37 protein-coding genes and 3 tRNA genes are annotated in these 47,026 nt (G+C 46.1%); 10 read left to right on the top strand and 30 right to left on the bottom strand.

Translation table 11 applies throughout. The annotated features are described in order from the left end of the window. The 5 genes from G7Y37_RS07535 to G7Y37_RS07555 all read right to left on the bottom strand — a co-directional run. Positions 1–2,230, bottom strand: a 2,230-nt coding sequence (locus G7Y37_RS07535) for a leucine-rich repeat domain-containing protein (RefSeq protein ID WP_165062859.1), incomplete at its 3' end; no start/stop codon positions are given. Positions 2,231–2,406: 176 nt separating this feature from the next. Beyond that, the gene (locus tag G7Y37_RS07540) at positions 2,407–3,024 is read right to left on the bottom strand and encodes a hypothetical protein (protein ID WP_165062860.1); all 618 of its coding nucleotides are present in this window, start codon (positions 3,022–3,024) and stop codon (positions 2,407–2,409) included. Between the two features lie 748 nt (positions 3,025–3,772). After that, positions 3,773–5,107 carry a helix-turn-helix domain-containing protein gene (locus G7Y37_RS07545; protein WP_165062861.1) on the bottom strand — a complete coding sequence of 445 codons (1,335 nt, stop codon included), beginning with the start codon at positions 5,105–5,107 and terminating at the stop codon, positions 3,773–3,775. 635 nt (positions 5,108–5,742) lie between these two features. Then, the gene (locus G7Y37_RS07550; protein WP_165062862.1) at positions 5,743–6,978 is read right to left on the bottom strand and encodes a Fic family protein; all 1,236 of its coding nucleotides are present in this window, start codon (positions 6,976–6,978) and stop codon (positions 5,743–5,745) included. A 182-nt stretch (positions 6,979–7,160) separates the two neighbouring features. Next, positions 7,161–8,339 carry an ATP-binding protein gene (locus G7Y37_RS07555; protein ID WP_206214135.1) on the bottom strand — a complete coding sequence of 393 codons (1,179 nt, stop codon included), beginning with the start codon at positions 8,337–8,339 and terminating at the stop codon, positions 7,161–7,163. 240 nt (positions 8,340–8,579) lie between these two features. On the opposite strand from G7Y37_RS07555, the gene G7Y37_RS07560 reads away from it, so the two are divergent. Beyond that, complete coding sequence (locus tag G7Y37_RS07560; protein ID WP_165062864.1) at positions 8,580–9,695, top strand: glycosyltransferase; 1,116 nt, start codon at positions 8,580–8,582, stop codon at positions 9,693–9,695. A gap of 34 nt (positions 9,696–9,729) precedes the next feature. Here G7Y37_RS07560 and G7Y37_RS07565 read toward each other — a convergent pair whose 3' ends face one another. The 8 genes from G7Y37_RS07565 to G7Y37_RS07600 form a co-directional block, all read right to left on the bottom strand. After that, positions 9,730–10,773 carry an ATP-binding protein gene (locus G7Y37_RS07565; protein WP_165062865.1) on the bottom strand — a complete coding sequence of 348 codons (1,044 nt, stop codon included), beginning with the start codon at positions 10,771–10,773 and terminating at the stop codon, positions 9,730–9,732. A gap of 164 nt (positions 10,774–10,937) precedes the next feature. Then, positions 10,938–12,299: an ATP-binding protein gene (locus tag G7Y37_RS07570; RefSeq protein ID WP_241156064.1), complete on the bottom strand. Its 1,362-nt coding sequence runs from the start codon at positions 12,297–12,299 to the stop codon at positions 10,938–10,940. A gap of 444 nt (positions 12,300–12,743) precedes the next feature. After that, entirely contained in the window at positions 12,744–13,193 is a 450-nt protein-coding gene (locus G7Y37_RS07575) for a hypothetical protein (RefSeq protein WP_165062866.1), read from the bottom strand. Between the two features lie 50 nt (positions 13,194–13,243). Then, on the bottom strand, positions 13,244–14,623 hold the full coding sequence (locus G7Y37_RS07580; RefSeq protein ID WP_165062867.1) for a nitrate/nitrite transporter: 1,380 nt from the start codon (positions 14,621–14,623) through the stop codon (positions 13,244–13,246). Between the two features lie 117 nt (positions 14,624–14,740). Then, complete coding sequence (locus tag G7Y37_RS07585) at positions 14,741–16,072, bottom strand: nitrate/nitrite transporter (protein ID WP_165062868.1); 1,332 nt, start codon at positions 16,070–16,072, stop codon at positions 14,741–14,743. 69 nt (positions 16,073–16,141) lie between these two features. Further along, complete coding sequence (locus tag G7Y37_RS07590) at positions 16,142–16,483, bottom strand: oxidoreductase (protein WP_241156065.1); 342 nt, start codon at positions 16,481–16,483, stop codon at positions 16,142–16,144. A gap of 9 nt (positions 16,484–16,492) precedes the next feature. Continuing rightward, positions 16,493–18,769, bottom strand: a complete 2,277-nt coding sequence (locus G7Y37_RS07595; RefSeq protein ID WP_165062869.1) for a molybdopterin-dependent oxidoreductase — start codon at positions 18,767–18,769, stop codon at positions 16,493–16,495. A gap of 46 nt (positions 18,770–18,815) precedes the next feature. Beyond that, the gene (locus G7Y37_RS07600; protein WP_165062870.1) at positions 18,816–19,064 is read right to left on the bottom strand and encodes a hypothetical protein; all 249 of its coding nucleotides are present in this window, start codon (positions 19,062–19,064) and stop codon (positions 18,816–18,818) included. 391 nt (positions 19,065–19,455) lie between these two features. On the opposite strand from G7Y37_RS07600, the gene G7Y37_RS07610 reads away from it, so the two are divergent. The 5 genes from G7Y37_RS07610 to G7Y37_RS07630 all read left to right on the top strand — a co-directional run bounded on the left by G7Y37_RS07610 (position 19,456) and on the right by G7Y37_RS07630 (position 25,814). Beyond that, on the top strand, positions 19,456–20,901 hold the full coding sequence (locus G7Y37_RS07610; protein ID WP_206214136.1) for a LuxR family transcriptional regulator: 1,446 nt from the start codon (positions 19,456–19,458) through the stop codon (positions 20,899–20,901). 292 nt (positions 20,902–21,193) lie between these two features. After that, positions 21,194–21,628, top strand: a complete 435-nt coding sequence (gene rplM / locus G7Y37_RS07615; protein ID WP_165062873.1) for a 50S ribosomal protein L13 — start codon at positions 21,194–21,196, stop codon at positions 21,626–21,628. A 3-nt stretch (positions 21,629–21,631) separates the two neighbouring features. Then, on the top strand, positions 21,632–22,033 hold the full coding sequence (rpsI, locus tag G7Y37_RS07620; RefSeq protein ID WP_165062874.1) for a 30S ribosomal protein S9: 402 nt from the start codon (positions 21,632–21,634) through the stop codon (positions 22,031–22,033). Between the two features lie 134 nt (positions 22,034–22,167). After that, positions 22,168–23,589 (top strand): amidophosphoribosyltransferase, encoded by a 1,422-nt coding sequence (locus G7Y37_RS07625; protein WP_165062875.1) that lies wholly within the window; start codon positions 22,168–22,170, stop codon positions 23,587–23,589. A gap of 137 nt (positions 23,590–23,726) precedes the next feature. Continuing rightward, the gene (locus tag G7Y37_RS07630; protein WP_165062876.1) at positions 23,727–25,814 is read left to right on the top strand and encodes a glutamine synthetase III; all 2,088 of its coding nucleotides are present in this window, start codon (positions 23,727–23,729) and stop codon (positions 25,812–25,814) included. A gap of 87 nt (positions 25,815–25,901) precedes the next feature. Here G7Y37_RS07630 and G7Y37_RS07635 read toward each other — a convergent pair whose 3' ends face one another. Then, complete coding sequence (locus G7Y37_RS07635; RefSeq protein ID WP_165062877.1) at positions 25,902–28,544, bottom strand: leucine--tRNA ligase; 2,643 nt, start codon at positions 28,542–28,544, stop codon at positions 25,902–25,904. 67 nt (positions 28,545–28,611) lie between these two features. Between G7Y37_RS07635 and yihA the strand changes: the two genes are divergently transcribed. Then, positions 28,612–29,202 (top strand): ribosome biogenesis GTP-binding protein YihA/YsxC, encoded by a 591-nt coding sequence (gene yihA / locus G7Y37_RS07640; protein WP_165062878.1) that lies wholly within the window; start codon positions 28,612–28,614, stop codon positions 29,200–29,202. Between the two features lie 16 nt (positions 29,203–29,218). On the opposite strand, the gene G7Y37_RS09155 is transcribed toward yihA, so the two are convergent. From G7Y37_RS09155 to ngr, 3 genes are all read right to left on the bottom strand, one after another. Then, a complete protein-coding gene (locus G7Y37_RS09155) occupies positions 29,219–30,841 on the bottom strand; it encodes a hypothetical protein (protein ID WP_206214137.1) in 1,623 nt (540 codons plus the stop codon). Positions 30,842–30,862: 21 nt separating this feature from the next. Beyond that, on the bottom strand, positions 30,863–32,389 hold the full coding sequence (locus tag G7Y37_RS07650) for an IMP dehydrogenase (RefSeq protein ID WP_165062879.1): 1,527 nt from the start codon (positions 32,387–32,389) through the stop codon (positions 30,863–30,865). 103 nt (positions 32,390–32,492) lie between these two features. Next, positions 32,493–33,110 (bottom strand): nigerythrin, encoded by a 618-nt coding sequence (gene ngr, locus G7Y37_RS07655; protein WP_241156066.1) that lies wholly within the window; start codon positions 33,108–33,110, stop codon positions 32,493–32,495. A 169-nt stretch (positions 33,111–33,279) separates the two neighbouring features. Here ngr and G7Y37_RS07660 point away from each other — a divergent pair, with 169 nt between their 5' ends. From G7Y37_RS07660 to G7Y37_RS07670, 3 genes are all read left to right on the top strand, one after another. Continuing rightward, on the top strand, positions 33,280–34,677 hold the full coding sequence (locus tag G7Y37_RS07660; protein WP_165062880.1) for an aminopeptidase: 1,398 nt from the start codon (positions 33,280–33,282) through the stop codon (positions 34,675–34,677). Positions 34,678–35,106: 429 nt separating this feature from the next. Then, on the top strand, positions 35,107–35,598 hold the full coding sequence (locus tag G7Y37_RS07665; RefSeq protein ID WP_165062881.1) for a pyridoxamine 5'-phosphate oxidase family protein: 492 nt from the start codon (positions 35,107–35,109) through the stop codon (positions 35,596–35,598). Next, positions 35,595–36,281: an NUDIX hydrolase gene (locus G7Y37_RS07670; protein WP_165062882.1), complete on the top strand. Its 687-nt coding sequence runs from the start codon at positions 35,595–35,597 to the stop codon at positions 36,279–36,281. The genes G7Y37_RS07665 and G7Y37_RS07670 overlap by 4 nt, the downstream gene beginning before the upstream one ends. On the opposite strand, the gene G7Y37_RS07675 is transcribed toward G7Y37_RS07670, so the two are convergent. From G7Y37_RS07675 to G7Y37_RS07735, 13 genes are all read right to left on the bottom strand, one after another. Continuing rightward, complete coding sequence (locus G7Y37_RS07675; RefSeq protein WP_165062883.1) at positions 36,278–36,586, bottom strand: YerC/YecD family TrpR-related protein; 309 nt, start codon at positions 36,584–36,586, stop codon at positions 36,278–36,280. The two genes, G7Y37_RS07670 and G7Y37_RS07675, sit on opposite strands and share 4 nt — an antisense overlap. Next, positions 36,579–38,171, bottom strand: a complete 1,593-nt coding sequence (cimA, locus tag G7Y37_RS07680) for a citramalate synthase (protein WP_165062884.1) — start codon at positions 38,169–38,171, stop codon at positions 36,579–36,581. The genes G7Y37_RS07675 and cimA overlap by 8 nt, the downstream gene beginning before the upstream one ends. After that, entirely contained in the window at positions 38,172–39,095 is a 924-nt protein-coding gene (locus G7Y37_RS07685; protein WP_165062885.1) for a branched-chain amino acid transaminase, read from the bottom strand. A gap of 230 nt (positions 39,096–39,325) precedes the next feature. Continuing rightward, entirely contained in the window at positions 39,326–39,829 is a 504-nt protein-coding gene (locus tag G7Y37_RS07690) for a hypothetical protein (RefSeq protein WP_165062886.1), read from the bottom strand. Positions 39,830–40,164: 335 nt separating this feature from the next. Continuing rightward, a tRNA-Ser gene (locus G7Y37_RS07695) sits at positions 40,165–40,257 on the bottom strand. An 82-nt stretch (positions 40,258–40,339) separates the two neighbouring features. Continuing rightward, positions 40,340–40,431 (bottom strand) — tRNA-Ser (locus tag G7Y37_RS07700). 70 nt (positions 40,432–40,501) lie between these two features. Further along, positions 40,502–40,774: a hypothetical protein gene (locus G7Y37_RS07705; protein ID WP_165062887.1), complete on the bottom strand. Its 273-nt coding sequence runs from the start codon at positions 40,772–40,774 to the stop codon at positions 40,502–40,504. Between the two features lie 3 nt (positions 40,775–40,777). Continuing rightward, complete coding sequence (locus G7Y37_RS07710) at positions 40,778–41,485, bottom strand: ABC transporter ATP-binding protein (protein ID WP_241156067.1); 708 nt, start codon at positions 41,483–41,485, stop codon at positions 40,778–40,780. A gap of 89 nt (positions 41,486–41,574) precedes the next feature. Beyond that, positions 41,575–42,837: a peptidylprolyl isomerase gene (locus tag G7Y37_RS07715; protein ID WP_165062888.1), complete on the bottom strand. Its 1,263-nt coding sequence runs from the start codon at positions 42,835–42,837 to the stop codon at positions 41,575–41,577. 98 nt (positions 42,838–42,935) lie between these two features. Next, positions 42,936–44,747, bottom strand: coding sequence for a translational GTPase TypA (typA, locus tag G7Y37_RS07720; RefSeq protein ID WP_165062889.1), 1,812 nt, complete (start codon positions 44,745–44,747; stop codon positions 42,936–42,938). A gap of 96 nt (positions 44,748–44,843) precedes the next feature. Continuing rightward, entirely contained in the window at positions 44,844–45,407 is a 564-nt protein-coding gene (locus G7Y37_RS07725; RefSeq protein ID WP_165062890.1) for a CPBP family intramembrane glutamic endopeptidase, read from the bottom strand. Positions 45,408–45,540: 133 nt separating this feature from the next. Next, a complete protein-coding gene (locus tag G7Y37_RS07730; protein ID WP_165062891.1) occupies positions 45,541–46,044 on the bottom strand; it encodes a bifunctional nuclease family protein in 504 nt (167 codons plus the stop codon). Positions 46,045–46,741: 697 nt separating this feature from the next. Continuing rightward, positions 46,742–46,817 (bottom strand) — tRNA-Ala (locus tag G7Y37_RS07735). Positions 46,818–47,026: the final 209 nt, after the last annotated feature.

The raw sequence follows: 47,026 nt of genomic DNA on the forward strand, positions 1-47,026 counted from the left end.
TATGATTCTTTTCCCACACAGGTTTAACAGTACATCCATTTGGAATAGAGACAGCCCCATTCGCTCCGTTTTCTGTATAAGTTTTGCCGTTATATTCCCATGTATATCCTAGAAATGTCCAACCGGGGCGATTGCCTTCATATACAAAATTAGCTACATAAACACCATCTGCAGTATATGTCCGCATGTGTATCTGTTTGCCAGTAACTATAAACTCATAGAAAGTGTATGTAGTTGCTGCTGTAATATCGGTTACTGTTGCACTATCACCAGTCCCGAATTGATACTTCATCGGTGTACCGTCTGGATCAAAAGTGATATGAGTCTTTTCCCACACAGGTTTAACGACACTACCGTTTGGAATATTAATAATAGCGTCAGTAGATCCAACTGAAGTGTAAGTCTGACCATTACATTCCCAATTAAAACCTAGAAATGTCCAACCGGGGCGATTACCTTCATATATGAAGTCATATACATATGGATTACCGTTTACATCAAGTGTCCGCATGTGTATCTGTTTGCCAGAGCTAGTAACTATAAAATCATAAAAACTATAAGATGTAGCCGAAGCAATAGCGGTAATAGTGCAGTCAGGACTCCCAACATATCCATGGTGATATGTCATAGGGGTGTTATCTGGGTCAAACGTAATTGTATTACTACCAGCACGCGCTGCCATTGCAGCTAGAGGCTGTACCTGATAACTCCCTGTATCAGAAAGCGTTAAACGATAAGTTGAAGTAGTCGGAGTAAAAGACGCTGGAACAAGCTCAACATCTTCACTTATATAATTACTTGCAGATACCTTCTCAAATTCAAAGCTAATAGAGGCTTCAACATTAGTAGATCCTTCTTGCTTAGCTTCTACTATGCCTTCTTGATTAACCGACAATGGCTTTGCTTTGTAAAAATAATTAACTTCAAAACCTTCTGGCGCCTTTAAGTAACCCCCGTTGTCAAACAGATTTACACTTTGCCCTTCTTCTAAAGTAACTGGCTCATCTGTTACTTTTACACCGTAGGGCAGCAGATGATTGTTCGACGCAGGAGCACCTAAAGTCCATGCGTATGCTTCATTTTCGTTATATGGAACATATACTTTAACGTTGGCATTTCCAGAAAGCGCCGCCGCGCCTACCTCCGGAATATCTCCTAAAGCAAGTACAGTTTCAAGATTAGGACTGTTAGCAAACGCATAATCTCCAACAGATTCCACAGTGTCAGGCAAAACCACAGTATTAGCTGCTACCGCCGAGAAAGCATAATCGCCTATAGTGCGCAGTCCACTTGTTATGTCTATCGCAACAAGATTGTTGCATCCTGCAAAAGCAGAATTATCAATGTCGGTAACGCTGCCGGGAATTGATATCGCTTTTAGATTGGTGTTATTTGCAAAGGCGCTATCGCCAATGCGTGTTATGCCACTTGGAATGCTTATGGTTTCAAAAGAGGTCTGATCTATAAATGCGCTATCGGCAATTTCCGTTACAGCATAACGCACGCCGTTTATCTCTCCATATTCCGGAATGCGTAAATCAGATGGTGCCTGCGCGTTTTCTGCACCGCCATCCCAGCGCACACCCAGCGTAAAGTTATCCAAGAGAGTAAATGCAAAACCTGCTTTGCCTTCCACGGGCACTATTTCTTGCCCAACCTTGGCGCCTTCAGAGAAATTGGTGAACCCAGCTTCTTCCCAAGCTGTCCTCCAAGCGTGCGCTTCCTCTTCCGTGCTGCCGTTTATTACAACTTTTGCATTGCTAACTGTCGCTTCGTTAAAGGAGTTAATCTTGATAGTTTCTGCTTTAGCTGCGTCCTCAGACAAGAGAAGGTGCGCGGCTCCGCCTGTTGCAATTTCTAAAACCGCACCGTTAACAACAATAGTAGAAATATCAGCGTTGCTTACAAATGCACCTTCAGCAATTTTTTGGCATTCAGCTGCAATATTCACAGTTGAGCCTATGCCCGCAGGTGCCGCAATTAGTTCGGTTTTATCAGCGTTATATAAAATACCGTTTTCCGAGGTGAGGGACTCTGAGCCAGTGCTCCCCGCGAAAGATATGGTCGAAAGCTTGATGCATCGGGAAAGAACACAAGCAGGGACATTGACCAATGAATCGGGGAGCACGGCATTACCCCCCATCCCCTCGGGAACGAGGATGAGGCTAGTAAGATCTTGCGTGAAGATCATGCCGTTATAGGTTGAGTAATTGGGGTTGTCTTCCGCCACCTGAACAGACTCTAGGTTGGGGAACAACTGAAAGAACGCGGGGTCGATGCTGGTTACGCCCGCCGGAATAGAAATGCTGGTTACACCCGATGCCTTAGCATCGTTTGCGAAATATTCAACTACATATGGAAATGAGGGCTCATCTGATTTTGCTTGCGCGTCAGCGCTCGAATTTTTTAGCTCAGAATTGCACCCCCCCCCAATAATTTTTTCAAACTAGTAACTGGATATAATTTGCCACCACATGCCACTTGAGATGGAACAACAATGTTGCCAGATGCCAAATTGCTGCCCAAACCCACTAGCGACACAGTTTTTTCATCGGGATTAATACGATACGTTAACCCGCCATATTCGATATTGCCTACCACAATAGGCTCAGCAGTACCCACGGGAACACTAGCCGATACGCGCCCGATTGTGTCGGCGGTGTAAACAGGAGATGCGGTAGGTGCAGCTGTGTTATTTGCAGCGTTTACGTTAGCGTTCGCGCCTGCATCAGCTTCTGCAGAACCTTCAGTAACGTCGCCAGCATCCACATCAGATTGCTGAGCAGATGCATCATTAGATGACGCAGATGAAGCTGTTTCGCTTGCAGCGGATTCGCCGCCTACGCTATTGGCATCCGATCCCTCATCGAAACCACTCTGAGCATTACCAGAGATAGCCATATCTTGATTTATCTGCTCGGTAGCAAACGCCATTGCGCCAGCCGATATTAAACCCGACGCTAATGCGAATACAAGAATAGATGAGGTTACAATACCCCTGAGGGTCTTCCTTGGTGTTTTCATCTTAGCCGTCCCTTGCCACTTGAAAACTATGTTTTGCGCTTATCCGGCTTATCGCCGTACTTTTCCCTTTGTTGCACTGTGTCCTTAACGGACAGCAGAAAGTAAACTCGTATTTAAGCTAGATTTCAAGTGGTTTCACATTTTTCGCACAATGATTTTTTGGTAGCAATTTCTAGACTTAACTGCAACCCAACTGCAATTCTTCCTAGAGTAACTGCAGAAAAGTTGCGCCTAGTTTGAAGGACGATTAAGCACTTACAGCCCAAAGAACTAATTGCATAACGCCCAATTACAAGCTTGCAGAAAGTTTTTTACGGAAAAGTGGTCAAAACTTCCAGCTTTCCACTGTGAAAAGCGCAAAATAGCGCCTATAGATGCACCCCCAAATGCTGTTTGCCCAGTGTTCTCCACAATTCAAGCCAGCTATATGGCAATCCGACCGTGGAAAGTCGGAAGTTTTGACCATTTTTGTCAATTTATTTCTCTCGCTACGCATTTCTGTCAATCCGCTTTCCGTTTGCTTGCCCGAGATGCGCCTGTTTCAACAATTCATAGCAAACGCTGCTTTCGCACCACCGGCGGAAAGCGCATCTTTTACGATGAGCACCGAATCATACTGCTCTAATCTATAGTTTCGAACATGGTCGAAACTGTGAAGCAATTTGGTGATTGTTTCTATTGCGGCAGAAACCCTGCAGTGAAAACAAACATTTCAGGGCGCGGTAACTTCGCAACTTAGCTGCAATTCTTAAGAAGATATAACAAGAATGCGCTCTATGCGCTTATTGATTAATTGCTTTATATATGGGATGCGCTGTTCCAATGCGGGGTTTAGTGCAAAAATTTGCTCTACTTCCTCGGCAAACCCCTCAAGAGCATTTGCATTGAACCAAGAATAATCGCTGACTAAGCGCAATTGCTGATTAGGGTCGTCATAAAAAGGCTTGGTTGTGAATGAAAGATCTCCACCTGCAAGCGCACCACTCGTCTTCTCGTTTAAAAGACTACTGCCAGTGTCAAAAAGCGGCGCAGGGCGGTATTCCATCGTTTCAACATTTCTAACTAATCCAAAGTTACGCAAATGTCTATCTGTGTTCCCTAGCAAATCATCCGTTACAATCATTTTGGCAAGCGCTACTTCTGCATTTTCCACTTTTAATCGAGAACAGCATTCCAAGTAATGCTGGTAAGTGCTGCAATTCATCGCTTTGCGTTTCGTCTTCATTACGTAATAGGCAGGGATATATTCTTCCTCGTCACTTATAAAAACCTCACAAAGAGACACAGTTTCGCCGTCGGGCAGCAATTCTAACCGATATGAAACGTAATCTTCGGGAGCAAGAAGCCGCCGATATAAACACGTTGCAGCAATTTCATTGTAGGGCTCTTGATTAAGAGATGTGCCCCCTTTTATAAGCGTGGGAACGCCATCAATTCGCACCCATCGCTTAGGGAGCTGCCCTTCAGACGTATTGTCTGGAGATTCTAATCCAACCTGCTCAAGCCAGTCTCCTGATAGCATTTCTGGAAATGTATTTTTGAAGTAATTGATCGAATGCCAATCAAGATTCATTTCTTTTGGGCGAATCCAATACTGGTCGGAAAGGGAAAGCCCTAAACTTTTGAAGGGAAGTCGTGTGGGGTCGGAAAGACCAAGCGTTGCCAATTTGGCTTCCATGCCAGACCGCGATAGAGGAATTGAACGGTGCTTCCACCAATACGTAAGCGCACTTAAAGACACTTTTTTACCTTGCGGAGACATTAATCCCAAAGGAGCTCGTGACGGATCTATGATTTGCGTTACCTCTGTAAATTCGTCGGAAAAATTGTCGTATACGAATTCGAAAACTTCATGGTTTCGGTTCATTAATGTAAAAAACCTAGGGTCTTCTTTAGATCTTTTGGGAGGGCGCCCGGGGGAAGGAAGCGATTCGGCGCGCGCCTCTACCGCATCTTCGTCTACAAAATATCGCCCTGCTATCATTTCAGCAGGAAGCATTCCTTCTTTTATCAACTGATGGACGCGTGTTGCGCTAATGCCAAGTTTCTGCGCGCATTGTTTGACCGTATATTCGAAAGCCATAATTCCACCTAAAATAGGTTTCTATAAAACCTTGAAATTCATCAAGGTTTTATAGAAAAGTTTAGTTTCCAAATAAATATTTAGCAATAGAAACAAATTTTCTTGACTGATTGCAATTTTAATCCGGACAGACACAATCGCAATTCGTTCGCGACTCAATATGCAACTTAGCTGCACCCCAACTGCAATTCTTCCTAGAGTAACTGCAAAAAGTTGCGCCTAACTTGAAGGACGATTAAGCACTTACAGCCCAAAGAACTAATTGCATAGCGCCCAATTACAAGCTTGCAGAAAGTTTTTTACGGAAAAGTGGTCAAAATTTCCAGCTTTCCACTGTGAAAAGCACAAAATAGCCCCTATAGATGCATCACCAAATGCTGTTTGCCCAGTGTTCTCCACAATTCAAGCTGCCTTCATGGCAATCCGACCGTGGAAAGTCGGAAGTTTTGACCATTTTTGTCAATTTATTTCTCTCGCTACGCATTTGAAGCTTTGAAACTTAACGAGATTGATTGCAATCGCAATATGGACATGCACAATCTTAATCTGGACGGGTGTTCAGGAGTGCTCAGATTAAGAATTCAATTAACACTGGATTTTTCGCTTCGGTTCATCGATGCAAAAAATTCATCCGTTCACGCATCTCTTTCAGTACCATCCAAATATTGTTCAAAGAAATTATCAGTGAGAGCAAAGGTTACGGGATTTCTTCCTCTTACTTTTTTTACCACTTGATCTTGGATGAGCTTACTCAAATATTTTCTGGTCTGCTGGAGGCTTACCCCGATCAAATCTGAAAGATTTTGCAAAGGAATATCTTTAAACATGCCAAATTCATTTTGTTGTGCCAACGCAAAAATTAAAGTCATCTCTTTAGTTTTATATCCAAAACTTTTTTGTATACCAGACATAGCATTTTCAAGTTGCTCATAACGTACTGTTCCGCGCTCCAAACGATCGATCAGTTCGCTTTGCGCATCAAATATGAACTCAAGCATAGTAAATACAAAAAAAGTAAGTTCAGCTTTATTAAGGCGATCCTCTGTAATTTTAAACGCCTTATAGTAAGCATCCTTATTTTTCGCGATTACACGAGAAAGAGACAAGGCAGTAGGCTTTGATAATGATTTTTCCAGCCAAAGAGACAACAGGTATCTTCCAGTACGACCATTACCATCGTAAAAGGGGTGAGCGTATTCAAAAATGTAATGGGCTGCAATTGCCCCGTATATGGAAGGCATTTCTTCTGTATAAGCTATTCGGAGCATTTTTTCCATTGCATTTACTATTTCGTCTTCGGGATATAGACCGCTATGAACTTCTTCTAGTCCATTAGAAACATACACTCGATCCTTTCTGAATAACCTGCCATCAGGTTTTTCTTTCATCACCTCCCCATCCATAACCTTGTCATAGATATCCCTAATATCATCTGGCTTGGTAGGAAGATTTGGAACAGAAAAGGTCATATCAAGATATAGTCGTGCAAATTCGCGAAAACGTCTAACCTTTCCGCTCTCGTTAGAACTTCGCAATGCTTCTTCTATTTGCCGCCTAGTGCTATGAATATTCTCTACGGAATTACTGCTAATCACCTCATCAAATACGAGGCTTCTTAATACTTCATCGCCGGCAATTCCGGGCAATTGTTGCATGAGCTTTGAGATTTTTCTTTCCCTTCTAAGCACTCGTTCAAAAAGCGTTGTCATTTCGCTGGGCACGGCTATAAAAAGGGAACCGTGGGTTGTGGAAAAATCCAATTTAAACGTAGAAGAAGAATTGAATCTTTCAGTAAACTCTTTTTCGAGAGCCTCGTTTGGATCAGATTGTTCTGCGCGATAGTAGACTTTTCTTAACTCGGCGTAATTCATATAAATCCATTCTTAAATATAATTAATAGATTTAAAAAGTCCATTAATTATACTATTTTCCAGATTTATATAATTAACGCAAGTCTTCAATATCTCAAATTATCCAATTGAGAGTATTGAAGCAGAAGATTTCAGGTTGAACCGAACGCTGCGGCTGATTGTGGTTGACCGCAATTGAATCGTTAGAAAGTGACAATCATAAGCCAATCCCTAGCTGCAACCACCTTGCAATCTTTTGCTCTATAGCTCGAATCCACCCGCGCAACAACAAACCTGTTGTCTTGATCTATACCAAGTTCATCGCAAACGGCACTTAAGTGTTTCGCATACTTATCGTGGTAGGTGCGAGAAGATTTAATCTCTATAGCTTGACGCTTGTCCGAATAAGTAAAATCGAGCAAGTCTATCTCACGCTTGCTATCATCGCGATAAAAGTAAATCTCTGGCTGCTTTCCGACGCCAAGATGCCGTTTCATCGTCTCTGCCACTATAAGGTTTTCAAAAATGGCGCCAAAAAATGGACTATCTATCAATTGCGATACCGTCTCAATTTTCAAAAGATGGCAAAGTATACCAGTGTCATAAAAATAAAGTTTGGGTGCTTTGGTAAGACGCTTTTTCGTATTTGTATGGTAAGGATGAATGGTGAATGTAAGATAACTTGACTCCAATATCGATAACCAGCCCTTTATGGTAGGAACGGAAACTCCCGTATCCCTCGACAAAGAAGCTACATTAAGAAGATTTCCGGCATTCTGAGCACAAATCGTAAGCAGATTGCGAAACGAAGCCTTGTTACGCACATCAAGCAATTCCGCAACATCGCGCTCAACATAAGTGTCGATATAGCTTGGAAAGTAAACCGAAGGCGGAATATCAAGATCGTGCAATCTAGGATATCCACCCTTCAAGACAAATTCGTCTACATCAAGCATTCCAGCGCTTGAATTCTGCAATTCCCAAAACGAAAGAGGAAGAAGTTTAAGAAGTCCAACGCGCCCAGCAAGTGACTGAGTGATGCTTTTCATCATAAGAAAGTTCTGCGATCCTGTAAGAACATATTGCCCGGGCTCTTCGCGCTCGTCAGATACAACCTGAATCATCGAGAAAAGGTCGGGAGCGTACTGAGCTTCGTCAATAATAAGGTGCGAATCTCTGTTGCGAATGAAACTTACTGGATCCTCAAGCGCCGATGCTCTCGTCTGTGGGTCTTCAAGATTAACATACAAAAAGTCAGGAAAGATCTTTTTTGCAAGCGTAGACTTACCGCTCTGTCTAGGACCAGTCAGAGAAACAACAGGAAACCACTCTGCCATGTTTCTTAGATGCGCTCCAAGTGTTCTGTGAATGAAATCTCCCAATTGACTACCTTTCCGCAAGGGCAAACCATCAATATTTGCCAGAAATCAATAGGTATAAATTACCATAATCTGAAAGTAGAAATGACCATAATCATAAAGTAGGAATTACCGTAATCGAAAAGTAGGAGCAACCATAATCGCAAAGTTACCGCAATCATACAGTTTGCCATCGTCTGGAATAGCTTTAGAGGATATTTAACAAGGATTTTCGGGCACCAATAGTTGATACAATACTTCGGTATGAATAAAAACTCGAACACATTGCCTGCTACCGACACCCTTACCACCATGGTTAGCGTTATTGTGCCGGTGTTTAATGCTGCGCAAACACTTGAGCAATGCCTAGATTCTATTCTTGCGCAAACACATAAGCAGCTAGAAATCGTATGCATTAACGATGGCAGTACCGACAATTCGGCAGCGCTATTAGATGCCTACGCCCAGCACGACAACCGCGTATGCGTGCACCACAAAACCAATGGCGGATACGGTAGCGCTTGCAATTTAGGGCTTGCCAAAGCGCGCGGAAACTGGATCTCTATTGTAGAGCCCGATGACTGGATTGAGCCGCGAATGTATGAATCTATGCTTACTTTTGCTGCCTCTTTCAGCGCTCAGATAGACATTATCAAAACCCCTTACTGGCGTATTGTCGAGCCCGACACGCCGCATCAGCGCAAACTTCCATGTCGATACGCTGGTCGCATCCATCCGCCTTGCCAGCCTTTCCAAATTGCTGAAGCTACACGAATCATGCGCCACCATCCCTCCATTTGGTCGGCGCTATACCGCAGCGATTTTCTAAAAGAGCACGAAATTCGTTTTCCCGAAATACCCGGTGCGGGCTGGGCAGACAACCCGTTTCTTATAGAAACGTTGTGTCAAGCCAAAAACATCGTATATTTAGATGAGGCTTTCTATTGTTACCGCGAAGATACAGAAGACAAAAACGCTGCATTCGCGCAAAAAAACCCTATGATGGCGTTCGAACGCTGGCACGACATTACCGACATACTAGAGCGCCTAAACGTTACCGATTCTGAAATATGGTCTATCCAGTATAAGCGCGCTTTTCGCTACTTTGGCATAGTGGAGAAAGCTGTTGGTTTGGATGCGCCGGGCATACGCGCAGCTGCACTTGCCATGTTTGAGCGCATGAACCCGGAAGGCGTATATGCCGAACCGGACATTTCGCCCGCTCAAAAGCAATTTTTCGCTCAAATGCGCGGTCTTCCTGCGCCGAAAACTAATCAGCTTCAATATGCAGCGTGGCTTGCGCGCGAAGGCGTGGCAGAGCTACGCCAAACCGACCTGCGCCAAACGCTTCAACTAATAAAAGCCCGCATAAAACACTAAGACGATAAGTCTATAGGCAACATCGTGCCTAGTTTTACACCGTCAATGTGTCTATGGGTATTACGTAAATTCCATCCTCTTTTCTCTGGCGTGCATATTCGCCTTTCCCTACCAAAATAGCCATAAATTCAGGTTCAGAATTTCGGGCAGCAGGATTCGCTGTTATTTTCGCACGTAAACGTTGCAAGTTTTTAGCAGCCTCGTCTACTTTCGATTCTCCTAGTTTTATTTCTATGGCAGCCCATCTACCATCGCGCAACTCTATTATGACGTCTACATCCAAACCATCACTATCGGAATAATAGTAAAGAGGCCTAGCGGATGCCTCCGGCAAAAGGCTGGCGTATACCCATAAATCATGAATACATAGCGATTCAAACAGTACGCCAAATACTTGCCCCTCTTCTAAAAGACGATTTGGGTTCAGCGACAACAGCGCTGCGCCTAATGAAGGGTCATCAAAATAACGCTTAGGCTTTGTACGCACGCGCGATTTTGCTTTAACAGGTGCATCCCAACCATGCAATTCGTCCAAAAAATAATTCATTGAGAATTCAGTAAGGTAATTCGATATTGTTTCCTCAGTCAATGCTCTTTGCTTGCCCATGGCAGCATCGTTTGCAATAGTCTTTAAAGTAGCGCTTGTACCTAAGTTTCTAGCCAGCGACTTAGCTATTCGCCTAGCCGTTGTTGAATTTTTACCGGCCTTTCTCAGGCTTATATCGAATAACACATCTAGGTAATCTTCTATAACGTATTTGCTATCAACGCATCGGTTTTTGTTCTGAAGTGCTGGCCAACCACCTCGACATATTATTCTTGCAATATCTTCAAGACCCATGTTTGATTTCTGCGGCTCGAATTCTCCCTGAAATAACCCAGCCAAAGAAACTGACTTATTGGATTCTTCTGTTTCGGTCATCGTCATAGTGCGCATGCGAACCCTACCAATTCTGCCTGCACCACTATGCCTAGCTTCGTCTTTAGGCGGAGTAGAAGACCCTGTTAATATAAATTGCCCTGCAGAATTTGCCATATCATCTATGCGGTGACGCACAATATTCTTGCGCAAACACATAAACAGCTAGAAATTGTATGCACTAACGATGGCAGTACCGACATAAAACACTAAGGTTTTGAATGCCGCAACGTGCCAATCTTGTTTTCAAAGAAATTGAACCGAGATTCTCTAGCATAAAATGCACTCAGATTGCTTAATTTGAGGTCAGGATTCGATTGCACCTATAAACAGAAAGACATATAAAGTGGCACAAAGAAGCGATCTCCTTCTTTCTTAAGCACACGCGGACTCAGAACAAATTCCGTTCCAACACGTTTGTTAAATTTCGCCTTGAATTTGTCTAGAGATTTGGTGCTGAAGCGCGTTGATGACTTCACTTCTACAGGGCTTACGCGCTGTTTGAAAGCAGCATTTTCATATTCGCGCACTAAGAGAAAGTCTATCTCCATAGTCTCCTGACTCTTTGCCTTATCGCGCCGAGAATAGAAGCGTAGTCGATGCCCGTTAACCGCAAGCTGCTGCGCCACTATGTTTTCCGTCAACATGCCTTCGTTGATATTAAGCTTGCCGAAAAGAACATTTTGGTACAGTTCATTACTCGTTTTTCGACGGTCCCCAAAAGCCATAGTTGCTAGAAGACCAGTATCACATAAATAGCATTTCAGATTATCTTCTTCAGCCGAAAGATCGAGCCCCACTGTCGGGTCCGTCACATTAAGACAAGTGTTAACCATGTGCGCATCAGCCAGCCAGAAGAAAGCTCCGGCGTATTCGCGATAGCGAGCGTTCTTATGCGCGGCGGCTAACGTAAATTTCTTCTCATGTTTAGCAAGCTGACCGGGCACCGCATTGAAAATAGCGGTTGCACGCGAAGCATCGTCACCACCAAATTTCATAATATCTTCGCGATAGAGATTCAAGATGCGCCTCTTTGTAGCATCAACCACTGCAAAATCGTTACTCTCAAGATAGGAATTTACTGATTGAGGCATCCCTCCCACAAGAAGATACTCCCGCCAAATCTGTCCCGCCCTTTTGTGAAGCGCTTCAGGAAGCGGCTTCTTACTGACAAACGCGTCTGCGATTAGGGCGGCAAGCTGTTCATCGCCTCGCGCCCAAAGAAACTCTTCGAAATCGAAAGGCCACAACTCAACTTTGTCCTCTTCGGAAGGAATTATGATATCCTCCACATTCTTCTTTATTGAGATGAGCGAACCTGTTTCCATATAGTCGTAGCGTCCATCAGCCACAAGCTGTTTAATAAAGCTACGAGCCACAGGAAAACGCTGTACTTCATCAAAAACGATCAGAGCGTCACGTTCTTTTAATCGAACGCCGTAATACGCAAGCAGATATTTGAAAAACTCGTCAACATTATTGCGATAATCGTTGAAAATGGATTTCACCGCTTCAGGTGCAGTTTCGAAATTGATGAGCAACGATGAGGCATACTCGTTATGAGCAAATTCCTCTGCAAGCGTACTCTTTCCCGTGCGCCTCGCGCCTTCAATAAGCACGGCAGACTTTCCGTTGCCTTTCTTCCATTCTAGAAGCAATTCGTAGGCTTTTCTTTTGAAAATCATTATATGCCTCTTTACTGGGTGTACTCACGAAATGGGAAGTAAAGCATAGCGAATTTATCACGAAATGTGAAGTTAATATTTACTTGTATATCACGAAATGGGAAGTTAACGTTGATTGATTAATGCCATTTTCAACTAATAAAAGTCGCATGAAACACTAGGGTTGCATTATTCTTCACATCAGCATAGCTTATTAGTCAACTATTTATGAAAATCGATTACACAGCATCGTAGGAATTATTGTTGCAATCGTATTTGGAACAAGTCCTTCTTTTGTGCATCAACTAAGCCACATTGAACGGATATTCTTTAACCGATAACAATAATTAGAATAACCACATCACTAAAAACTTACCGTTATGCGGGTTGCACAAAACCATAGATGATGTTGACTGTTTATTTCTCATCCATATTGCACAACCCGCTATTCGTTTTTGGTAGCACCTATTTTTTGAACACGGAAAGCATATTGTTTAGTTTCGCGTATCGGCGCTCCTTCTTTTTAGCGCAGTAAATATCCTTGTTTTCGAGCGCCTTCTTGCGAAAGTTGCTATAAACTTCCTGAGGCACTTCTTCCTCAAGTTCGGCTGCGCGCCGAACTTCATCCACATTGTTTGTCAGCCGCTTAGCCTCCTTTAGTCTGGAAAGAGGTACATATATGTTCACGCCGTAATTCTCGTTACGACGTCGCGGCATCATTACCGATAAATACGGATGATTCTCTTTCATAGATCCCAACGGCTTGCCATAAAGAGGCAAGTTGGCTTCCCGGAAAATATATGCCATACCATCGTATTCCCACTGCATTTTAATGTTCTTCAGAAAAGTCCACTCAGTATTTTCAAACTTTTCCAAATCATCCATTGTGGTGAATCCTCTGCGATACTGCGCCATTGTTAACCTCTCCTTGCCGAAACTATGTCTGCCGTTGAAGCCTGACTAATCTAATTCGCATCCACTTCCGATTTAGCATTTCTGCTTGCCATAACTTTCATCTTTGGAAGCGTCATGGCGATAACGGCACATATAATCATGGTCACTCCGACGAACAATGCAGAAATCGTCACGTCTCCGCCTCCGGCATCAATCAAAATACCCACAATCCAAGGACCTAGATAACGACCAATAATAGACAAGGTACTTATAACGCCCGTGCCTGTTCCACGAATGTCAATTGGGAAACAATCGCCAGCAGACGATAAGAACACCGGAGTTACAGCAATGCACCCAGTAAGCAAGAATACAAACAGATAGCATATCCACAAATCCGGAGAGTTCTGCAAAACGAAATAATAAATAATGGTGAAGATTCCGCAAAGCGCAGTACCAACAGCAATCACGTTCTTACGCTCGAATTTGTCGGACAGTGGACCCCATATGAAAATGAAGATAATGGCACCTATACCGCCAAATGTTGCAGATAAGCCCGCCTGAACCGTATCGAATCCGATAGATGCAATCATTGCTACAAAATACGTGGTGAATACCATGTATCCAAGCTGATAGATTATATACATTATGCTGTAATGCCACGTTATCTTCATGCCAAGAACCCGCAGCCATGCGCTTTTTGTCTTAGTCGGCGCAACAGCATCTCCTTGTGAAGCCGCCTTGTCACCATGAGCATTAGCCGCCTCAGGTTCAACAGGCTTAATGGATGGAGCAGCCTGCGTACCTTTGGGCGCACCCCAAGGCTCCAGACCATAATCAGCCGGATCATTACGAGCGCACAGCCAAATAATCAAAGCGATAACCGCAACAACAATTCCGATATAAAGAAATCCCTTTTCCCATCCGATGTTGACGATAAGAGTTGGGATAAACAATCCTATCAAGATAGAAGCAATATTTCCGCCGGGAGTAATAAGCGACATTGCAAAGCCCTGTTTTTCTGGCACAAACCACTTTCCGACCAGCTTGGGAAGTGTAGCCATATAAAGACCCGCGCATCCAAAGCCCGCAATAGACCAGATTACGATGGCAAAAATCAGACCGTAATGTGCAAACAATCCAAACAGAATCATTCCCACAGCAGCAAGTGCAGCTGATGCGGTAAGCGCAATACGCGGTCCGAAGCGGTCTGCCATGCGCCCCCATACGAAACCAAAACCTGCATAAAATATGGTAAACCATGAAGTTATTAGAGCAACTTCTGCATAAGTTAGACCCATGCCTTCCCTAATAAGCTCTAGCGAAACACCGGGCACACGTTGTGCAGCCAACACAATGAACTGCGAAAGAAAGCCCGCCAAACACACAAGGAAGGCATAGTAACCTTTGCTGCGCTTCTTCTCAATACTTGCAGTTGTTTCTCTCTCAAGCATTCCTTCCTCCTTTTTCAAATTATTGCCTGCTACGTTCCCGCAGCAGGCAATACCGTAATTGTCAAAAGAACGGCTTTCCCTCGCGCAATACGAGGGAAAGCTATCGGCTGCTATAAGTTACGAGTTAGCTGCAGCTGTTCCACGCATCTTCGGAAGAGTAATCGCTATAACAGCAGCTATACCCATCGAAATAGCCACTATCAAATAGGCGTATCCGATGTTGCCAGCAGTAGCATCAATAGCAATACCCGCTATCCATGGACCCAAATAGCGCCCAATAATGGTAAGTGTGCTTACCACACCAGTACCGGTGCTTCGTATTTCTGCAGGATAGAGGTCGCCGCCAATGGAAAGAATAACCGTGGTAATGCCAGTACAAGCTGTAATAAGAGCAACGAAGAAATAGCAAAGAATAAGCGAAGGCTGACCTTGTAACGAAATGAAGTAAGCAAGACTGAGTACTGCACAAAGCGCATTAGCTATAAATAACACATATTTGCGCTCCATATGATCAGACATGTTTCCCCATATCTGAATAAATATTATGGTAGCTATACCGCCCCACGTCATAGCCAATCCAGCCTCAGCAAGACTGAATCCGACATATTGAATAGACGCAGTATAGTACGCAACCGTAACCATGTAGCCAAGCTGCCAAATGATATACATTATTGCGAAATGCCACGTGCGACCCATCTTAAGAACTTGTATGTATTTATTCTGACCAGAATGCTGAACGGGCTTGTCTTCAGCCTTCGCACCAGACTCAGCCTCGACAACTTTCGGCTTAGGAGCAGCCTGAGTGCCAACAGGAGCACCATACGGAGCAAGACCGCGCTCTTCAGGGCTTTCTTTTACACATATTGCAATAAATACCGCTATAACCGCAAAAAATATACCCACATAGATAAAACTTTGCTGCCAACTGGTATTGGCAATAATGGTTGCCATAAATAAACCTATTAAGATTGAAGCAACATTACCACCGGGTGTGATTAGAGCCATTCCGAAGCCGCGCTTCTCAGGAGCGAACCATTTTGCAACGATCTTGGGAAGCGTGGCCATGAACAGACCTGCGCATCCGAAACCAGCTACGCACCAGACTATAATCGCAATAATTAGACCATATTGAGCAAATAAGCCGAAGAGTATGGTTCCGATAGCCGCGAATGCCGAAGCTAAAGTAAGCGTTTTCTTCGCACCTATTCTGTCGGCAAGACCGCCCCATATAAACGATGCACCAGCATAGAACACCGTAAACCATGAAGTGATCAAACCAACCTCGGCGTAAGAAATATTTAATGTGCCTCTTATCAGCTCAAGAGACAGCGCCGGAAGACGCTGACAGCCGAGCACAATGAATTGGGTAAGGAATCCCGCAAGACAGATTATGAATGCGTAATGAAATTTACCCTTGCTGCTCGGTTGTTCGGTTGTTTGAGCAAGCATGTTTTCCTCCTCGTATCTGTGCCTCTCGGCTTCGACCTAAAGAAGAAGCCGAGAGACGAAATTGTGGGATTAAGGTATGAAGCAGCTGATTTTTCTGTCGCCAGCTTCAAGCATCTTCTCGGAAACCTCTGCAACAGGAATAACGTTTATGACATTGGCAAGGCAATGTAGCTCGCAAAGCGGCTTTTTACCTTCACTTCTCCTGCCCTCACAAAGGTCGCAAAGACGAGATGGTACTGGAACATAATCCCACTCCCATTCACCCTTGAGTTTTTTCGGACCTATCTCCTGCACGGCAATTCCCCACTCCTTAAGGGAGAGTCCGTGCTCTTTCCTGCAGGAAATCTCGCAGGATCGGCAACCAGTGCAGTAGCCGTAATCGATCAGCATTGCGTATTTCTGCATTTCCATCCTCTCTCCCTAGTCATCCAGACTGTCAACTTTGTATATCTTGCAAATGACATTCTTGTACGGGGCACCGTACCCTGTAACTCCAACACTCTCATGTGGAGTAAGGCAGTTTGCGTTGGATTTCCAATTGCCGAACAGGTTGGGTTCTTCGCCATCCTGCTCTGGGAACCACCACGCATGCTCAACATGAACAACACGCGGATCTACAGTTTCGCGCAGTTTCGCCTTCTGAACGCAGCGCCCAACCGGATTCTCTATTGCAACCCAATCGCCATCTTCTATACCGTATTTGGCAGCAGTATCAGGATGCATCGTAACCATAGGCCACGGGTTCATGGCTCTTAGTGACGGAATTTGACGATGCTCTGAATGGAACATAGATATATTGCGTGCACCAGATGTAAGCACTAACGGATACTCGCTTTTTACCTCTTCGCTAATTTCGTCGCTGTACGGACTGAGTTCCGGTTCCTTAAAGTACGGCAGCGCCTCTTCGCCAAACATTGGATAAATGCTAGATTTAAGCTCGATAAGCCCAGTCGGAGTATCAAATCCGGGTTCGCCGTCACCGCGCAAACCGCCTGTTTCATATTTACGATACTCAAAATCTTGCTGATGGATAACTTCCTGCTGAAGCTCATCCCAGCCCCAATCATAAACAGTATGAAGCTGCTCAGTGAAGAAATCCTCAACTGTATCCCAAGGCCACAACTCGGGGCGAAGCTGCTTGCCCATATCAAACATTATCTCGGCATCGCTCTTGGTGTCTTCGGGATCTACGGCTTTGTTCATAGCGCCTACAAAATGCGTATTGCGCCCGAAGTGCGGTAGCACCACTCCATTGTGTTCGGCAAACGTAGACAGGGGCAGAACTACATCACACAAAGCCATGATAGAAGCGTTCATGAATATGTCATTCGACACATGGAAGTCCACTTTCATAAGAGCATCATGCCAGCGTTGAGGAACAGCACCCATGCATGAAAGCGGATTAGTTCCAACCCACCAGCCCATCTTCAGCGGGTACGGAGGATTGTCCATCTCTAGCCAGTTAAGTAGCGAATCTGCCAAAACACCGGGCATTGCTCCGCCCGAGTTGTAGCACGAATACTTACCATCAAGGTCAACAATACGCTTGTTGCGAATTTCCTCAGGCAAAGTAAGAATTGACTCGTAGCGCCATTTGCCTATAAAGCTAGTAGGCTTTGCCAAAGTAACGCCACCCGGAATGTCAAAGTAGCCACAAAGAGCAACTATCGCAAGGAAAGTATGCCCAGCCTGAACACCATTACGTAGCGTGTCGATAGCAAGACCCCACATGGCAGAAGACGGCTTACTGGTAGCAAAAGCACGCGCCGCACCAACAAGCGCATCCGGATCTACCCAGCTTACCTCGGCAGTCTTCTCAGGAGTCCACTCTGCAACAGATGCAGCAAACTCATCGAAGCCGTAGCACCACTTCTCTACAAATTCATGGTCATAAAGATCTTCTTTTATGATTACGTTAGCCATACCCATAGCAACTGCAGCATCTGTACCGGGACGAAGCTGCAAATGATACTCCGCACGAGTGGCACACCATGTAACCATTGGGTCTACTACAATGAGTTTAGAACCACGCTTCATTAGGTCGATTATCGCGTGACCGAAGAAACCGTCTCCGCTTGAATAGATCGGGTTCTTTCCCCAAAGCATTATGTACTTCGGAACCTCGTAACGAGGGTCGTCGTAGCGATCAGGAAAGTATGCTGCGTAGTCAAGTTCTGGATAGCCGGCACCAAGCTGATAGTTGGCTATCGTACAACGAGGTCCATAGCAGGAAGTACCACTGAGAACATTAGCGTTGTTCGGGGACATCAATACAGAAGATGTATATGCCGGAGCATAAAGAGTACTCTCGCGACCCGTTCCCGTTATTGTAAAAATGCTTTCTGGACCGTAATTTTCCCAAATATCGCGAACTTTGCTTTCGATAAGGTCGTATGCCTCATCCCAAGTGACCTCTTTCCACTTGTCCTTTCCACGATCTTTAGGATCGCGAACCATCGGATGAGTTATTCTCTTTGGGCTGTACATAACCTCGTCAAGAGCCAAGCATCTCGGGCAAAGACGACCTTGAGTTATCGGGCTGTCAGGGTCGCCCTCAACTTTTACAACCTTGCCGTCTTTCACATGAAGATACATTGCACATCCAACAGGATGGTCCCCCGGCGGCGACCATGCGCAGGTATGTACCTTGTAGGCGCCATCCCCCTCCTCTGTTATCCATTTCTTCTCTTCGCTCATCTCTCTCAACTCCTCTCTTTCTAGCTTCTATCTCATATCGACTGAACTAGTCGGAAGCCGGTCCTCCGGGAACTTTCGGTGCTGCAGGCGCAGAAGGTGCTGCGGGTTTTGCAAAAGGCGCAGCGGGTTTAGCTATATCGGAAAGCGTCTTGTTCTGACTTTCCGCAACGAACGACGCAATATCTGCATTGCAGAACGGACATACCGGAGCAATGTTCCCCATGACAGCAGTAATCTTCTTCCCGCATTCAGGACAATTGATCGATTGTTCCGCCCCGGGTGGTCTAAAACACATCCCTACTCTCCTTTCTTTGTTCTTATGAAAATAGACACGAAAGCAGCAACACTATGCAGCTGCTGAAACGAAGTGTAGGGAAGGACAAATCGTCATATAACTACATGACGCATGTGGAATCTGATTATTTGACCCTATATGACCAGCCACATAAATTATGTGGTGGCAAAATGCACGCAGAAAACACCCTACATATTTTATGTGGAATCAAAAACGCGCAGGTAACAAGTGTTTTTTGAAAGACAGCTTGGGTGGAAATTTTCTTTTTGAGATGCTATTTTTGAAGTGCCTTTTATTATTATAGCTACGTAAATTCACCCCTAATTTCCAATGCTGATCAAAATTGCAACCGCTGTTTATAAGGCTCAATCTCAAAGTAGAGGGAATAAAGATGAAAGAGTTCCTCAACAACATTGCAGACAAGGCGCTAGTCCCTCTTGGCTTTGCATTTCATTTAGTGTTGTTGTTTAACTTCTCTTGGCCCGGCAACTTAGATGTCTTAGAGTTCAGTAGTAACTATACTTTTATATATGCGCGATACGAATTGACGCAATATATCGCTGTCGGAATAACTTTCTTACTTTGGTCTATAAACGCTTGGTTAAGACCCGTACCAAAGAAACTGATTTTCTCAATCTCTATTTCTACGGTGACAATTACAGGATTTGTATTTCTTAATGCAGCTTTATTTCTTGATAAGCCAGAAGCCCTCTCTGTTCTAGCAGGAATATTTCTTGGCACAGGACTATCAAGCGGAGTTATGACATGGATGCGTGTATTTTCCACGCGCGACTTCTATTATTCCAGCACCCGTATAGTATTCGCATTGGGTCTAGCAGCGATATTAGACACAATCCTCCAAATTCTCCCTGATGTGTGGAATTGGTGGTTGCTGATGGCTATGGCTGTAATCTCATGTTTAAGCGGACCTTTCTGCATTAATGCACAAGACTATTCGGGTCCAGCTTTTAATCACAAACCAGCTGACAACAAAAGCCGATATCTAAAACAGGCTAAAAATCTGTGGCGACCTTGCTTGTATGCAGCGGCAACAGCATTTATATGGGGACTATTGAGAGTATACATGGTCCATAGCGAATATTCCCCGCAAAGCAACTTCTGTCTTGATTTAGGACTTGCTTTTGCAACCATTACTCTTGCTTTTTTGTGGATATTCTTTAACAACAAATACGGTTTCCTTAGGGCCTTCAAAACACTACTTCCTGTTTTGGTAGCCTCACTTGCAGGAGTCTTTCTCGTAGGAAAAGCCGCACTACCAATTACTTTTACCTTCTTTTCCTACGGAATTGGTCTTGCATGGCTCTTGATGTTTCTAATATGCGCACGTGATGCACAAAACAAAGAAGCTCACCCTTTCGTTATTTGGGGAGTGTTTGCCTCTATTTATTCGGTTTCTTCATCTTTGCTAGGGTACACAATCGGATATGAAACGTTAATTGCATGTTCTGACTATTTCGCCATCCCTCAAAATTTATTAATATCAGCTCTTTGTCTGCTTGTCCTTTTCGCCATACTTTATATAGACAATCTAAAAAGTCATTCATACGCTCTCAAGAAGCACAAGATAAATACTCAAAAGTTTTTGGATGACATACTTTCCGAAAAATGCGACAAAAAAGCTAAAGAGCGCGGATTAACACCGCGCGAACGGGACGTTATGGGATTACTCGTAAAAGGGCGAGACGTGTACCACATAAGTGAAGATTTGTTTATATCGGTAAATACCGTACAGTTTCATTGCAAAAACATCTACAAGAAAATGAAAGTTCATAGCAAGCAAGAGCTAATCGAAGCAGTAAATGAATGTAAACTTTGAAGCGAAGATACAGAGGTATGAGTTGCCTGTTCCCTGTTCGGGCGGTATTTTCGCTACATTTTCGTTGACATAGTGCGCTCTTTAATTTATCTTTTATAAGTTGCTTTCAAAAGCCCCGTAAAAGCAGCATTCCGCTTACGGTAGCGCGGGTGTCCAGACCCAAACACCGCACCGGCTTAGGAAACCGGTCAAGCGAAAGCGCTGCACTTTTGAAACTGCACACTCTGCCAAGTGGTCCCGCGTATGCGGGTGCTTCAACCACAAAGCGGACAAAAAAGTAAGGAATTGTTTGATGAAAACGTATCACGCAAAGCCCGGCGAGGTTGAGCGCGAGTGGGTGCTAATTGACGCTGAGAATCAAGTTCTCGGTCGCGTAGCATCGCTGGCTGCCAACATTTTGCGCGGCAAGACGAAACCGCAATACACGCCCCATGTTGACGTGGGAGATTTTGTGGTAATCGTCAATGCGGACAAAATCCGCGTAACCGGCAACAAGGTGAACAACAAAGAATACTTCCGCCACACCGGTCATCCGGGCGGTCTGAAGTCTGAAACGTTTGCCGAGGCCATGGAGAGGCATCCCGAACGTGTTATTCAACACGCAGTAAAGGGCATGCTTCCAAAAACAACTCTTGGTCGCGCTCAGGGCAAGAAGTTGAAGGTATATGCCGGTCCTGATCATCCGCACGCAGCGCAAAACCCGCGCAAGATCGAAATGGAGGGTTAAATCATGGCAGAAGCTAAGAATGAGGCCCTTTACTATGGCACCGGTCGTCGCAAGAATGCTATCGCACGCGTTCGCCTAGTTCCCGGCACCGGCAAAGTTACCGTGAATGGTCGCGACGGCAACGAATATTTCGCACGCGAAGGTTTGCTAGCCTACGCTACCACCCCATTCAAGGTTACTGATACGCAGGGTCATTTTGACGTAATTGCTCGCATAAACGGTGGTGGAATCAGCGGTCAAGCAGGTGCTTTGCGCTTGGGCATTAGCCGCGCACTACTTGATGCTGGCGATTATCGCGCCGAACTGAAAAAAGCAGGCTTTTTAACTCGCGATCCACGTATGGTGGAACGCAAGAAATACGGTCTGAAAAAGGCTCGCAAGCGCCCGCAGTTCAGCAAGCGCTAAAGTTGCAAACAACATTTGCAAAAAGCCTCGGCATATGTCGGGGCTTTTTTCTTATATAAAGCATAAACCCATGTATACTTTCACTTGCAGCCGTTGTAAACACGCTGCAAATGTATGTTAATAGAGGAGTTCTCATGGGCGGCTTTTTCGGCGCGGTTTCGAACCGCGATGTTGTACTGGATGTATTTTTCGGCGTTGACTATCATTCTCACCTCGGCACAAGACGCGCAGGCATGATCTTCGTAAATGGCGAAGGCTTCCAAAAAGAAATTCACTCAATAGAAAACACACCATTTCGCACGCGCTTCGAAGACGACCTGCCAAGCTTTAGCGGCACCAGTGGAATAGGCTGCATAAGCGACACCGACCCACAACCGCTACTCGTGCGTTCGCATTTAGGCACATTCGCGCTAACAACCGTCGGAATAATTAACAATGCCGAAGCGCTGGTTGACGAATTCTTCAAAAACGGAGAAAAGCAATTCATGGCTATGAGTTCGGGGAAGGTAAATTCCACCGAATTGGTGGCAGCGCTTATCAACCAGAAAGACAATTTTGTATCGGGAATAAAGTATGCCCAACAAAAAGTAGAAGGCTCGCTTACCCTGCTTATAATGACCCAAGAAGGCGAAATAATAGCTGCACGCGATGCCGTAGGTCGCCTGCCAGTATTAATCGGACGCAACGATGAAGGCTATTGCGTATCGTTTGAATCGTTTGCTTATCACAAACTTGGCTACATAGATTCGTATGAATTGGGACCAAGTGAAATAGTCCGCGTTACAACCAACGGTTTTGAAACGCTAGCTCCCGCGGGCGACCGCATGAAAATATGCGCTTTTCTGTGGGTGTATTACGGCTACCCGAATTCTAACTACGAAGGCGTAAACGTAGAAGTTATGCGTTATCGCAACGGCACAATAATGGCGCGCGACGAAGCAGCAGCCGGCGGAGTGCCCAAAGTTGACTACGTTGCTGGCGTACCCGATTCCGGTGTGCCGCATGCTATTGGGTTTGCACACGAATGCGGTGGCACTTTCGCTCGTCCGTTCATAAAATACACCCCAACATGGGCGCGCTCGTTTATGCCAACCAATCAAGAAGTGCGCAATCGCGTAGCCAAAATGAAGCAAATTCATATACCCGAATTAATTGCAGACAAAAAACTTCTCTTTGTTGACGATTCTATTGTGCGCGGCACACAGCTGCGCGAAACTGTAGATTTCCTCTACAAATGCGGCGCGAAAGAAGTGCATATGCGAAGCGCTTGTCCGCCAATAATGTTTAGCTGCAAATATCTAAGTTTTTCAAGCAGCAAATCTGAGATGGATTTAATAGCCCGTCGTGTAGTTCACGAACTGGAAGGCGACGAGGGTGCAAAACATCTAGACGAATATGCCGACAGCTCCACAAAGCGCGGAAAATGCATGCTGAAAACAATTTGCGATCAGCTGGGCTTCGATTCGCTAGGCTATCAGTCTCTTCCGGGCATGCTGGAAGCCATTGGCATAGATCCAGCCCAAATTTGCACCTATTGCTGGACTGGCGAAGAATAGGAGAGGTTTAACCCCAACGCATTCTAACTGTTAGATTAACCATAGCTTATACAGCCTGAAAACTTTTCGAAACATTGGATGTCTAACGTAGAATGTACACAGGCGCAAAACTACGCGTTCATCTGAAGGAGCAGCTAATGTCGAAGGTTCAAGATATTTATGGCACTATGGTGTTCGACGAACACACAATGCACGAGCGGCTACCATCCGCAACCTATAAGCAACTAATGCGTACAATAAAAGAGGGCGAACCGCTTAATCTGGAAGTTGCAAATGTGGTGGCGCACGCCATGAAAGAATGGGCAATTGAGCTGGGCGCCACACACTACACGCATTGGTTCCAACCGCTTTCGGGCATTACGTCTGAAAAACACGACAGCTTCATCGATCCGATAAGCGATGGGCACGCCATAATGAGCTTCAGCGGCAAAGAGCTTATCCAAGGCGAGCCGGACGCATCGTCGTTTCCATCCGGCGGTTTGCGCGCCACTTTTGAAGCGCGCGGTTATACTGCGTGGGATCCAACATCGTTTGCGTTCATTAAAGATGAGGTGCTGTGCATTCCGACCGCATTTTGCAGCTATAACGGCGAAGCGCTAGACAAGAAAACGCCGCTTCTACGCAGCATGCAGGCTATAGAAGAACAAGCGAATCGCGTGTTGGCGCTGTTTGGAGAAGACCATCAGCGCGTTGTGCCCACCGTCGGCGCAGAGCAAGAATACTTCCTCATTAGCGAGAAAGACTACGAAAAGCGTCTTGACCTTATGCTTACCGGGCGCACGCTATTCGGCTATTCGCCGTGCAAAGGGCAAGAGCTTGAGGAACACTATTTCGGAGCTATACGTCCCAGCGTAAACAGCTTTATGAAAGAACTTGACGACGAGTTGTGGAAGCTGGGTGTACCGGCAAAAACAAAACACAACGAAGTTGCGCCGTGCCAACACGAATTGGCACCGCTGTTTGCAAACGCAAATCGAGCCATCGACCAAAACCTGTTAACTATGGAAAAGATGCGTTTGCTAGCTAGCCATTACGGTTTGGTGTGCCTAGAACACGAAAAGCCTTTTGAACACATAAACGGCAGCGGCAAACATAACAATTGGTCTATTAGTGCAGGCGGGAAAAACCTGCTAGATCCGGGCGACAATCCTATAAGCAACCTGCGTTTCTTGGTATTCTTGGCTGGCGTAATTCAAGCAGTTGATGACTACCAAGAACTGCTGCGCATGTCGGCAGCAAGCGCTGGTAACGACCATCGCCTAGGCGCAAATGAAGCGCCACCAGCCATTGTTAGTATGTTCCTTGGAGACGAGCTAGACCGCGTGGTAAACGCGCTAATAGCCGATGAAGACTACACCTCTGGCGCGCGCGCCGAAATGGATCTCGGTGTGGCAGAATTGCCTAATTTCTTGAAGGACAACACCGACCGCAATCGTACAAGCCCATTCGCCTTCACAGGCAATAAGTTCGAATTCCGCATGCCGGGCAGCGAACAAAATCTTTCCGACTGTAACATAATTTTGAACACGGCTATGGCAAAAAGCTTGAAAGAGTTTGCCGATGAAATGGAAGACCACAAGCAAGACTTCCACGATGCTGCACTAGATTATGTGAAGCGCACCCTGCGCGATCATCAGCGCATAATCTTTAATGGCGACGGCTATTCCGACGAATGGCCCGCCGAAGCCGAGCGCCGCGGTCTTGCCAACCATAAGACTACCGCCGATGCGCTGCCATGCTACATCAGCCAAAAGTCGATAGATTTATTTGGTGAATTCAATGTGCTCAGCGAAGCCGAAGTTCATAGTCGCTACGAGGTTAAGCTAGAAAAATACAACAAGACTATAAATATCGAAGTGCGCACTATGAAGCGCTTGGTTCGCCGCGTATACCTACCGGCAATTAATCAGTTTGCAGCAGAGGTTGCCAAGCACATTACACAGATAAAAACTGCTCTTCCCGACGCTAATCAGAAATACCAAGAAGCAAAGCTAAGAACGCTGTTAGAAGGCGCCGATATAATTAACGAGCACCTACACAAATTACACGAACTGCATTGCGCTTCTCTCGAAATAGAAGATCAGCAAGAACGCGCAAACATGAATGCGCATGAAATAATTCCTGTTATGGAAGATTTGCGAGATGCGGTCGATTCGATGGAAATAATTGTAGACCACAACTTATGGCCAGTACCTACATATAACGACATTCTGTTCTACGCATAAATTTCGACAATTCGGCAACGCAGCAATTACTAAAGAAGCCCCTGCAATAGGGGCTTCTTGCTTTACTAAGAAAGATTGGGGCGTTTGCTACTTAGCCACTATGTTCACCAAGCGTCCGGGTACATAAATTTGCTTCACAATAGTTTTACCATCCAACAATTCTGCTATCGCATCTTTTGCAGCAGCTATTGCAACATCCTCTTCAGCATCAGTTGATACCATTATGCGTGCCTTCACCTTGCCAGATAGCTGCACGGCTATTTCCACTTCATCAGCTTTTGCTAATTCTGGATCAAATTCAGGCCACGGCTGTTCATGTACCGAATCAGAATGCCCAAGTGCTGTTTGCCACAGTTCTTCAGAGAAATGCGGCGCAATAGGTGCTAAAAGTTTTACCAGCGTTTCAGCCACATCACGACACAGCGGACCACCCGTTGCGCAATTCATACGATGCTCAGCCGGACGCAACCGCAAAAACGCAGCCGTTGCATTTGCTAATTCCATAATTGCCGCAAGAGCCGTATTGAAATTGTTGCGATCGATATCTTCAGTAACTTTGCCCACCACTCTATGGCGTTCACGTTTCATAGCCATAGCGTAAGTATGCGCTTGGGAAGCATCTACATCCGGATTGAAAAGCGTATCATCGCCTGCTTGCCCCACTAAGTCATTCACAATGCGCCATACACGATTCAAAAACTTTAACATGCTTGGAACCACATCGTCGTTCCAGAGTTTCTCTTTGTCAGGCGGTCCCATGAACAACATTGCGGCACGCACCGCATCAGCGCCATACTTGGCTATCATTTCTTCCGGACTTACAACATTGCCCTTCGACTTGCTCATAACTTCGCCATTGGCATCTAGCACCATTCCCTGACAAAGCAAGTTTGTAAACGGTTCATCAAAATTCAACATACCCGCATCTCGCAGCACTTTTGTGAAGAAACGGCTGTATAACAGATGCAGAATGGCATGCTCTATACCACCGATGTATTGGTCTACCGGCATCCATTCGTTCACACGATCGCTAAGGAACGGCATATTCTCGTTATGCGGATCGCAGTAGCGCATGTAATACCAGCTACTACATGTAAACGTGTCCATCGTGTCCGTCTCGCGCTTAGCGGGCTCACCACAAACAGGGCATGTAGTGTTCACAAACCCAGCGTGCGTGGCTAGCGTTTCTCCAGCAGCTAAATCAATATCTTCAGGAAGCCGAACTGGCAAATCTTCTTCCGGAACTGGCACCACACCACACTTAGGACAATGAATTGCTGGAATCGGATTGCCCCAATAGCGCTGGCGGCTTATCAACCAATCACGTAGACGATACTCAGTAGTACGTTTGCCCTTACCAGCATCTTCCAGCGCTTTTACTATAGCGGCTTCGCCTTCGGAATGCTTGCCGCCCACCATGCCAGTATACGGACCGCTTTGCACCAAAATGCCTTCTGCTGCATATGCTGCATCCCAATCTACGCTGGTAACAGCACGATTTTGCTCATCTTTAAGCTGCTCATACAGAGGATCGTCTTTATCCAAAATGATTGGAATTATTGGCAAATTGTACTTGCGGGCAAATTCGAAGTCGCGCTGGTCGCCGCAAGGCACAGCCATAACAGCGCCTGTGCCGTAATCGGCTACTACATAATCGGCTACCCACACAGGCACCTGTTCACCATTTACAGGGTTAATAACATAACGACCAGTAAAAATGCCGTGCTTTTCGCGATCGCCCTGAGCGCGCTCTACCGCACTTACCTTTTTGGCTTCTTCCGCGAAAGCTAGCACTTCTGCTTCCTGTGCAGTACCAGCCACCAAAGCAGCCAGCCCTTCATATTCCGGACCAACTACAAAGAAACTGCACCCAAACAATGTGTCAGCCCTAGTAGTAAATACTGTAATTACATCTTCTTGCCTTGCGCATTCACAATTTTCATTTGAAGACGCGAAAGACGCGCAATGTGAAGGCTGCGCAGCTTCTGAATGTAATGTTCCCTCCGCCTCTTCGCCAAGCGGCACTAAAACAAAGTCAACATTTGCGCCTTCGCTTTTCCCTATCCAGTTAGCTTGCTGCTGCTTTACGTTTTCAGGCCAGCCGGTAAGCTGGTCTAAGTCTTTAAGCAGCTCTTCTGCGTAGTCGGTTATTTTGTAGTACCACTGTGTAAGATCGCGCTTCTGCACCTCTGAATCGCAGCGCCAACAACGCCCATCAATTACCTGCTCGTTCGCGAGCACAGTACCGCAACCATCGCACCAATTCACAGCAGAATTGCGTCGCTCCACCAACCCGCGCTTCCAAAACTCTAAGAATATCCACTGTCCCCAGCGATAATATTCCGGATCGCACGCCACAACCGTTCTATCCCAATCGTAGCTAAAACCCATGCGCTTAAACGAATCGCGCTGTGTATCTATGTTGCTATACGTCCACTTTGCCGGATGCGAATGATGCTTTATAGCAGCGTTCTCCGCTGGCAATCCGAACGCATCCCATCCCATAGGATGCAATACGTTAAAACCTTTCATGCGCGAATAGCGTGCAACTACATCGCCATACGTGTAATTGCTTACGTGCCCCATATGAATGTCTCCCGAAGGATAGGGAAACATTTCTAACACGTACTTGCGCGGTTTGTCTGACTGTTCATTTACGGAGTAAAGACCGTTTTCTTGCCACTGTAATTGCAAACGTGGCTCTATTTCATGTGGATCATATGCTTTCATGTAATTCCTTAGCTTGTGTAGAATATGCAGAGAACATTATAGCCATGCAGCCACCGTCAGGAGCATCATGAACTACCATAACGCAAGCTTCAAAGCGGCTTACGGCACATCTAGCCAACTTCCGCCCAGTCAAGGACCCGAAGTATCGTTTGCCGGACGCTCAAATGTTGGAAAATCTTCGCTGTTAAACAGGCTGATGTTTCGCAAAGGACTAGCAAAGGTATCACAAACTCCCGGCAAAACAGCAACGGTGAATTTTTACAACGTAGACGGATTTGATTTTGTAGATTTACCCGGATACGGATATGCGCGGCGTTCCAAACAAGAATTAAAGCGTTGGTCAGAACTTATTGAGGGATACTTTAATCAAGATCGCCAATTTGCGCTCGTAGTCAGCCTAATAGACATTCGACACGACCCAAGCGCACTAGACCATAATATGGTGGAATTTCTGAAGGAAGCTGAACTGCCTTTTGCAATAGCGCTTACAAAAGCCGACAAACTAAGCAAGCAAAAAGCGCTGCAACAGCGCGCCAAAATAACAAAACTGCTTAATCTGCCGAAAGGTATTCCTGTAGTGCTTACATCTTCAGAGAAGGGCACCGGCGCAGACGAACTGCGTAAGCTAATAAGCAGCTATGTCGAAACGGAAAACTAGTAAACCCGCTAGACTATTATTTCTTGCGTCCACGCATAAGCAGCAAGCATACAATTGCTACTATTGCAGCTACAACACCAATTACGGCTAACACAGCCACGCTTCCTGCAAGCAAATCTTGCGTGATGGCTATAGACGAACCTTGTTGAACCACAGTTGTTACCGACGGAGTGTTGCGCTTGTCTTCGGATAATTGTTGCGGTCTTTTTATTTCGCGCTGGGTATCTGTATCAGATTTACTAGAGCTACCATTACTGATACCATTTTGAGATTCTGCCAATGGGCGCTGCGCCGATCTGTCTACAATTCCAACAGCATTGTTGTCTGAAGTCTGAATAGATTGTTTTGGTTTACGCGGCGCTATTTTACCTGTAATAACTAAATCAGGTTCGCGCGCTGATAATTTAGCTGTGTCGTCAGCAGAATTCGCGGGGTCGCCGCCTAATAACGCTGAAGTATTGCCTGCTCGCACGGCAGAGTTGCTCAGATGCATAGACACACCACGCGCTTCTACAACAGCAACTTCTTCAGCCTTCTCTTCGGCTGTAAGAAAAACGGGACATTCAAAGCTACCTTCAGCAGTTTCAGTAGGCATTGTTATTTTCGGTTCGCCCACTTCATAAGCAACATCCTCAGGAAGATTCATCAGCGCAAGTTTCGCAATAACCCAATTTTGTACTGATACCTTCATAGAGGCTTCCGCTGCAGCCCCATCATCAAAAGAGATATTATCGAATTCGTCGGCATCCATTGTCCAAGCAGCCTCATCTTCACTTACCTGCTCGGCTATGGTTTGGCGAATCTCATTTGCGACCTCTTCCACTTTTGCGCTTTGAGTGTTCTGGTCGGCGTTAGTGTTTCCGGGTTTGTCCGAATCGTCTGGGTTAGTGGGTTCATCAGATTTATCCGGATTATCCGAATCGTCTGGGTTATCCGGATTGACAGGATCGGGATTTACAGGTTCATCCGGGTTAGGCGTAGGTTTCGGGTTGGGATTATCCGGTTCAGGAGTGGGTGTAGGGTCAGGATCGTCCGGCTCAGGTTCCGGTTCAGGATCAGGCTCAGGTTCCGGTTCAGGCTCCGGCGTAGGTACAGGGCTAGGTTGCGGGTCGTCACCAAAATCAGGATCCTCCGGATTAATTGGAGGGGTTGGATTATCCGCAACATATGGCACAGCTTCTATAGTGCCACTAATTGGAACTCGTCTCGCAAAGAAAATATCAAACCAACCGCGATGAACGTACACATCAGCACTAAACGACCCTGCAACACCTGCCGGATTCTCGGGAGTACCATTTGTCGGCATAGTGTAAGAAACTGACGATTCATCTATGCGTATACGCACTTTTGAAAACTCAGAAGTGGTCAGCTCAGATTCCAGCCAACTCCAAAAAGTAACATCATCTGTTACTTTGCCATGCTCTGCCTTCCAGACTTTGGTCTTTAGGATATATTCAGCTTCGTCAATTACATCAAAGTAACCAAACAAGCTACCGTTTTCATCATGCGTTATATATACTTCTTCAGTCTCGGAAGGCTGCGAAACATTGGCAAAAGCACTAGCTGGCACGAGCGAAAGCGCAAGAGTAGATGCCGTGAAAACAGCTACCAACTTATTCAGTTTAGTTAGTCCCGCCAATACAACCCCGCTATTTACACCTTAATGCAATGTTGCATTACTGGCATAAGTGTTCTTATCTCGCAGCATAACATCATGTGCGCCGCCTTCAACTATAGAAGTTGCGCTAACCACAGTCAGTTTTGCTTTTTCTTGCAACTCTTGTATGGTAAGCGCGCCGCAGTTGCACATGGTGCTTTTTACCTTAGAAAGCGTCAAATTAACATTATCTTTCAATGAACCCGCATAAGGCACATAGCTATCGACACCTTCTTCAAACGACATACCCTTCTTATTGCCGCCCAAATCATAACGCTGCCAATTACGTGCACGGGCGCTACCCTCGCCCCAGTATTCCTTCATGTAGCTGCCGTTTACCATCACTTTATTCGACGGACTTTCATCAAAACGGGCAAAGTAACGACCAAGCATAACGAAATCGGCACCCATAGCAAGCGCTAAGCTAATGTGATGGTCATACACAATGCCACCATCAGAACAAATGGGAATGTAAACTCCTGTTTCGCGGAACCACTCATCGCGCGCCTGCGCCACCTCTATAACAGCAGTAGCTTGACCGCGCCCAATACCTTTTGTTTCGCGCGTAATACAAATACTGCCGCCGCCAATACCTATCTTGATGAAGTCGGCACCGCATTCAGCCAAGAAGCGGAAACCATCGCGATCGACCACATTGCCAGCACCCACCTTCACGCTGTCACCATAGTGTTCGCGAATCCATTGGATTGTGAATTTCTGCCAATCGGAATAGCCCTCCGATGAATCAATGCACAACACATCAACGCCAGCATCAACTAAAGCTGGCACACGATCGGCATAGTCGCGCGTGTTTATGCCAGCGCCCACCATGTAGCGTTTGTGATCATCAAGCATTTCATCAGGATTGCTTTTATGAGAATCGTAGTCTTTGCGGAAAACCAGCGCCACCAAATTGTCAGAGGCATCAACGATAGGCAAGCAGTTCAGCTTATTGTCCCAAATAATATCGTTCGCATCTTTTAGTGAAGTCTCAACGGGGGCAACTACAAGCTGGTCGCGCGGCGTCATAAAATCGACCACTTTATCGGTTGAATTCATACGACTTACGCGATAATCGCGGCTAGTTACAATTCCCAGCAACTTGCCGTGAGGTTTGCCTGCCTCTGTTACAGGCATAGTAGAAAAGCCATGCTCTTCTTTCAGACGCACCACGTCCGCCAAAGTCATATCGGGCGAAAGATTTACATCGCTTTCCACAAAACCAGCTTTGTAATCTTTAACGCGACGAACCATTGCCGCTTCGTTTTCTATACTTTGCGAACCATATATGAATGAAAGCCCACCCTCGGTAGCTAGCGCAACAGCCATACGATCGTCAGAAACCGACTGCATAATGGCAGATATCATAGGAATGCTTAGGCTTATAGGGCAGTCTTCCTGACCTTTCCGATATTTCACAAGAGGAGTCTTTAATGACACATCGGACGGTATGCAATTGCTGCCAGAATAGCCCGGCACTAACAAGTATTCGTTAAATGTACGCGAAGGTTCGTCGAAATAAAATGCCATTGCGCCCCCTAAGATTAAAACTGAACTTCAATTATTATACGGCGCAATGGGGCTTGGAACAGGAAAAACTCCGGCGAACTTTAAGCCCGCCGGAGCAAATGCATTAAAACTCGCGGAAAGAGTTCTTTGGAGCGAAGCAAATTGGGCACTTCTCGAAGTCTTCACCCTTATGAATGTAGCCACAAACAGGGCAAAGATAGAATTTTTCATCGTCTTGTGCATCTATATTGTTGTATGCGTCCATGTAAAGTTCGGCATGTACGCTTTCAGCCAACTTAGCGCGAGTGAACACCATTTGTGCGCCGGTTTCGCCTTCTTCAATGGCAACATTGATGAACGACGGATACATATCGGATGTCTCATAAATTTCGCCCAGCGCACCGCTGATTAGGTCTAGGTCGGTCTTGGTGCCAACAACATCGGTAGGAGCTTCGGGCGCAACGTAGTCGGGCTCCTTCTTCTGAATCTCGGCTACTTCCAGCTTAATATGGATCTGCTCGGCAGCAGAAGTTGCAGCAAACTGACGCGCTATCTGATCGTAGCCAGCAGCCTGAGCGGCTTTGCTAAATGCAGCATATTTAGCGCTAGCGCCAGTTTCGCCATTTACTGCACTCTTCAAATTTTCCAAAGTAGTTCCAACTTTTGTCTGACTATCGGCAACCACATTGAAGTTTGAAGAATTGCTGGCATTGGGCGCAACGTCGCGTACTTTCATCGTCATGGTTCTCCTCCTTGTGTCTTTTGAATTGGTTTATTAGCTGGTGAACATAATAGATGATTTGCAGCTTAACTTTACACTGATTGGAAAAGATTTGCGTTTGACATCTTTTGGCTTTACAGCTTGCTTAGTGGGATATAGTAATAGTGAAAACTATTATGAAAGGAACGAGATGCAACGCGAATCAGTTTGGAAAAAATACAACAAAGACGATATAGCATCAATAGAGCACCTGACCGGCGACTATATGCAATTCATATCTACATGCAAAACCGAACGTGAATGCTGCGCACGCGCTGTAAAGTTAGCCGAAAAAGCTGGTTATATGGCGCTGTCAGATGCACTAAAAGCAGGTCGCAAACTGAAACCCGGCGACAAAGTATGGGCAACTTCCCAGAATAAGGCTATCGTGCTTGTACACATAGGCGAACAGCCCATAGAGCACGGCATGAATATATTGGGTGCGCATATTGATTCGCCGCGGCTAGATATAAAGCAAAACCCCCTCTATGAAAAGGACGACTTCGCTTTGCTTGACACGCACTATTACGGCGGCATAAAAAAGTATCAGTGGGTTGCGCTGCCACTTGCCATACATGGTGTAGTGGCGAAAACCGACGGTAGTGTAATGCCGGTAGTTATTGGCGAAGACCCGCACGATCCTGTTTTTTGCGTAACCGATCTTTTGCCGCATTTAGGGCAAAAGCAAATGGAGAAAAAAGGTTCGGAAGTTATAGAAGGTGAAGACTTAGATATTCTTGTTGGGAATAGATGTGAAGCCAACCAAAACGAGGAAGAAAAAGAGCCTGTTAAAGCATTCTTGCTTAATATTCTGTGCGAAAAATACGAAATAGAAGAGGAAGATTTTCTTTCTGCCGAACTTGAAGTAGTGCCTGCAGGAGCAGCCCGCGAAATGGGCTTTGATCGAAGCATGATTATTGGATACGGGCAAGACGACCGCGTTTGCGCCTACACATCGCTGCGCGCCCAGCTGGAATTGGCAGACGATGCAGCGCCGGAAAAAACTGCTGTTTGCGTGCTGGTGGACAAAGAGGAAATTGGCAGCGTAGGCGCTACAGGCATGGAGTCGGCGTTTTTTGAAAACACTATCGCCGAAATAATGGAACTTGCAGGCGAAAGTGGTCAGCTAAAACTGCGACGCGCATTAGCCGCTTCCAGAATGTTGTCTTCAGATGTATCAGCAGGTGTCGATCCGGCTTACGCAAGTGTTTTCGAACCAAAAAATTCCGCCTATTTAGGACGCGGTTTGGTGTTCAATAAATACACTGGCGCGCGCGGAAAATCGGGCAGCAACGATGCCCGCGCCGAATTTGTAGCGCGCCTGCGACGAGTTATGGACGATGCAAATGTTAGTTTCCAAACCGCTGAACTGGGTAGAGTTGATGCGGGCGGCGGCGGAACAATAGCTTTTATACCCGCACGCTTCGGAATGGATGTAATAGATAGCGGTGTCGCCGTGCTTAGCATGCACAGCCCTTGGGAAGTAACCAGTAAAGCTGATATTTACGAAGCCGTGCGCGGCTACGAGGCATTCCTGCGCAACATTTAATTTAGCGGTCTGTTGGGAAAGCGATGCACGCTTAGCATGCGTTCCTGACAGACCGACACATCTCTATACCAATCGAATATTACAGAATGTAAAACGCTGCGTATCGTAAAAGTAATGCATTTGCTGTTTACCCACAAAGCGTAGCGCTGCCGTGTAGTATGCAAGGCAACACGGAAGTTCTCTTCCTCCTTTCTCCCTAAGGAAGATGCCCTCATCTTCCGCAACATGGAAGTCTCCGTCCCTAGGCTTCCAAGGATGCTTACCCCCGGCATCCACTGTTGTGAGGTGGCTTACGTAAGCCACCTCACAATTTTTTATTCCGGAATGTACGAGTGCATCGTTATATGCAGGGCTAAATTGTCAACTTGAGGCGCATTCCTGCTCCGCACCATTAATGGCGTAAACTAATACGAAACAGAAAGGACCACCATGAAAAAGTATGCGATGCGTATTGCCGAGCGCGAATTAGATACAGAAGAAGCGTGGCGCATCTTAGATGCTGGCGAATATTGCGTTATATCTACAGTCGATGAAGACGGAACACCTTACGGCGTTCCCATGTCATATGTAATGATGGACAAAAAATTGTATGTTCACACCACAAATACTTATGGACACAAACTAGACAACTGGCACCACGACCCCCGCGTTAGCGTTACAGTTGCAACCGAGGTAGAACCTTGTTTTGAAGACACTTTCTTCACTAGCCGCTTTGCCTCTGTTATAGCTAGCGGGCAAATTCATCGCGTAGAAGATATAGTACAAGTGCGTCAGGCATTGGTGGCGCTTTGCATGAAATACATGCCCGAGTTAAAACACGAAATAGGACCAGCAATAGAGCGCGAAATAAATGACACTGATATATGGGAAGTTGCATTTGATGAAGTACGCGCAAAAGGTGGCAGGAGACTATCAAAATGACGAACAAACTAGCAACCCCAAAACTAGAACACATAGAGCAAATATGCAGCGGATGGGTTAATAAATACGTGCTAACCTATCGTTTGGCAGATGGATCAACGTATGAATATGAAGCCGCTTCGCGGCGCGGATTGAACGAGTACGAAGCAGCACTTAAAGCAAATGGCGCGGGACAACATACCAAGCCAGATGCGGTATGTATTGTTCCGCTTCTTCCAAACGATACCATTTTGCTCATAAGAGAATTTCGCTATCCACTGAACGCTTGGTGCATTTCTTTTCCGGCAGGTCTTATGGAGCCAGACGAGACAATAGCGCAATGCGCGCAACGCGAATTGCTCGAAGAAGTTGGATGCCGCCTGAACGACAAGCTAGGTGATGCAGCAATAACAGTTCTGCCGCAATCGGGCTATTCGTCAACCGGGCTTACCGAAGAAAATGTACAGGTTGTTCTTGCGCGAGCGCTGCAAGACGAAACGCCACAGCCCGAACGTGGAGAACTCATAGAAAGTTTTGCCCTCCATTATTCTGAAGTGGCTGATTTCTTGGCGAAAAATAGCGACCTAATAGGCACGCGCGCGCAGCTTATTTTGGAAATGGTGAAACGTGTATGGGATTTGAAATCGAAGCTGCCCGAAGAACCGCTGCCCCAGCAGCCGCTAACGCCTCAAGACTACGCTTAGTTTTGCGTCAGCACATCTAGCGCAGCGCGATAACCGCCAGAACCATATGTCAAGCACTTAGATACACGCGCTATGGTAGTTGCCGATGCGCCCGTTTCTTTTTCTATGGCAGCATACGATTTGCCCGCATCTAACAAGCGTGCAACAGCTAAGCGCTGCGAGGTTTCGCGTATTTCCCGAATGGTGAACAAATCTTCCAATAACTCGAACACCTTATCCGGGTCGTCTATAGTAGCCAACACGCGCAGTAAATCGTCAACTTCTTGCGTGCGAATTTGCGCAGCTGGGCTTTTTACATCAGCCATTTTTGCGCCCCATTCGTATAAGTCCGTATTCAATAGATTCAACTAGCGCATTCCACGATGCCTCTATTACGTTTTCTGACACGCCAACTGTGCCAAATATACCATGCGCATCGGCGGTAGTTATGGTTACGCGCGTTACTGCTCCGGTGCCTTGGCTCTCGTCTGGAAGGCGCACTTTGTAGTCAACCAACTCTAAGTTGGACACTTGCGGATAAAACTCGGTTATTGCCATGCGCAAAGCACTGTCCAGCGCACCCACCGGGCCTGTACCTTCACCAGTTGCGACAAAACGCTGATCGCCCACGTGTATCTTAATTGTGGCTTCACTGGCTGCATCTTTTGCAAGCGCTCCGGTATCTTCGCGATCGTCCACAATAACCCGGAAACTTTCTAACGTGAACACCGGAGAATATTCCCCCAAGTGACGCATCAACAACAACGCAAGCGAACCGTCAGCCACTTCATATGTATAGCCGCGTGCTTCGCGATTCTTTATATCGTCAAGTATTGTTTGCACATTAGCGCCGCTGGCTTCTAAATCTATGCCCAACGCCGCAGCTTTCTGCAAAAGCGAAGCCTTACCAGCTAGTTCGCTTACCACCATACGCGCTCTATTTCCCACAAGTTTCGGGTCAGCATGTTCATATGCCTGCGGAAAACGAGCAATAGCGCTAGCATGCAAGCCGCCTTTATGCGCAAATGCAGAATGACCGCTATACGGATTATGCGCTGAAACTGGTGCTCCTGTAATCTCGGCCATGTAATGCGAGACATCGGTAAGCTGCTGTAAATTACTGCGACCTACCGTTTCTGCATTCATCTTCAATTCAAGATTAGCTATAACTGTTAGCAAATCGGTGTTACCAACTCGCTCACCTATGCCATTCATGGTTCCTTGCACTTGCACAGCACCTGCACGAACCGCCGCAAGAGTGTTTGCAACCGCACACCCTGAATCGTTGTGACAATGTATGCCAAAATTCTGTCCGGGAAATTCTGCAACCGCAGCCGCAACAATGCGCTCAACATCAAATGGCAGCGCACCGCCATTTGTTTCGCACAAATCTATGCTATCGGCACCAGCCTCGTGTGCCGCACGCAAGCATTCCAACGCATATTCCTTGTTGCTAACGTAACCATCGAAAAAATGCTCTGCATCAAAAACAACTCTGCGACCTGCCGCTTTCAGATGCGCCACCGAATCGCGAATCATGCGCAGATTTTCAGATAACTCAGCTTGAAGTGCCAATGTCACCTGTTTATCCCACGTTTTTCCCACAATGGTAACTACAGGTGCACCGCATTCCAACAAATCGGCCAAACCCGGGTCATCTAAAGCAGCTACACCTTTGCGACAAGTGCTGCCAAACGCAGCTATGCGTGAGTGTTCAAATCGCATATGCCGAACCGCCTTAAAAAAGGCTATATCTTTCGGGTTTGACGCAGGAAAGCCACCTTCGATGAAATCTACACCGAATTCATCAAGCCGGCGCGCTATAAGCAACTTGTCTTCCAGTGAAAGATTTATTCCTTCGCATTGCTCTCCGTCGCGCAGCGTGCAATCGTATGTGTAAATTTTCGCCAATTAAACTTGAGTCAACCAATCGGAATATTCTTCAGCGTGTCCATAAGCTATTTCGAAAAAGCGCTCTTGCAGTTGGCGTGTTACAGGACCGGGCTTGCCAACAGTACGTCCATCCACCGAACCAATAGGGGTAAGTTCGGCAGCCGAACCGGTCATAAATACCTCATCAGCCACGTACAAGTCGCTTCTAGTTAAGCTTTCTTCGCCAGCCGGAATTCCCAATTCGTCAGCAATTACCAGCACAGTGTCGCGCGTAATGCCTTCAAGCACACCATCGGAAAGCGGCGGTGTAGACAACACCGAATTGCGCACCACGAAAATGTTTTCGCCTGTGCCTTCGCAAACTAAACCATTTTCATTTAGCATAACCGCTTCGGCATAACCGTGTTCTTTCGCCTCAAGTTTTGCCATAAGCGAGTTGAAATATGCAGCAGTAGCTTTAACTGCTGGCGGAATAGCGTTAATAGAGCGCTGTCTCCAAGACGACACGCCAACTGCTATACCATTTGCCAGAGCCTCTTCACCCAAATAGGCATCCCACGGCCAGCAAGCTATTATTACATCAGTGGGCGCACCTGTTGGATCAACGCCCATAACGCCATAACCGCGGAAAACCAACGGACGAATGTAGCACGCTGGTAGCTTGTTCGCACGTATTACCTCTATCGTGGCTTCACACAGCTGGTCTACCGTGTAAGGCAAATCAATAGCAGCAATTTTCGCACTACGATGCAGGCGCTCCATATGATCGCGCAAGCGGAAAATGAAACTGCGATCAGAATTGGGATCTTTGTAACAGCGAATACCTTCAAAAACACCCGATCCATAATGAAGCGAATGCGAAAGCACGTGCACGTTGGCATCTGCCCACGGCACTAATGTACCGTTCATCCATATATAATCCACTGCGGTTATATCTGCCACGAATCCTCCAAACTCCGAACTTACAGCTTTTGTAACTGCTTTTTGGGTTAGCGAAATGATACTGCTTACCAACGTAAAGTACCAATGCAAAGCTGGAGAAATTTTAACAGCTATAGTTGTGCCTGCGTTCTGCAAAGCACAAAGAGTTTCAGCACAATTGCCTACATCAAAAAAGCCTCTGTGCCGGCAACGCAAACAGAGGCTTATTAGAATTTAGTTTTTCGAACTAACTAGACTGAAGTATCTAAATACTTGTTGTCTATTTCGGCATCGGCATAATCGGTTGCCGCGCGCAGGTTGCTCATAAAGTTAGGCGCTTCGCCGATATAAGACGGACTTGTATCAAAAACAGGCAACATGCCTTCTTGTTGAGTGTACAAAAAACCAATTGCATAGCCATCTGGTAAACCGGGTACGCCGCCTTCTGCAATAAGTGCATCTTTTACGCCATTATCGGTTTCAATGTAGCCGTCGTAACAAAGCGCATAAGCGTTTGCGCCTCGCGCACCTTCAACGGTATGCTGCGCTAAATTGAAGCATTCTTGGGCGCTATTGCCGGGATGGGTTTCCAAAAACACATTGTCACGCACAACCATAGTGGTGAATGGCACAATTTCTTCACCCGCATTCATGCGCTGTTTGCCTTCGTCTAGCGCATACAGCAAAACGCGCTCTAGAATCTCGGGCATCTGAGGTACTTCTGATACCTGATTCTTTACTTCGCGGTCGCTCATTTAGACTCCTTCCGTATGGCGCAAATTTGCTCGCTACAGGTTTGCACCTTTTATGTTTGGTAATAGTTTAGTTGAATACAAGCCCAAAGCCCCAATCTAACACGAAAATGCCTTAAATGGTTTTATTCGTAAGAATTTAGAATAGATTTACAAACTGGCGAAGAGGCAGGGATTCGACACGTATTCGCTTCGCGAATCCGTGGAGGCCTCGCGCTTTGCGCTCGACCCTGAAATGCCCAGTGGGCATTTCAGCCTTCGCAGGGTTCGAATCCCTGCTGCTTAGTTTTAAAGCGATTCAAACTGCAAGAATAAAAAATTAGAATAAATTTCCAAACTGGCGGAGAGGCAGGGATTCGAACCCTGGATACCGCTTAACACGGCATAACGGTTTTCGAGACCGCCGCATTCAACCGCTCTGCCACCTCTCCGTATAACATAATGCTTTGCAAAAAGCGCCCAATAAGGCTTTCAGTAGGTTACATATTAGCCGCACCAAGAGAAAACCAAAAATGGCGGAGAGGCGGGGATTCGAACCCCGGATACCCTTTTGGGGCATACACGATTTCCAATCGTGCTCCTTCGGCCAGCTCGGACACCTCTCCGTTCACCGCCGACTGCAAAGCAGCAACTCGACAGTATAGCGCATACAATAGCTGTTCAACAACAAGCCGATTATAGATTGTTCTCTTTCTTCCATTTGCGGAACATGCGCGCATACGCACAACCCTCGGGTAGAAGCGGGTCGAATAGCGCAGTAACTATAGAAACACGACCACAGCGCTCACACGCGCGAAACCTGTTTTCATAAACAGTACATAAACGCGTTTCGGGATTCAGAAATTCACACGGTGCCGCATAATCAATTACAACGTCGCCATCTTCATCTAGTTCACGCTCAAAACAACAACGCCCGCACTTGTCACATATGTTATCCCACCAACTCATATGCTAATAGTCTGCCATTAAAGAATAGTAGCCCGCACGCTGTACAACATTTACCGGAATACCAAACAGCGCCGACATGTTTTTACTAGAAAGCAGCTGCTCTTTAGATCCGTCTGCAATAATGTGCGCATCTTTCATTAGCACAACGCGATTAATTTCGGGGATTATGTCTTCAAGATAATGCGTAACCAGAACAACTGCACAACCAAGCTGCGCAAGCTGGCGCATGGTTTTGCGAACATAGAACATGCCTTGTGGGTCTAAACCGGTGCAAGGCTCATCAAAAATTAGCGCGCTAGGATTGTGAACCATAGCCCTAGCAATAAGAACACGGCGCGCTTGTCCAGAAGATAATGTGGTTATGTCTCGATCGGCCAAATCGGCTATTCCCAACTGTTCCATAACTTCCATTACGCGGGCGCGCTGTTCAGAAGTAACAGTAAAGCGCTTCGGCACACCAAGCGACCCAAACAAACCACCCGCTGCCACATCTGCTGCTGGCAGGTGAACCGATATTTGCGACTGCATACTTGACGACACATAGCCTATCGCCATTTTCACATCTTCCAACAAAGGGCGCGACATGCCGCGAAACCTTACAGGTGGCTCTTCGCGATGCATTGGATGAATATCGCGCGTCAGCAGTCCTACAAAAGTTGATTTGCCAGCACCATTTGGTCCCAACAATGCTACCGATTCGCCTTCAGCCAATTGAAAATTGTCTATATGAAGAATGCAGCGACCAGATCTTCTGACCGCTGCATCTTTAAGTCTGATAAATGGTATTTGCCCAGAAGCGCCTATTGTGCGCCACCTTCCGTAGCCGCAGAGCTTTCACCTTCCGCAGGCTGCTCAGGTGCAGCGCCAGAAGCATCGGCAGCACCCGCATCGTTTCCGGCTTCATTTGTTGCCGCCTCAGCTGAGTCTACGGCGTTTTCTGTATTTTCAACATCTTCTACCAAGTTTTCCTCAGCAGCCTCATCGGTTGCTTTTTCTTCCTCGGGAGTTTCATAAGCGCTCATATCGACGTTATACGGCACATTCTCGGGCATGTCGTTTATAACAACATCGGAAGATTCACGCTTGCTCTTTTTCCATGCGCTCAAATCTTCACTAGCCTGAGTTTCCTTTACCGAAGCACGAATATCTACCAACAAACTATCAGGCACTTGGCTCAAGTCGGTTATTTCATCTGGAACTGTAACCATATCGGTGCACTTTATTATGTGCCAACCATAATCGCTTTGAACCAAATCGGTCATTTCGCCTACTTGCAACCCGTCAAGCGCGGTTTGGTATGCCTCTACAAACGAATTGGTTCCATCCCAACCTACATCGCCGCCATTTTCAGCAGAGCCGGTGTCGGTAGAATACTCCTTTGCGGCTTCTGCAAAATCTAGCGTGCCCGCTTGCAATTGTCCAAGAACTTCCTGCGCTTTCGCTTGGTCGGATTCAGCAAACAGAATGTGTGATGAGCGACGCATTGTGCCCTTGCCGTTGTATTGCGACTGTGCTTGTTCAAGCACTTTGGCATCATCGGCAACTGCCTCGTTTGCGAACTTTTCTTTCAGTTTCTCGTTACCAATGGAATACTTCAGCGCCTCGCGATAATCGTCCTCAGTTTCGAAACCAGAATTTTCTAGAGCTTCCTGCCAAGCTTCATCAGAAGAATAATTCTGACGCATTTTGTCTACTTGACCCTGAATTTCTTCATCAGTAGCGCCGCATCCTTCATCGTCGGCAAATTGAATAACCAGCTGCTGATCAATCATGGAATCCAAGAAATATTCGCGCAAACTAGACGGCGTGTAGCCCATCTGATTTAGATATTTTGCCCAAGCATCATCATCTTCAGCCGATGCATTCAGACGCAAACTATTTATGTTGCGAGTTATATCATCTTCAGGAATTTCAGTCCCATTTACAGTAGCCGCTACACCACCAGTTAACCCGGTGTCAGGCGTTAGTCCTTTTTCGCTTGTAGTTTCAGCGCAACCAGCAATTCCCAAAACGCAGACAGCAGAAATTGCTAACGCTGCTCCATATCTAAAAATCTTCTTCATTTTCGCCTTTCAAGCTGTGCTTACAACTCTTGTCACTTGCAGTTTCACATTTTTGCACATACGCACCATATACAGAACGTTTCACGCGAAACATCCATTTACTTTTTGTTTGCTTTTTTACGATCGGTCGCAGAAAGCAGACGTTTGCGAAGACGAATGCTCTTAGGTGTTATTTCTACCAATTCGTCATCTTCTATGTACTCTAATGCCTCTTCTAATGTAAAAGTTATGGGCGGAGTTAGCTGAATGGCTTTATCAGCAGAACTGGAGCGCTGATTGCCTAGTTGTTTTGACTTCTCCACATTTACTACCATGTCGCCTTCTTTGGCGGACTCGCCAACAATCATGCCTTCATAGCACTCATCGCCCGGTCCGACAAAAAGACGTCCGCGTTCTTGCAGAGTATCCAGCGCATACGCTACCGCTTTGCCAGTAGACATGGCGATCATGCCACCGTTTTTGCGCCCTGCCATTTCGCCAGAATACGGACCGTACTCTTTGAAATGGTGGAACAACATAGCTTCGCCGTGCGTCGCATTCAGTAGGCGCGTCTTCAAACCCATGGTTCCGCGCGACGGTATGCGGAATGTCAGATGTGTCATAGTTTCATCAGATGCCATATCTTCCATTATGCCGCCTGCTGTTCCCATTACTTCAATTGCCTTGCCGGAATATTCGTTTGGCACATCTACAGTAGCTTCTTCTATAGGTTCTAGCTTGCTGCCATCTTCAGCGGTTTTGTATACCACGCGCGGGCGACCAACTTGGAATTCGAAGCCTTCACGCCGCATCGTTTCCATCAGTACGCTTAGATGCAGAACGCCGCGTCCTGCAACTTCAATGCCGCTTTTATCTTCAAGTTCATTGATGCGCATAGAAATGTTGCTTTCTTTTTCACGCAGCAATCTCTCTTTAAGTTGACGACCGCCCACTATCTCGCCTTCGCGCCCCACAAGTGGGCTGCTAGAGGCTTCAAACACAACTGCCATCGTGGGTTCCTCAACCGCAATAGGCTCCATCAAAACCGGGCTGTCTGGGCTGGTCAGAATATCGCCGATGTCTGCATCTTCAATACCGATAACTGCCACTATGTCACCTGCGGCAGCATCTGGCACTTCTACTTTCCCTAAATTTTCAAAAGTATAAACCTTGCGAATCTGAGCTTGTCGTTCTTCGCCAGAAGGCTTTATAACCAGCACCTGTTCTTTTTCGTGAAGAGTGCCGCTAGACAAGCGCCCTACACCGATACGCCCCTCGTAACTGCTATGGTCAACCGTGCAAATTTGCAATGCCAGCGGACCATCTAAATCTACATCGGGCGCTGGAATTTGCTCGATAATCATATCTAACAGCGGAATCATATCGTTGTTGTTGTCGGTCGGATTTAAGCGCGCATAGCCATTCACGGCCGATGCGTATATAACTGGAAAATCCAACTGTTCATCGGTAGCGCCTAATTCAACCATTAAGTCGAATACTTTGTCCACCGCACCTTCCGGATTAGCGTTTGGGCGGTCAATTTTATTAACCACTACCACAATGCGCAAACCTCGCTCAAGAGCATGCGATAACACAAATCGTGTTTGCGGCTTAGGACCTTCGTATGCATCCACAATAAGTAAAGCGCCGTCAGCCATATTCAACACGCGCTCTACTTCGCCGCCAAAATCGGCATGACCCGGCGTGTCAATAATGTTGATTTTTACACCTTTGTAGTTAATAGAAATATTTTTGGAAAGGATTGTAATGCCGCGCTCTCGCTCTTGATCGTTGCTGTCTAGCACACGCTCTTGCACTTGCTGATTTTCGCGAAACACATGCGATGCCCATAACAGTCTGTCTACCAGCGTAGTTTTGCCATGATCGACATGCGCAATTATAGCCACGTTACGAATATTGTCTTGTTTCATATATTTGCTTCCTATGTTGGATTTTCCGATCGGGGCGGCGCGATAAACGCTACCCAGATGAACTATTCGATGGGCTATTCTAACACCAAGAAGGCGCTAGGGCAGGGCGAATAGCCCAAACCAAAGCATGTCGAATACTGTATGAGCGCAAACGGGCCACATAATGCTGCCCGAGCGACGATAAAGCCAAATCATGCACAAACTGAAAACGAAAGCTATAGGCAGCTTCCACGGTTGCGCCAGATGACAAAGCGCAAACAAAAGCGCTGTTGTAGCTGCTGATTTTGCAACTGACGCGTTGGCTAATCTTGTTTTCGTTGGCGTATTCTTTGTGCGTGACACAGTGGCTGCGCTTGTGGCGTTAGTTGTACCTATTGCGTTAGTTGTACCTGTTGCGTTAGCTACGCTTGTTGCGTTAGTTGTGCTTGTTTCGCTGGCTTCGCGTGCTGCATCGGCTGTAAAGTATTTCGACAACACGGCAAAAACCGCCCCAGTAAATATAGACTCTTCTACTATGCCCACCAACACGCAATCCACCGCTAACGCCGGACCAAAAAATACAGCACCGAACGCAAATGCAGCAACCAGCGCCAATATTCCTAAAGGCCCCATTCCCTTAGAGCTTGCGCAAGTTGAAGTTCTTTCCAATTTGCAAGTCATAATATGCGCCCTAATTTCAATGCGCCCTAATTTCAACAAGTTTCTACTCAAATGTTTCACGTGAAACATTTGATGCGTGCCGAATGCGCAAAAGCCGAAGTTTTTCGCCCAAACAAACCAACTTCAACTTAACTTACTGCTGCGAAAAATCGTCTGGCGATATATTTTCAATAAACGAACGAAATTCTTGCAACTCCACTTCTTTAGCTTTGTCATCTTTGAAAATATAAGGGAACGACGCTTGTTCTAATACACTCTCATCTATCATAAATGGTGCATCTTCGCGCAACGCCAGCGCAAGCGCATCTGTCGGGCGCGCATCTAATTCTATTAGCCGCCCTGCTTGTCTAATCACTAATTTTGCAAAGAAAGTTTGCCCTTCCACGCGCGGTATGAATACATGATCAACACAAGCATCCAAATTCGTAATTGCGTCAATAAATAGGTCATGAGTCATCGGACGCGGCAATTTTACATGCTCTATTGCTACGCCAAGCTGCATAGCTTCATTCGCACCTATCCATATTGGAACGATACGTGAACATCCCTCGTGCTGTTCCTCTATAGGCTCTAGCACCAACACCGCCGGCTGTTCTGGACCAGTAAATATAAGAGTCAAAATTCTAAGCGGAATCATATTTCCTCTTCTGTGTTTCCTCTGCTGCGTTTTTTCTTCTGTATTTCGTATTCTGTATTTCTTCTTCTGTATTTTTTCTTCTGTTAAGCGTGCACACAATTGTAGACTACGCTCGTTTGTGAATTAACAACAACCAAAAATGGTCAAAACTTCCAGCTTTCCACTGTGAAAAGCACAAAATAGCCCCTATAGATGCATCACCAAATGCTGTTTGCCCAGTGTTCTCCACAATTCAAGCTGCCTTCATGGCAATCCGACCGTGGAAAGTCGGAAGTTTTGACCATTTTTGTCAATTTATTTCTCTCGCTACGCATTTGAAACTCTGCAACTTAACGAAATTGATTGCAATCGCAATATGGACATGCACAATCTTAATCTGGACGGGTGTTCAGAGGTATTCAGATTAAGAATTCAATTAACAACCGCAATCCATGAATAATACCGCTAGACACATTTTTTAAGTATTAACCCACTAAGAGGTATCAAAAGGCGAACTCCTGCAACAAGGGTTCGCCTAATACTTTTGTGGTGAAGTATAGGGGGATCGACACGTATTCGCTTCACGAATCCGTAAAGACCTTAAGCCTTCGGCTTTCGACCCACAACAGCCCACTGGGCTGCTGTGCTCTCGCGGGGTTCGATCCTTGAAGGCTTCACAAAAATGAAAAAGAGCCGAACTTGTCGGCTCGAAAATTCGTGGTGGAGCATAGGGGGATCGAACCCCTGACCTCAGGCTTGCAAAGCCCGCGCTCTCCCAGCTGAGCTAATGCCCCACATATGTTAGCAAATGTTTCACGTGAAACATTCTTGCCCGTTTGCCAAACCGTTCAGTCTGACAACAGACCCACACTTTTAATAAACGCTCCACCGGCTAACTCGGCTCACGATGGAGCGTTTATCGCAAAATGGTGGGCCCGAATGGATTTGAACCAGCGACCTCACGCTTATCAGGCGTGCGCTCTAACCAACTGAGCTACGGGCC

Source organism: Adlercreutzia sp. ZJ154 (assembly GCF_011039055.1).
Classification (GTDB): domain Bacteria; phylum Actinomycetota; class Coriobacteriia; order Coriobacteriales; family Eggerthellaceae; genus Adlercreutzia_A.

Bases quoted from the DNA above. Each gene is read 5' to 3' on its own strand.
- G7Y37_RS07540 (WP_165062860.1), bottom strand. From the start codon at position 3,024: ATGAAAACACCAAGGAAGACCCTCAGGGGTATTGTAACCTCATCTATT.
- G7Y37_RS07545 (WP_165062861.1), bottom strand. From the start codon at position 5,107: ATGGCTTTCGAATATACGGTCAAACAATGCGCGCAGAAACTTGGCATT.
- G7Y37_RS07550 (WP_165062862.1), bottom strand. From the start codon at position 6,978: ATGAATTACGCCGAGTTAAGAAAAGTCTACTATCGCGCAGAACAATCT.
- G7Y37_RS07560 (WP_165062864.1), top strand. From the start codon at position 8,580: ATGAATAAAAACTCGAACACATTGCCTGCTACCGACACCCTTACCACC.
- G7Y37_RS07565 (WP_165062865.1), bottom strand. From the start codon at position 10,773: ATGTGTTTGCGCAAGAATATTGTGCGTCACCGCATAGATGATATGGCA.
- G7Y37_RS07570 (WP_241156064.1), bottom strand. From the start codon at position 12,299: ATGATTTTCAAAAGAAAAGCCTACGAATTGCTTCTAGAATGGAAGAAA.
- G7Y37_RS07575 (WP_165062866.1), bottom strand. From the start codon at position 13,193: ATGGCGCAGTATCGCAGAGGATTCACCACAATGGATGATTTGGAAAAG.
- G7Y37_RS07580 (WP_165062867.1), bottom strand. From the start codon at position 14,623: ATGCTTGAGAGAGAAACAACTGCAAGTATTGAGAAGAAGCGCAGCAAA.
- G7Y37_RS07585 (WP_165062868.1), bottom strand. From the start codon at position 16,072: ATGCTTGCTCAAACAACCGAACAACCGAGCAGCAAGGGTAAATTTCAT.
- G7Y37_RS07590 (WP_241156065.1), bottom strand. From the start codon at position 16,483: ATGGAAATGCAGAAATACGCAATGCTGATCGATTACGGCTACTGCACT.
- G7Y37_RS07595 (WP_165062869.1), bottom strand. From the start codon at position 18,769: ATGAGCGAAGAGAAGAAATGGATAACAGAGGAGGGGGATGGCGCCTAC.
- G7Y37_RS07600 (WP_165062870.1), bottom strand. From the start codon at position 19,064: ATGTGTTTTAGACCACCCGGGGCGGAACAATCGATCAATTGTCCTGAA.
- G7Y37_RS07610 (WP_206214136.1), top strand. From the start codon at position 19,456: ATGAAAGAGTTCCTCAACAACATTGCAGACAAGGCGCTAGTCCCTCTT.
- rplM (WP_165062873.1), top strand. From the start codon at position 21,194: ATGAAAACGTATCACGCAAAGCCCGGCGAGGTTGAGCGCGAGTGGGTG.
- rpsI (WP_165062874.1), top strand. From the start codon at position 21,632: ATGGCAGAAGCTAAGAATGAGGCCCTTTACTATGGCACCGGTCGTCGC.
- G7Y37_RS07625 (WP_165062875.1), top strand. From the start codon at position 22,168: ATGGGCGGCTTTTTCGGCGCGGTTTCGAACCGCGATGTTGTACTGGAT.
- G7Y37_RS07630 (WP_165062876.1), top strand. From the start codon at position 23,727: ATGTCGAAGGTTCAAGATATTTATGGCACTATGGTGTTCGACGAACAC.
- G7Y37_RS07635 (WP_165062877.1), bottom strand. From the start codon at position 28,544: ATGAAAGCATATGATCCACATGAAATAGAGCCACGTTTGCAATTACAG.
- yihA (WP_165062878.1), top strand. From the start codon at position 28,612: ATGAACTACCATAACGCAAGCTTCAAAGCGGCTTACGGCACATCTAGC.
- G7Y37_RS07650 (WP_165062879.1), bottom strand. From the start codon at position 32,389: ATGGCATTTTATTTCGACGAACCTTCGCGTACATTTAACGAATACTTG.
- ngr (WP_241156066.1), bottom strand. From the start codon at position 33,110: ATGACGATGAAAGTACGCGACGTTGCGCCCAATGCCAGCAATTCTTCA.
- G7Y37_RS07660 (WP_165062880.1), top strand. From the start codon at position 33,280: ATGCAACGCGAATCAGTTTGGAAAAAATACAACAAAGACGATATAGCA.
- G7Y37_RS07665 (WP_165062881.1), top strand. From the start codon at position 35,107: ATGAAAAAGTATGCGATGCGTATTGCCGAGCGCGAATTAGATACAGAA.
- G7Y37_RS07670 (WP_165062882.1), top strand. From the start codon at position 35,595: ATGACGAACAAACTAGCAACCCCAAAACTAGAACACATAGAGCAAATA.
- G7Y37_RS07675 (WP_165062883.1), bottom strand. From the start codon at position 36,586: ATGGCTGATGTAAAAAGCCCAGCTGCGCAAATTCGCACGCAAGAAGTT.
- G7Y37_RS07690 (WP_165062886.1), bottom strand. From the start codon at position 39,829: ATGAGCGACCGCGAAGTAAAGAATCAGGTATCAGAAGTACCTCAGATG.
- G7Y37_RS07705 (WP_165062887.1), bottom strand. From the start codon at position 40,774: ATGAGTTGGTGGGATAACATATGTGACAAGTGCGGGCGTTGTTGTTTT.
- G7Y37_RS07715 (WP_165062888.1), bottom strand. From the start codon at position 42,837: ATGAAGAAGATTTTTAGATATGGAGCAGCGTTAGCAATTTCTGCTGTC.
- typA (WP_165062889.1), bottom strand. From the start codon at position 44,747: ATGAAACAAGACAATATTCGTAACGTGGCTATAATTGCGCATGTCGAT.
- G7Y37_RS07725 (WP_165062890.1), bottom strand. From the start codon at position 45,407: ATGACTTGCAAATTGGAAAGAACTTCAACTTGCGCAAGCTCTAAGGGA.
- G7Y37_RS07730 (WP_165062891.1), bottom strand. From the start codon at position 46,044: ATGATTCCGCTTAGAATTTTGACTCTTATATTTACTGGTCCAGAACAG.